This is a genomic window from Amycolatopsis decaplanina DSM 44594 (assembly GCF_000342005.1).
In the GTDB taxonomy this organism is placed as follows: Bacteria; Actinomycetota; Actinomycetes; order Mycobacteriales; family Pseudonocardiaceae; genus Amycolatopsis; species Amycolatopsis decaplanina.
Genome location: NZ_AOHO01000026.1, coordinates 280,196 through 335,390 on the forward strand (window position 1 = coordinate 280,196; position 55,195 = coordinate 335,390).

Sequence of the window (55,195 nt, forward strand, 5' to 3'; positions counted from 1 at the left end):
CCACGACGCGGCCGCGCAGCGACAGGCCGGCGTTGCGGTTGAGGACGTTGAGCACCGTGACCAGCCGGAGCAGCCGTAGCTGCCGGATCAGCGGGAGCACGATGATCAGCAGGTCGAACAGGTTGTTCTTCAGGAAGTCCCGCTTGTCCTCGGCGTGCTTGAGGCGGACGCCGTAGTCCAGCGCGAAGACGGCCCACGCCAGCCAGGTGACGACCTCACACCAGACCCGCCCGGTGTGCCCGAGCGAGGGCTGGAGGATCGGCCAGGCGTACGCGGCCAGGAACAGTACGGCGGCGGCGTTGAGCGGCCACTCCATCCGCTTTTCCCACATCGGAAGTCTCCTCACCTGGCCTTTCCCAGGTGCGTACGTTAAGCGATGTCGAGGGCCGTTCCATAGAGTTTGTCGGTTTTGAGGGTGATGTAGAGCCTTCGTTCGGCCGCGATGGTCTCGAGGAACTCCTCTTCGTTGTCGGGCTTTTGCCGTTGCGCCGCGAGGTAATCGAGTCCCGCGGTGTCACCGGGTGTCCGGGTGACTTCGGAGAGTTCCGCTTTTCCTTCCGCGACGGCGAATTTCCAGTGGTCGGCGCTGGAGACGTAGAGGGACGCGGTGGGGTTGCCGCGGATCTGCTTGACCTTGAGGCGGTCTTCGGTCGTGCTGATCCGGATCTCGCGGGTCTCGGGGTCCCATGCGTAGACGACGGTGGAGAGATGCGGGCGGCCGTCGCGCTTGAGGGTCGCGAGTGCGCCGAAGGTGTGCTCGGCGAGGAAGTCGCTGAGGGCTGCGTCGTCGAGGGGGCGGGGCGGTGCGTTCTTGGCCATGGTGGTGATCATGGCTCGCACGGCGAGGGAGCGGAAGAAGGCACTTTCCTGTGCCAGAGGGAACACGCGTGTGTCCTACCTGGTCAGAGTGTCGACGTGGGCCGAGAATCGGCCCTCGGCCCGCGCCGGGGCGTGATCTGGCGAGAAATGAATTTGGCCAGAATCCGCCATGGATATTCCACAGTGGATACGCGTGCCGCGTGAAAGATATAAAAGGCCCCGGTGGTATGGACATTTCCAATCGCCCTTACCCTTCGCGACCTGCGCGTGAACGGCATACCGATGATTTTGTCCGCAACTCACCGTTGTCTGTGATAATCCCTCCGATTTCGATTGTGCCCCAAGGGGTGTCGAGAATTTTCGAACATTGCGAGAAATGGGGGAACGTCCTGGGAATCCTTGTTCCGATGTCATAGAGTCGGCCACTTCCGCGAGGGCGCGACGATCACCTGTCGTATCGCGTTTCCATTCCGCACGCCTGAAGAGAAAGTAGTGAGTGGCGCCTATGCCCCGGTCTTCCTTCGATCTGCTCGCGCGGGCGCTGACCGTATGTTGCGACGACGGGGTGTCCGGCGCGTTGTACCTGTCCGGCAGGCCCGGCGGGGTGATCCACCTGCGCGACGGCGCGGTGATCGCCGTCGAAACCCCTGGTGCGCCCGGGGTGGACGCCCTGTTGCTGCGGTCCGGGCGGATCAGCGAGGCGGACTGGTCCGCCGCGTTGCGGGCGGGGCGCGGCGGTCCGACACCGCGGGACGAGCTTCTCGCTCGCGCCGGGATCGGGAACACGGAACTGCAGCTGGTCGCCACCATGGCCGCGCAGGACGGGGCTTTCGTCATCGTGGCAGGTGACATCGAGGAGTACGCCATCGCCTACCACCGGTTCGACGTGCTGTTGCCGGTCACTCCGGCGATCGAACTCGACTGGCTGCTCGACGAGACCAGGCGTCGTCTTGACGCCCTCGCGTCACTGCCGGTGGCGGTCTCGCCGCATCGCGACCGGATCGCGCCAGTGGCCGGGACGGCCTCGCCGACGGTCGCGTCGACCGCGGCCCGGCGCGACATCCTCGCGGGCACCAACGGCCGCCGCTCCGCTCGCGACATCGCGTTCGTGTTGGGGCGCAATGTCTTTCCTGTGACGATCGAGATCTCCCGGATGATCGGCGACGGTCTGGTCGAGATCGCCGTCGAGGCTCCCGAGGATCCCGGTGGGGTCTCGCTGAAGCCGCTGCGTCCCCGGATGCCCGCCGCCGGAGCCCAGCCGGTTCCCGACGGTGACACGAATGGCCTTCCCCTGCGCAGCCCGGGGGCGAGCGGTGTGTCGGAACTGCTCAAGCCGTCACGGGCGGCCGGCTGGCAGGTACTTCCCAGGCTGCTCAACCGCGTCCGGGCCGGACCTGCCGCGAACCGCACGAACTCGGACGAGATCTCGCAGCAGAAGGGAATATCAGGTGGATCGTGAAACGCTGGCCGACGAGCTGAACGACTTGAGGAAGCAAGTGAGCGGGGTGACCGGAGCCCTGATCGCCGGTGTCGACGGCCTGCTCATCGCGGCCGACGCCGAGGACCGGATCGATCCCGGCGCGGTGTCCGCACTCGGCGCCGCTCAGCTGGGCCTCTCGCTGACCATCACCTCCGCGGTCGACCAAGGCGCGTTCCGGCACGCGGTGGTCCGCGGCAGCGGCGGTTACCTGGCCGTCTACTCCGTCGACAGCACGGCGTTGCTGGTCGTCCTCGGCGACGAGGGCCTCGACGTCACCCGGTTGCACCGGGCTGCCCTGCTCACGATCGAGCGCGTCCGCTCGATCCTCGCAGCCGTCATCGCGAACGCCTGCTGAGCCTCCTCCACCCGAAGTCACGGAAGAACACCGAAAAAGGAGAACGGACATGCTGGGTAGTGGCCAGAATATGTCGGACCAGATGACCCTGATGGTCAAGCAGCTGCGCCAGGAGGTGCCCGACTGCCTCGCCTCCGGTGTGGTGGATCTGGCGACCGGCATGTTGTTGGCCGTCGAAACCACCGACAGTCATCCGTCGGAGGTCCTCGACCTGCTCGCCGGCGCGACCTTGGACCTGTTCCAAGGCCGTACGGTCGTGATGATCGAGAACATCTTCAAGGAGCGACGAGGCGTCAGCAGCTCCGAGCACTACTTCCAGGAGATCCTCGTCAACAGCGCCAACCTGACGCACCTGTTCATCAGGAACAACCACAACGCCGACGTCGTGGCCGTCGTGGTCTGCCCGAAGTCGGTGAACATCGGGATGCTCTTCGCGGGTACCCGGCGGGTGATCAAAAACCAGGCGTTGTGACCGTCCGCCTGCCGGGCCCGCGTCGGTCTCGGCAGGCGTTTCCGGTGTGGCTAGGCGTACATCGCCAGCCAGATCGCGATGTAGTGCGACACCGCGGCCAGCACCGTGCACGCGTGGAAGTACTCGTGGTACCCGAAGGTGTCCGGGAAGTGGTTCGGCCACTTCACCGCGTAGAACACCGCGCCCAGCGTGTAGAACAGGCCGCCCACGCAGAGCAGGACGAGCGCCGCGACGCCGGCGTGCGCGGCCAGTTCGGGCAGGACGAAGACGGCGACCCAGCCCAGCGCGATGTAGATCGGCACACCCAGCCAGCGTGGCGCGTTCGGCCACAGCATCTTCAGGGTGACGCCGCCGATCGCGCCGCCCCACACGATCGCCAGCACGATGTACCCGGTCGGCTGGGACATCGCCAGAAGGGTGAACGGCGTGTAGGTGCCGGCGATGAACAGGAAGATCATCGAATGGTCGGCGCGCTTCATCCATTCGTATGCTCGTGGGCTCCACAAGCGACGGTGGTAGAGGGCGCTGACGCCGAAGACGCCGAGCACGGTCAGGCCGTAGACCGAAGTGGACAAGGCGGCCATACCGGACACAGTGGACGCCGCGAGGCTGATCAAGGCCGCGGCTCCGGCGACGGCGCCGAAGAAGGACCAGAAGTGGATGTGGCCACGCAAACGAGGACGCGTGTCCACCACGGGCGTGGGGCCGGACGGCTGGGGCTCGGTCGCTACGCTCACTCTGCCAGGTTACGGCACCGTAGGTTTTTCGCCAGTGTCCGTGGCGCGTCCCACTGAGGCTCGCGGGGTGACTACTCTCCACTGGCGTGAGTCTTCGGTCCTTCTTGTCAGACGTCGTGTACAGCGCCTACGGCAGGCGCCTGATCCAGCAGGCAAAGGGGCGCCACCCACGCCACATCGCCATCATGCTGGACGGCAACCGCCGCTGGGCGCGCGAAGCGGGCTTCGCCGACGTCGCAGACGGCCACCGGGCCGGCGCCAAGAAGATCGCCGACTTCCTGAGCTGGTGCAACGAGGCCGACGTCGAGGTCGTCACCATGTGGCTGCTTTCGACGGACAACCTCGGCCGCGCCGCCGAGGAACTGAGCCCGTTGTTGAAGATCATCACCGACGTCACCGACGAACTCGCCGCGCCGCACACGCCCTGGCGGCTCCGCATCGTGGGAGCCCTCGACCTGCTGCCCCCGGAGGTCGCGAAGGCCCTCAGCGCGGCCGCGGAGCGCACTGAGGGGCGCTCCGGGATGGAGGTCAACGTCGCGGTCGGTTACGGGGGGCGTCAGGAGATCGCCGACGCGGTCCGCAAACTCCTGCTCCAGCACGCCGACGAAGGCACCTCGATCCGCGAACTCGCGAAGATCCTGGACGTCGACCATATTTCCGAACACATGTACACCTCGGGCCAGCCGGATCCGGATCTGATTATCCGCACCTCCGGTGAGCAGCGGCTTTCCGGATTTCTGCTCTGGCAATCAGCCCATTCGGAATTCTGGTTCACCGAAGCGTATTGGCCCGCATTCCGCCGGGTCGATTTTCTTCGCGCCCTGCGTGATTACGCGTGGCGGCACCGTCGCTTCGGTTCCTGACCGGTGGCATGACGAAGGCCCCGGCGTGCACTCCGGGGCCTTCGACGTCGACACTGAAGATCAGTGGTGGTGGTGCTCCAGCGAGTGAAGGATCAGCGCCGGGGTGGTGGCGAGGCCCGTGTAGGCGCCGGCGACCAGCGAAGCGGCACCGTAGCCCAGCGCCCCGCCGCCCTCGATGAACGTGTTGTAGGCGTCGCCGAACGTGGGGTCCGGGGTGCCCGTGGTGTCACCGGTGGCGGCGAACGCGGTCCCGCCGACCATCATGATGCCCGCGGCGACGGCGGAAACGAAACCAGCCTTCTTCAGCACTTCGCACTCCTTGGTAGAGATATTCAGGGATCGGGGGCACCGAATCCGGTGGGGGTGTCCCGCATTGAGAAAATTACTCGCTATTCAGGCTTTGTGACCGGTTCGTAAGCCCATTGTGTGAGGCGAAAAAGGCGCGTTTCACCCGGTCCGGTTCTCTGTCTTGGGCACAAAATGCGGTCCGCCACGAAGCGTGATAGAACCCTCGATCCCATCAGGTGAACGCTCTCCGTCGCGTTGATCCATCCGGGTCACGTCGACGAGCGTCCCTGAATGGAGATCATCACTACGCACCGTGATGGTGACCAGGTGTTGATGTCACGCGACCGACAGTGAGATGACGGTTTGGCGAATCACCGTGGTGGCTGCCTGCGCGATCGGCCGGACGCAGGTACCTTCCGGAAGTGAGGGTTCGCGTCCCATGCGGACTCTCGCGGGAGGCCCTGGTCGTGGCGGTTGTCGACAGGGCGGCACAGCCGCCCAGTGGATGCACGAGGGGGCCGGCACCCGGCCCTCGTGGCCGTGCCGACTGACGCGGTGAGCGTCAGAAGGAGCGGTTAGCCAGGGAGGTGCCCGGCCCAGCGAGTGCGGGCGTGGTGCCACGCCCACGAGGGAGATGCCGTCGTGACTGCGCAGCGTTCACCCCGCAAGGCCTCTGGCCATTCTTCGACCGGTGCCCCTGGCCCGGAGAAAGCCTCGATCTCGCCCGAATTCCAGCGGTCCACTTACGTGCTCGACACGTCGGTCCTGCTCTCTGATCCCTGGTCGGTGACTCGTTTCGCCGAACACGCGGTCGTGCTTCCGCTGGTCGTCATCAGTGAACTGGAGGCGAAACGTCACCATCCCGAACTGGGGTGGTTCGCGCGCGAAGCGCTTCGCATGCTCGACGACCTGCGTCGTCAGCACGGCAGGCTCGACGCGCCGATCCCGATCGGTGAGCACGGCGGCACCCTGCAGGTGGAGTTGAACCACACTGATCCCGCGGTGCTCCCGGTCGGCTTCCGCACCGACTCCAACGACCACCGCATCCTCGCCTGCGCGCTCAATCTGGCGGCGGAACGCGCGTCGGTCACGCTGGTGACCAAGGACATCCCCCTGCGCGTCAAAGCGGGCGCCGTCGGACTCGAAGCCGACGAGTACCGCGCGCAGGAGGTGACGCCCTCGGGCTGGACGGGCATGGCGGACGTGGACGTCCCGCAGACCCTGGTCGACGCGCTGTTCGGCGGGTCTTCCGTGGATCCGGCGGAGTTCGGGATGCCCGAGGTCGGGGAACTGCCCTGTCACACCGGGTTGAGGCTGCTCGCGGGCAGTTCGAGCGCGCTGGGCCGGGTCACCGCGGACAAGCGGATCCGGCTCGTGCGGGGTGACAAGGAGGCGTTCGGCCTGCACGGGCGGTCGGCCGAGCAGCGGGTGGCGCTGGATCTCCTGCTGGACTCCGACGTCGGCATCGTCTCGCTGGGCGGACGCGCCGGTACGGGTAAGTCGGCGCTCGCGCTGTGCGCGGGCCTGGAATCGGTGATGGAACGCCGCCAGCACCGCAAGGTGGTCGTGTTCCGGCCGGTGTACGCGGTCGGCGGCCAGGAACTGGGCTACCTGCCCGGTTCCGAGAGCGAGAAGATGCAGCCGTGGGCGCAGGCGGTGTTCGACACCCTCGGCGGGCTGGTCGGCCAGGACGTCCTCGACGAGGTCTTCGACCGCGGCATGCTCGAAGTGCTCCCGCTGACCCACATCCGCGGCCGGTCGCTGCACGACACGTTCGTCATCGTCGACGAGGCGCAGTCCTTGGAGCGCAACGTGCTCCTGACCGTGCTTTCGCGACTCGGCACCGCTTCGCGGGTCGTGCTCACGCATGACGTCGCGCAGCGCGACAACCTGCGGGTCGGGCGGCACGACGGCGTTTCGGCGGTGATCGAGAAACTCAAGGGTCACCCGCTGTTCGCGCATGTCACGCTGACCCGGTCCGAGCGTTCGCCGATCGCGGCGCTCGTCACCGAGATGCTGGAGGACCACGGCTGATCGTCCGTCATGAACGGTCCGTTCCTTGCGATTTCGCAAGGAACGGACCGTTCATGGCGGCTAAGTGACCGGCTTCGCCCAGGGGAGCGGCCGTCCGTCCACGTCGTCGGTGAGTTCGACGCCGAGCATGGCCGAAAGCGTCGCGCCCAGGTCGACCACGTCCAGGTCCGGCAGCTTCGCGCCCGGTTCGAAACCGGGGCCACTGGCGAGAAGGAGCCCGTCCGGGCGGTGGTCTCCGGTGCGCCAGTGCTCGTCCGGGCCGTGAACGACGCCGGTCTTGGGTGACCAGACCGTCTCGATCGGCCCAGTGCGGGCCCAGTCGATCAGCAGATCCGGCAGGGTGTCGTCGGCCTCCCGGTCGTAGTGGTCGCTCGTGCGGGAAACCTCGCGTACGACGGGTTTCCCCGACGCGACGTTCACCAGCGAGAGCAGGTCTTCCGTCAGCCGCGCGCATACGGCCTCGTACTCGGCGCCGGGCCGGACGACGCCGTGCGGTTCGCGGCCCACCAGATTGATCCGCACCCCGCCGAAGACGAAGTTGTTGGGAGACAGGTAGAACCGCTGTTTCGACCGTTGTTCGGCGGTCGCCCAGTTCGGCACCGCCGGCAGCGGGGTCGCCGCGAGCCGCTTGCGCAGCAAGGGCATCGCGGCCGACGCCAGCTTCGTCCTCAAAGGACCGGGGAGCGCGGAATAGGCGCGTTTGGCCGTCGTCATCGCGCCGCCGCCCCGCATTCCTTCGGTTTCCACCGTGTCGAGGAGCCGCAGGATTTCGTGCAGCAGATGGCTTCCCTCGTACCGTGATCCCATGCCGTGACTCAGCAGCACGAAGACCGTGGTGTCCGGTCCGGCCAGCGCGAGATGCTCGCCGATCGCCGCGTCGAGGCCCCGGTAGACCGAGCGGATCGGATCCAGCTCCGCGGCGAGCGCGACGTCGTGGTCGCGGTGCCCGGGGTCGTGCAGATGCCACTGCTGGTGGCCGATGCTGTGGGATTCCCCGTACACCGAAAGGAAAAGATCCCAATCGCCCTCGGCGAGCAGCTTCGTCGACACCTGGGTCTTCTGCCCGATCCCGGCGACGAGTCCGTGCGTCAGCGCGCGTTCCTCGTCCGCCGTGCGGTGCGGGCCTTCGCGGTGGAGGTAGTCGTCCGGCGCCCAGTCTCGGACGAGGTCGGGCTCGGCGGTGAGGATGGGAGTGAGCCCGACGTCGGCCTCGATCTCTTTGGCCAGCTCCGGTGGCGAGGTGTGGAAGCCGAAATGCCGGTCGTGGCAGGCGTACTCGCTCACCATGACCCCGTTGAGCGGCTTGTCCGCGCGGGAATGCGGGACGTCGAGCACGGCGACACGTTTCCCGGCGTCGGAAAGCGTCTCCCAGAACGGGGTTCCCCGGATCTCCAGCGGGCTGGTCAGCCGCCGTTCGTAGGTCTTGGTGTCGACCTCTTCCCAGCAGTGGAATCCGGTCCGCGCGGCCGTGCGCGCGGTGAAGAAACTGCTCCACAACGAGCCGACGAACAGGCCGTAGGGATTGTGCGTGGTCGCCGAAGCGCTGGTTTCGAGCAGACGCGCCAACGTCGGCACTTCGCCGGCGGCGGCGAGATCGCGGATCGTGGCGGGGTCGCACGCGTCGAGTGCGACCACCAGGATCTTGGCGGGCTCGGTCATGTTCGGTGCTCCGGTCCTGAATGCTTGCGGCGGATGGCGGCGAAGTCGTCGTCGAAGGTCGGGCCGTGGGAAAGCCGGTCCCCGGAAGTCGTGGTGTAGTAGCAGGAGATCGCCGGGACGACCAAGGGCGCGCGTTCCGCGGTCAACGCCAGGAGCAGGTCCCAATCGCCCATCTCGACGAGTGATTCGTCGAACCGGGCCTCGCGGAGACCCGCCCGATGCGCGACGGCGCCGATGTCGGCGAGATTCTCCTGTAACAGGGTTTTCCGGTCATAGCGCCGCAGGAACAACGTCGGCAGCCCGCCGATGTCGTCGATGACGAAGCCGCCGTAAGCCGCCGTGATCTCCGGATGCCCGCCGAACGCCCAGGCCAACGCCTTGAGCCACAAAGGATGCATGGTGTTGTCGTCGTCGAGGTAGGCGACGACGTCCCCGGTGACCTCGGCCAGCCCGGCGTTGCGGGCGGCACAGACGCCACCGTGCTCGACCCGGATCGAACGGATCCGCGGGTCTTCGAAACCGGCGATCACCTCGGGCGTGGAATCGGAACTGGCGTCGTCGACGATCACCAGTTCCCAGTTCTCGTAGCGCTGCGCTCGGACCGAAGCGACGGCGCGCGGCAGCAGCGCGGCCCGGTCGTGCGTGGGCAGGACGATCGAGATCTTCGGTGAGACAAGGAGTTCGTGCTGATCGAGCCAGTGCGTGAACGTGCGGATGTCGCGGGCGGCTTCGAGGCTTTCGGCCCGGATGTGCAACCCTTCGAAGGCGGTATCATGGCCGCCGAGCCAGCCGTCGAGCGCTTCCTGTCGTGCGTCGAGGGCGGCTTGCCTGGCCTCGACGGTGGTGGTGCGCGCGTCGCCGTCCCGCAAGGCCCTGCCGTGATCCTCGAGCCAGGCGGTGTGCTGCTCCAGCGCCACGCGCAACCGCTCGATCTCCGCGGCCTGATCCGCGACCGCGGACCGTAGTTCGGCGATTTCCCCGTTTTCCGCGTGGCGGCGGTCGTCCTTCGCCGCCGCCACGATCCGTCTCAGGCGTCTCACCCGGTGCACCTTAGTGCTTCGGGCGCGCTGGATCACCAGCCCGACGGCAGCGGGCGCCCCTCCGCGAAACCGGCGGCGGACTGGATCCCGAGCAGCGCGCGCTCGTGGAATTCCTCCAGCGTGCGTGCACCCGCGTACGTGCAGGCCGACCGGACACCGGAGCCGATGGAGTCGAGCAGGTCTTCGACGCCGGGGCGAGCCGGGTCCAATGCCATCCGCGACGCCGAGATGCCCTCTTCGAACAGGCCCTTCTTGGCGCGCTCGAAGACGTTGTCCGTGCGCGTGCGGGCGCCGACGGCGCGCTTCGACGCCATGCCGAAGGACTCCTTGTACGGCTTGCCCTGCTCGTCGTGGCGCAGGTCGCCGGGGGATTCATGGGTGCCGGCGAACCAGGAGCCGACCATCGCCGCGGACGCACCCGCGGCCAGCGCGAGCGCGACGTCGCGCGGATGCCGCACGCCGCCGTCCGCCCAGACGTGTTTGCCCAGTTCACGGGCCGCGGCGGCGCATTCGGCGACGGCGGAGAACTGCGGGCGGCCGACGCCGGTCATCATCCGCGTCGTGCACATGGCGCCGGGGCCGACGCCGACCTTGACGACGTCCGCGCCCGCGTGGATCAGGTCGCGCGTGCCCTCCGCGGTGACCACGTTCCCGGCGACCACCGGCACCTGCGGGTTCACCGACCGGACGGCCTTGAGCGCGGAGATCATCTTCTCCTGGTGGCCGTGCGCGGTGTCGACGACCAGCACGTCGACGCCCGCCGCCAGGACGGCCTCGGCCTTCGCCGCGACGTCGCCGTTCACGCCGATCGCGGCGGCGACGCGCAGGTTGCCGCCGCCGTCGACGGCCGGGGTGTAGATCTCCGCACGCAGCGCCGCGATCTCGGTCAGGACGCCCGCGAGCCTGCCGTTTTCGTCGATGCCGAGCGCGAGGCGGCCACCGTGATCGTGCAGGCGCTCGAACACCTCACGAGGCGGAGTGTCCAGCGGGACCGTGACGACCGCAGGCTCCGCGACGTCGGCCAGCCGGGCGAAGCGATCGACGCCGGCGCAGGCCGCTTCGTCGACGACGCCGACGGGCTTGCCGTCCTCGTCCACCACGACGACGGCGCCGTGGGCGCGTTTGCCGACCAGGTTCAGCGCGTCGGCCACCGCGTCCCCGCCGGTCAGCACGAGCGGGGTGTCCCACACGGTGTGACGGCTCTTGACCCAGGTGACGATGTCGGCGACCGCGGCCACGTCGACATCCTGCGGCAGGACGACGAGCCCACCGCGCCGGGCGACCGTCTCGGCCATTCGGCGGCCCGCGACGGCGGTCATGTTGGCCACCACGATCGGGATCGTCGCGCCAGTGCCGTCCACAGTGGACAGATCGACGTCGAAACGGGACTCCACGTCCGACCGGTTCGGCAGGAGGAACACGTCGTCGTAGGTCAGGTCGTGAGCGGGCCGGTGCCCGTCGAGAAAGCGCACGAGTCCCCAGGATACCCGCGTGGGACAATGACGGCATGACCGACCGGGACCGTAACGAAGCCGGACGAGCCCGCAACGCGCGCCCGCGGGACGGTCTCGGCAGGCCGCTCCCGTACGGCGCCGACGGTGTCGAACGGCAGCCCGAGGGCATCGAACGGAGCCCCGCGGACACCATCTCCGAGGCCCAGCGCCTGCTCGACGCGGGGCGTCCCTTTCACGCGCACGAGGTGTTCGAAGACGCGTGGAAGTCCACCGACGGTCCGGAGCGGGAGCTGTGGCGCGGTCTCGCGCAGCTCGCCGTGGGCCTGACCCACGCGGCCAGGGGGAACGGGAACGGCGCGGCCTCGCTGCTGGAGCGCGGCGCGGACAACATCGAGCCGTTCCGCGAGGCCGGGCCGCACGGGATCGACATCCCGGGGTTGCAGGCCTGGGCGCGGCAGATGGCCGAAGAGGTGAAGGTGCGGGTCCGGGTGGAGCCGGTCGCGCCTCGATTACTGCGAGAGGGTCTGTAGCGCCGAGCCCGAGCGGTACAGCTCGATCAGCAGTGGCCGCAGGGACAGCCCCGCCGGGGTGAGCCGATAGCTGGTCCGGCTCGGGAAACCCGGCAGTTCCTCGCGGACGGCGAGGCGTCGCGCGGTCAGGTCGCCGAGGCGTTCTGTCAGCACCTTCGCGGACAAGTCGGGCAACGCCGCGCGCAGGTCGCTGAAGGACCGGGCCCCGCCCATCAGTTCTCGCAACACCAGCGTCGTCCAGCGGCCCGAAATGGCGGCGAGCGCGACCTCGACGGGGCAGTCCGGCTCCGGTCGCCGGGTGCGGCCACGGGCGTCCGGGACGAGTTCGCCGTCGAAGGTTTCCGTTTGGTGACCTGCTTCGCGGTCGGTTTCGCTGTCCACATGACGCATTCCCCCAGTGTGCCTTTGACCACCGACCCCGCCGGACATCCCTTCGTCTTCCAAACCGCCTTCAACACCGGATCCGCCGAAATCCTCGACACGGTCTACGAGCCGGACGCCGTGTTCGTCCGCCGGGACGGCGTGCGGGTGAGCGGCGCGGAACGCCGGGCCGCGAACGGCGGGATCCTCGCGCTCGGGCAGCCGATCAAGGTCATGCCCCGCCAAGTGCACGTGGCCGGTGACCTGGCCTTGCTGATCGTCGACTGGGTCATCGAAGGCCACCTCGCGGCGACGGCCACCGACGTCGCGAGGCGTGGCGAGGACGGGCTCTGGCGCTACGTGATCGACAACCCCTTCGGCATCGGCACACCTTGAGCGCTCGACATACCGCGAGTATGTTACTTCGAGTAGGGATACTGTCCAGTAGGTAACGGCCGGAGGAAGCGCGATGAGCGAGCCCAAGGAACTGCTGGCCGAGCCGCTGAAACTGCGGTGCGGCGCGATCCTGCCGAACCGGCTGGCCAAGGCCGCGCTCAGCGAGCAACTCGGCGACCGCCGCAACCGGCCGACCGCCGAACTGACCGAGCTGTACCGGACGTGGTCCCGCGGCGGCGCCGGCACGCTGATCACCGGCAACGTCATGGTCGATCCGGCCGCGCTCGGCGAACCGCGCAACGTCGCGGTGCCCCGGGAACCGGACGCGACCGAGTTCGAGCCGTGGGCGCGGGCGGCCGACGGGACCGAGACCCGGCTGTGGGTCCAGCTCAACCATCCGGGCAGGCAGAGCCCGCGCTTCCTGTCCCGCCGGCCGGTCGCGCCGTCGGCGGTGCCGTTCGGCGACCGCGGCATCCGCTCGGTGTTCGCGACGCCGCGAGCGCTGACCGCCGACGAGATCGAAGCGATCATCGACCGGTTCGGCGTCGCCGCGCGGACCGTCGTCGACGCCGGGTTCGCCGGTGTCCAGATCCACGGCGCGCACGGGTACCTCGTCTCGCAGTTCCTTTCGCCGCTGACCAACCAGCGCACGGACGGCTGGGGCGGCGACGCCCTCCGGCGGCGCCGGTTCCTGCTGGAAGTGGTCGCCCGCGTGCGCGCCTCGGTCGGCGACGCGGTGCCGATCGCGGTCAAGCTCAACAGCGCGGACTTCCAGCGCGGCGGCTTCAGCGAGGAGGAATCGCTCGAAGTCGTCCGCGAACTGGGCGAAGCGGGCATCGACCTGCTGGAAGTGTCCGGCGGCACCTACGAGAAGGCCGCCATGATGGGCTCCGCCAAGGCGAGCACGCTCAGCCGCGAGGCTTACTTCCTCGACTACGCCGAGAAAGCACGGCAGGTCACCGACGTCGCGCTGATGGTCACCGGTGGCTTCACCAGCCCCGAGGGGATGGCGGACGCGCTGCGTTCCGGAGCGCTGGACGTCATCGGTCTCGGCAGGCCGCTGATCGTCGACCCGGCACTGCCCGGACGGCTGCTGGGCGGCGAGGACGTCCGCGCCCGGCGCACCGCCCCGAAGACCGGGATCCGGCTGGCCGACAGCCTGCTGGAGATCCAGTGGCACACCCAGCAGATGCACCGCGTGGCCGCCGGGAAACCGGTGGACCGGCGGCTCGGCGCGGTGCGGACGCTAGTACGTGCCGGCGTCGCGGATCCGCTCAACGCCTTCCGTCGGGTCCGGGGCTAGGTAGTCGTCCGGTTCATCCCGGCGGCTGAAGGTGCGGTCGAAGCCGACCGCGGCCGCCGCGAGGCCGATGAACAGCACGCCGATCAGCACGCAGTTGAACGCGACACCGCCGTAGCTGTTGATGCCGGGGTCGACGAACGGGTACGGGTAGAACCCGATGAGCGCGCCTCGTGCCAGCGTGACCGCGAGCCAGATCAGCGGGTACAGCAGCGACCACGACAGGATCCGCCACGACAACTGACCGCGCGGCCCGAACAGCAACCAGCCCGCCACGCACATCAGCGGCGACACCTTGTGCAGCATCGTGTCGGCGAACACCGCCCAGCCGTGCAGTTCGTAGAGATCGGCGAGCGCGACCTGGAAGACGACCCCGGTCACGGTGATGCCGACGAGGCCGGTGAGCCGCAGCACGCCGAACAGGGTCGACCGGCCCGCGACACCGAGCGCGAGCAGCAGGCTGCCGACGCCGACCAGGATGTTCGAGTCGATGGTGAAGAAGGCCAGCAGGTTGGCCACCCGCCCGGCCGGGGTGTGAAAGGTGCCGCCGGTGGTACCCGCGGAGACCGGGATCTGGGCGGCGAGACCGGCGATCACCACCAGCGCCGTCGCGCCGAACCAGGCACGCGCGATCTTGGAAGCCTGCATTCCGCCTACTTTATGGGTGACCGGGTGGGGACGTCCCGTCACCGCCGCGTGCCGCCACTCGATCGGGGCGGGACGCCGCCGGGCCTTCCCGGCCATCGGGTCATATCGTGGGAAGCGATGGACGTCGAGCGGAGGCCCGGACGCCGCGGACGGGTCGCGCGGGGTCCGGCGGAGGACAGCGGGCCCGTCGCCGGATTCGCGCGACGGCTGTGGGAGCTGAAACGGGCCGCCGGTGACCCTTCCTACGACCGCATGCGCGACGAGTACGGCGCGCTCGCGTCGAAGTCGGCGCTTTCCGCCGCCGCCCGCGGAGAGCGTCTGCCCAGCTGGGAGACGTCCTGGGAGTTCGTCCGCGTGCTGGCCGCCGGGGTGCTCGGCGGTGACGAGGACGAGGTCCGCCACGAATGGCGCGGCGAGTGGGAACGCGCGCGGGACGCGCTGAACGCCGGTGCGGCGCCCGAACCCGCGCCGGAGCGTTCGCGCCGGACGGCGTTCGTCCTCGCCGGGGCCGTGGCACTCGTACTCGTCGCGGCGCTGGTGTTCGTCTTCACCGCCTCGTTCGATTCCGAGCCCGCCGCCCCGGTCGGCGACGCGTCGGAATTCGTCGCCGACGTGACCGTGCCCGACGGCAGCGAAGTCGCGACCGGATCGGTCTTCGTGAAGACCTGGGAGTTCCGCAACGCGGGAACGGTCGGATGGGTCGGCCGCTATCTGGTCCGCGCCGGTTCGTTCGGGAACCCCGGCGAATGCGGCACGCCCGACCGCGTCCCCGTCCCGCAGACCGCGCCCGGCGAGCACGTGCGCGTCTCCGTCGAGGTGCGCGCGCCCGGCAGCCCAGGGCATTGCCAGGTGTACTGGAAGATGGCCGACGAACAGGGGCACATCCTGCTGCCGAACACCCGTGCCGTGTTCTTCTCGGTCCGCGTCATTTGACCTTCCGGGCCGATGGCCAAAACGCTGACCTGCGCGGACATTGTTTTCCCGGCCATGGCCATTTCATGGCCGTGAATCGTCTTCCGGGCGGCTTCGGGTGCCTTTAACGTCATCGGCGTCCGGGAAATCCGGACGGGAATTTTCCGAAACACTCTCACATTATTTGCGGAAAGGGAATTCATGCGTCCGTACGTCAAGGTCGCCGAACTGGCCGGGGCCGCGCTCACCGTGGCGCTCCTGCCGGTCACCGCCGCACAGGCGGCTCCGGCGCCCGCTTCGGGCAGTGATCCGATCATTACCTGCGAATCCGGCTATCACGGCTGGATGCGCCGGGCCGGGAAGGACGCGATCTGCCTCAAGCCGGGCACGCGCACTTGGGACGTCAAGGTCTTCGAATGCGCCGGAGATCTGACGGTGCATTTCAAGAACGGCGAGAAGGCCTATTGCGGCGGGAACATGAAGATCGGCCTCGACCTGGCCGTCCAGTCCAATGTCGTCAAGACCGTTGTGGGGAACCGATGAAGAAGAAGCTGTTCGCCGTCGTCCCGGTCGCGCTGGCCGGCACCCTGCTGATGGCACCGTCCGCTTCGGCGGCGTCGAAGGTCTGTGAGGGCGGGCCGTTGATGGGCGGGAAGACCAAGGTCGTCGAGGTGAGCGCGGGGCAGAACATCGACATCACCGTGCACAACCACGACTACCGGGGGATGCTCGTCCAGATCATCGACGACGTCTTCGACAAGGGCATCTGGAGCGGGGCCATCGCGCCGGGCAAGGAGCGCACCGTCAAGCACGGCGTGCTCGGGGAGCCGCCGGTGTATCACAAGATCCGGTTCGAGGTGACGTCCAACCTGTCGAACAACTACACGTACAAGATCTCCTCGGATCGCTGCTACTGACGCAATTCGTCACCTACTTGAGGTCGTTGTGTGCGCAAGGACCTCAAGTAGGTGACCTGATCGCGGGCGCCTCGGTCGGAAGGGGCCTTCACGCGCCGAAGCCGGATCCGGTAGGTACTCAGGCGCTCTTGGCCTGACGCAAGTAGGTGACTAATTGCGGGGGTTTCAGGGCTTGAGGAGGCCGCGCACGGTGTCGATGGTGTCGGCGTCGGCGACCTCCTTGTCCGGCCGGTAGCGCACGACCCGCGCGAAGCGCAGTGCCAGCCCTCCCGGATACCGCGTGCTCACCTGAGCCCCGTCGAGTTCGATTTCGACGACGAGCTCCGGCCGCACGTGCACCGCCCAGTCCGTGCGGTGGGTCTCGATCTCCTGGAAGGTCTTCGTCTGCCAGGCCAGCAGTTCGTCGGTCATGCCCTTGAACGTCTTGCCGACCATGATCGGCGACCCGCCGTCGGGGTCGCGGGCGCCGAGATGCAGATTCGACAGCGTGCCGGTGCGCCTGCCGTGACCCCATTCCGCGGCGAGCACGATCAGGTCGATCGTGTGCACCGGTTTCACCTTGAGCCACGCGCGCCCGCGGCGGCCCGCCGCGTACGGCGACGCGAGGTCCTTGACCATCACGCCTTCGTGCCCGGCGGCCATCGCCGCTTCCAGGACCTCCGCGGCCGAGGCGGGCGCGATCGTGCCCGGGATGACGTGCTCGCCCGCGACCTCGCGCAGGGCGGCGTTCCGGTCGGACAGTGGCGTGTCCAGCAGGTCTGTGCCGTCGAGGTGCAGGCAGTCGAAGAAGTACGGCCGCAGCAACAGCGCCTTGACCTGCTCCTCGCGGCTGCTGCCGAACCGGCTCATCGTCTGCTGGAACGGCCTCGGCCTGCCGTCGTCGGTCAGCGCCAGTGTCTCGCCGTCGAGCACCACCGAGGTGCACGGCAGGGAACGCACGAGGTCCACCAGTTCGCCGACGCTGCCGGTGATCTCGCGCAGCGTCCGCGTGTAGACGTGCACCTCGTCGCCGTCGCGGTGGACCTGGATCCGCGCACCGTCCATCTTGTACTCGACCAGTGCGTCGGCGTGCTCGGTGATCGCCTCGTCGAGTGACTCCGCCGGGGAAGCCAGCATCGGCCGGATCGGCCTGCCCAGCGCCAGTTTGAACTCCGCCAGCCGCTCCCGGCCGCCTGTCATCGCGGCCAGGCCCGTCACCGGGAGCTGCCCGGAAAGCATGAACGCCCGCCGGACGTCCTCGGCCGGGATCTCGGACGCCGCCGCGATGGCGTCCACCATGATCCCTTCGAGCGCGCCCTGCCGGAGCTCGCCGGTGAGCAGCCGGAACAGGAACTCCTGCTCCTCCTTGGTCATCTTGCCGAACAACGCCCGCAACGTCTCCGCGCGCAGCTTCACCGAACCCGAGCCCGACGCCGCCCCCACCGTGCCGAATGCCGTGTCGACCTCGGCCACGGTCAACGACGGCTCGGCAGCCGGGGCCACCTTCAGTTCGGCGAGCGTCCGCCAGCCGGTGCCGATACGGCCCTGCGTCGGCTGCCCGGTGAGGAACGCGATGACCGGGGGCAGTTCCAGTTCGCCCGCGGCGCGCAGCACCGCGGCCAGGGTGGCGATCTTCGCCTTCCTGGACCTCGTGGCGGCCAGTTCGGCCGACGCGGTCACCACCTCGGTGAGCAACATGGGGTCCATCATGGACCCGGGCACCGACAATTTCGCGCCGAGCTGGTTCAGGCGTGCGCGGGATCGGCGACCCAGCTGGCGAGCAGGCGGAGCGCCCGTTCGCTGTCGGAGCCGGGCTCGGCGGTGTAGATCACCAGGGCCTGGTCCGGATCGTCGGGCAGTCGCAGCGTCTCGTAGCGCAGCCGGAGTTCACCCACGACCGGGTTGATCATCACCTTCCACGCGTGTGCCTTCTCGCGCACGGTGTGCTTCGCCCACAGTTTCCGGAACTCCTCGCTGCCGAGGGACAGTTCGCCGACCAGCTGGGCGAGGTACGGGTCGTCCGGGTACTTCCCGCTCTCCGAGCGCAGATTCGCCACGACCTCTTTCGCCACGGTCTCCCACTCGGGGTGCATCTCGCGGGCGTGCTCGTCGAGGAAGAACATCTTCGGGATGTTGCGCTCGCCTGCCGGGCACGCGGCGAAGTCGAAGGAAAGCGCCGCCCCGAGCGCGTTCCAGGCCAGCACGTCCAGGTACCGGCCGAAGACGAACGCCGGGGACTGGATCGCGTTCAGCATCAGCTGCAGTTCCGGCCGGATTCGCTGCGCCCGCGGCCGCGCGACGCGTTTGCGTTTCGGGGCGGCCAGATCGCGCAGGTAGGTCTCCTCGTCGCGGTGCAGCCGCAGCGCCCGGCTCAGCGAATCGAGGACGGAGTCGGACACGTTGCGGGCCCGGCCCTGCTCGAGCCGCGTGTAGTAGTCGACGCTGATCCCGGCCAGCTGCGCCAGCTCCTCGCGCCGCAGTCCGGCGACCCGTCGCTGGTTGAACCCCGTCGGCAGGCCGAGGTCCGCCGGATCCAGCGCGGCCCTGCGTGCCTTGAGGAAGTCGCCCAGTTCGGCCGTCTCGGTCATGCCGGCAAGTATCCCGGAGCCCGGCGGGCTGTGCCTGGTCCTGCTGGACCCAGGCTGGTCGTGGGCTCGTGAGTGGTAAGGACGGTTCTGGTGGACCGTATTCGCTTACCTAGTGGACCTGACCCCGTCTTGGTGCCGCGGTGGGGCTGGTGCGGGTGGGCGGGTGTCGGTCGCCGGGTTTGAGTGGCAGAGCCTTGATCAACGGAGGATTGAGGACGTTGAGTGTCCTGATTCCTTCATCGACGGTCCCGATGCCCGCTGGGATCGTCGCCCTCGTGCAGGTCAGCAGCAGGAGGGTCGGTCACGACACGTTTGTCTTGCCACTCACGAGACGTGACTCGACGACTTCCTTGCCGAAGCCATGGCCGCCGACTTATGGCCCTGTCGGGTGACCGTGGTCTGGCTCTGTTCCATGGTCCAAAGAACCGACATCGTGAAGGCATGGACAACGAACGAAGAGGCGTGACGGTCGGCGTACTGGGGGTGCTGATCGTCGGCGCGTCCGTGCCGGTGACGGGAATGCTCGACGGGTACCCGGTGATCACCGGACAGGCGCTGCGTTACGCGCTGGCGGGAGTGCTCCTGCTGGCGTGGGCGCGACTGAGCGGGCGCCCGTTGCCGTTGCCGGGCGCGCGCGACGTGCCGTCGCTGATCGCACTCGCGGCGACCGGGATGATCGGGTTCCAGGCGTGCCTGCTGTTCGCGCAGCGCTACGCCGAACCCGGCCTGGTCGCCGCGTTCCTCGGCGGCACGCCGCTCGTGCTCGCGCTCGCCGGCCCGCTGGCCAGGGGGAAGCGGCCCTCGTGGGCGCCGGTGACCGGGGCGGTGCTCGCCGGACTCGGGATCGCCGTACTGTCCGGCGGCGGTGCGGCGCGCTGGCAGGGACTGGTGCTCGCGGCGCTGGCCATGGTGTGCGAAGCGCTGTTCACGCTGCTCGCGGTCGGCGTGCTCGAGAGGCTCGGGCCGTTGGCGACCGCGACCTGGGGTTGTTTCGCCGCGGGTGTCGGCGGCGCGGTCGTCGGGACGGTCGCCGACCCGTCCGGTGCCTGGGCATGGCCGGACGGGCGCGAACTGATCGCGCTCGGCTACCTGACGGTCGTCGTCACCGCGATCGCGTTTCTTCTTTGGTACTCGGCGGTTTCGGCGCTGGGCGCGGACCGGGCCGGGGTGCTCGTCGGGTTGATGCCGGTCTCCGGGCTCGCCGTCTCGCTCCTGCTGGGAATGCAGGATTTCCGCTTCTCGCAAGTGATCGGAGTAGTGCTCGTATCTTCAGGCGTCGTGATCGGACTGCGCCGCCGCGAGCTCGACGAGCCTGGCGCATTTGACGTCGAAGTGCTTCACGACGTCGCCGCCGATGACCGCGACCATGACCGCGCGCAGCGGGCCGGTGAGCGTGATCTTCTGGACGAACTCCGTCCCGCCGTCGACCGCGGTCGTGGTCAGCACGAGATCCATGGCACCGAAGGGAATCGGCTGGCGGATGGCGATCTCGCGGTCCTGGGCCAGGGACGTGATCGTGAACGGCTCGGCGACCCGTGAGTGCACACGGCCGCGGAATCCGTTCGGTACGAGGAAACCGGTGGTGCCCACCGCGGCGGGACCGTGCAGTTCGGCGGCGCTGAGGTCGGGATCCCAGCCGGGCCAACGGCTGAAGTCCGTCAGCGAGGGCCAGAGCGCGGACGGCGGGCAGGGGAGGATTTCGCGGGATGTTCTCGTCCAGGTCATACCCGGACGATATACGGAACTGTCGGTCTCGTAAACTGCGGGCATGGTGAGAGGCAGGCCGAGGGAAGAAGGAATCGACGACGCGGTCCGCGAGGCCGTGCGGGCGTTGCTGACCGAAACCGGTTACCAGCGCTGCACGATCGACGCGGTCGCGGCGCGGGCGGGCGTCGGGAAGGCCGCGGTGTACCGGCGGTGGCGGTCGAAGGCGGAACTCGTGTTCGCCGCGGTGATCCATCCCGTCGAGCTCGAACCGCCCGCGGACACCGGTTCGCTACGCGGCGACGTGGTAGCGGTCCTGGAAGTAATACAGTCCTCTTTGGACAGTGTGGAACTGCGGCAGGCCCTGCCGTCGTTGCTCGCCGACGTCCGGGCGGATCCGGTGCTGGAAGCCCGGTTCGGTGAGGTCTTCCTCGGCCGCGAACGCGGATATCTGGTCATGATGCTGGATCGGGCCGTCGCGAGAGGGGAACTCGCGAGGCGGCCCGATCCGGCACTCGTGCACGCGATCCTGCTCGGTCCGGTGCTGACGTGGCTGCACCTGTTCACCGAGACGCCGCCTTCGGGTGGGCTGGCGGCTTCGCTCGCCTCACCGCTTCATGCGGCTGTGGTCGCCAGCGCCTAGCGGCCTCCGCGCGCCATGCGGAGGACGTCGAGGGCCTCGTCCAGCTGGGCTTCGGTGAGCTTGCCGTTCGCGACGTGACCGCGTTCGATCACGACCTCGCGGATCGTCTTCAGCTCCTTGAGGGCCTGCTTCGCGATGGCGGCGGCCTCTTCGTAACCGATGTACTTGTTGAGCGGGGTCACGATCGACGGCGAACCCTCGGCGTACTCGCGCGCGCGGTCCGCGTTCACCGTCACGCCCGCGAACACCTTGTCCGCCAGCAGCCGCGAGACCGCCGCGAGCAGCCGCGCCGATTCGAGCACGTTGCGCGCGATCACCGGCAGGTTCACGTTGAGCTGGAAGTTGCCCGCCGCGCCGGCGAAGGCGACCGCCGCGTCGTTCCCGATCACCTGGGCGACCACCTGCAGCGTCGCCTCCGGGATCACCGGGTTCACCTTGCCCGGCATGATCGACGAACCCGGCTGCAGATCCGGCAGCGCCAGTTCGGCGAGTCCGGTGCGCGGGCCGGAACCCAGCCAGCGCAGGTCGTTCGCGATCTTGTTCAGCGACACCGCGACCGTGCGCAGGTGCCCGGACGTCTCGACGACGCTGTCCTGCGTCGCCTGCGCCTCGAAGTGGTCACGTGCCTCGGTCAGCGGAAGGCCGGTCACCGAAGCCAGTTCCTGGGAGACCGCCGCGCCGAAGCCCTCGGGCGCGTTCAGCCCGGAACCGACCGCGGTCCCGCCGATCGGCAGTTCACCGAGCCGCGGCAGACCCGACTTCAGCCGCTCGACCCCGAACCGGACCTGCGACGCCCACGCGCCCGCCTCCTGGCCGAAGGTGATCGGCACGGCGTCCATCAGGTGCGTGCGGCCGGACTTCACGATGTCCGCCCATTCGGCCGCCCGTGTCTCGATGGCGGCGGCCAGGTACTCCAGCGCCGGGATGACGTCGGACAGGACGGCCTCCGTCGCGGCGACGTGGATCGTCGTCGGGAAGGTGTCGTTCGAGGACTGCGAAGCGTTGACGTGGTCGTTCGGGTGCACGTCGCGGCCCAGCGCCCTCGACGCGAGCGTCGCGATGACCTCGTTGGCGTTCATGTTCGACGAGGTCCCGGAACCGGTCTGGAACACGTCGATCGGGAAATGCGCGTCGTGCTTGCCCTCGGCGACCTCGTCCGCGGCCTTCGCGATGGCCTCGGCGACCTCGGCGTCGAGCACGCCGAGCCGGGCGTTGACCCGGGCCGCGGCGGCCTTCAGCAGGCCGAGCGCGCGGATCTGGGCGCGCTCCAGGCCCCGGCCGGAGATCGGGAAGTTCTCGACGGCGCGCTGAGTCTGCGCGCGGTAGAGGGCGTCGACAGGGACGCGCACCTCGCCCATGGTGTCGTGTTCGATCCGGTATTCCTGTTCAGCCATACCCCAAGTTTCGCGCAGCACCTCCTGGCGCGCTCCGTGTCTTTCGGCACGCGAAGGCTAGGATCGAATGTGTTCTCGATCACGCCGCCCACCACCGGCCGGGAGAGTGCCGAATGAGCGAGTCCGCTGGGGAAACGTCGTACGACCTCGTCATCATCGGGGCAGGTCCGACGGGTCTGTTCGCCGCCTACTACGCGGGATTCCGTGGCCTTTCGATGGCCGTCGTGGATTCATTGCCGGAGGCGGGCGGCCAGGTCACCGCGATGTACCCCGAAAAGATGATCTACGACGTCGGCGGATTCGCCGAGGTCCGTGGCCGCGATCTGGTGCAGGGCCTTCTCGACCAGGCGGCGCCGTGGAAGCCCGCGTACCTGCTCGGGCGCAAGGCCGAGAAACTCGAAAGCGTCGAAGGCGGCGTCACCGTCACCCTCGACGGCGGGCAGGTCCTGCGCGCCGGCGCGGTGCTGATCACCGCCGGGATCGGGGAGTTCACCCCGCGGCCGCTGCCCGCCGGTGACGGCTGGCTCGGCCGCGGAATGGTCCACTTCGTGCCCTCCTTACGGGCGCACGAAGGGCAGCACGTGGTCGTCGTGGGCGGCGGCGACTCGGCGTTCGACTGGGTGCTCGCCCTGCACCCGGTCGCCGCGAGCGTCACCCTCGTGCACCGGCGCGCGAGGTTCCGCGCGGCCGAGTCGATCGTGCGGCAGGCGCGGGAACTCGGCGTGCGGATCGTCACCGACGCCGAAGTCACCCGGTTCCTCGACCGCGACGGCGCGCTGGCGGAGGTCGAGATCCGGATCAAGGGGGCCGAACCCGAAGTGCTGCACGCCGACACGGTCGTCGCCGCACTCGGCTTCACCGCGGATCTCGGGCCGATCGAAAGCTGGGGACTCCGGATCGACCATCGCGCGATAGCCGTCGACTCGACCATGGCGACGGCGCGGGAGCGGGTCTACGCGGCGGGCGACGTCGCGGCGTATCCGGGGAAGGTGAAGCTGATCGCGACCGGCTTCGGGGAAGCGGCGACGGCGGTGAACAACATCGCGGTGGCCTTGAACCCGGAAGCGCATCTGTTCCCCGGTCACTCGAGCAACGCGGAGTAGCGCGAGGTCAGGCAGGGGGAGCGGGAGCCGGCGGCGTGATCTTCTCCGCGATCCACTGCGCGTAAGCCACCACCGACGTCGCGATCGACGGCGAAGTCGCGCACACCGGGTCCGCGTTGCCGGGACGGCTGACCAGGCCCAGCAGCGCCCACTTCTCCTCGACCTTGGCGATCTCCGGCCCGCCGGAATCGCCGTAGCACGACCCCGAGTTCCCGCCGGGGTTGTCGGTGCACAACTCGACGGCACCGTCGAACTTCGCGGTGCAACGCACACCTTCGACGATCTTCGTGTCCAGTTGCCGGAGCTTCACCGGACCCTTGCCGCAGCCCGAAGTCGGGCACGTCTGGCCCCAGCCGAGCAGCCGTGTCGGCGTCCCGGGCGCCACCACGGCGCCGATCGCGATCGGCGCCGCCTTCACCGGGGCGGCCAGCCGCACCAAGGCGAGATCGCCGCCCGCGTGCTCGGGTTCGGGGTTGTAGGACGGGTTCACCACGATCTCGGCGAGGCCGGAGATCTCGCCGCCCTGGGTGTTGTCGTTGCTGCCGATCCGCGCGCTCAGGTTCGCCGGGTTCTTGCCCTCGACACAGTGCCCGGCCGTCACCAGCCAGTCCGCCGCGATCAGCGTTCCGGCGCAGAAAGCCTTGCCGGAGGCCGAATGCAGGGACGCGATGAACGGATACGGCTCGTCGGCCTCTCTGCCGCCGACGAGGTCGCCCGCGCCCGTGGCCTGCCCGACCGGCGTGAGGGCCATCGCCGCGAGCAGGACCACGAGTACGCGCTTGAGCACGGAATCTCCTTAGGGGAGCGGGGGAACTACGTCGTCTTCCAGTGAATCGTCGAGGTGGCCGTCGAAGTTGACGGACGAGTACGAGCGGAGCTTGGTCAGCCGGTGGTAGCCGTCGATCATCCGGACCGTGCCGGACTTCGACCGCATCACGATCGACTGGGTCGTCGCGCCGCCCGCGCGGTAGTGCACGCCGCGCAGCAGGTCGCCGTCGGTGACGCCGGTGGCGCAGAAGAACACGTTGTCGCCGCGGACGAGGTCGTCGTTGCCGAGCACGCGGTCGAGGTCGTGGCCCGCGGCCAGCGCCTTCTCGCGCTCCGCGTCGTCCTTCGGCCACAGGCGGCCCTGCAGTTCGCCGCCGAGGCATTTCATCGCGCAGGCCGCGATGATGCCTTCGGGGGTGCCGCCGATGCCGAGCAGCATGTCGACGCCGGTGGTCGGGCGGGCCGCGGCGATCGCGCCCGCGACGTCGCCGTCGGAGATGAACCGGATCCGGGCGCCCGCCTCGCGGACCTCCTTGATCAGCTGTTCGTGGCGCGGCCTGTCGAGGATGCACACGGTGACGTCGGAGACGCTGGAGTTCTTGGCCTTCGCGACCCGGCGGATGTTCTCCGCGATCGGGGCGGCCAGATCCACCTTGCCGGCGGCGTCCGGGCCGACGGCGAGCTTCTCCATGTAGAAGACCGCGGACGGGTCGAACATCGCGCCGCGTTCGGCGACCGCGAGCACGGCCAGCGCGTTCGGCATGCCTTTGGCCATCAGGGTCGTCCCGTCGACCGGGTCGACCGCGACGTCGCAGTCCGGCCCGTCGCCGTTGCCGACCTCTTCCCCGTTGAACAGCATCGGGGCTTCGTCCTTCTCGCCCTCGCCGATGACGACGACGCCGCGCATCGACACGGTCGAGACCAGCTGGCGCATCGCGTCCACGGCGGCGCCGTCCCCACCGATCTTGTCTCCGCGTCCCACCCAGCGGCCCGCGGCCATCGCGGCGGCTTCGGTCACGCGGACCAGTTCCATCGCGAGGTTGCGATCGGGGGCTTCAGGGCGTCGAGAAGAGCTGGCGGACGAGGTGGGGGTGGGCATGCGGCCTCCCGGGTCAGGAACTCGGCGGGGTCCCAGTCTCTCAGATACCCACGGTGGTTCGGTGGCTCAGGAGCATGGTGAACGTCACTGACCGTCGCCGGTCTCTTCCTCGACGGACGACAGCGCCGCCTCGATCCGCTCACGTGCGCCCTCGAGGTGGTGCTCGCAGACCTTCGCCAGCTGCTCGCCCTTCTCCCACAGGGCGAGCGACTGTTCCAGGGACAGCCCGCCCGCTTCGAGCTCGCGGACGACCTCCACCAGCCTGTCGCGGGCCTGCTCGTAGCCGAGTTCGGAGGTCTCACCACCGGGTTTGCTCACGCTGTGCTTCCTTCTACCGGACGTCGGTGCTTGCCGATACCCGCGCACACTACCGCGCCGGCCATGGCGTTGTCGTAACCCACGAAGGCGAGAGCGAACTCCTGGCCGTCACCCTCCGCGATCGCCGCGACGAGGTTCTCCTGGGACCGCGCCACCCGTTTGCGGTGCACCGTGCCGTCCGCGAACCACCACCGGGTGCCGACATGCTCGGCCGTCGCTTCGGAGAGTTTCCGCAGCTGGGCGTCGAGGCCGCGTTTGGCAGATAACGGCGCTGATGAGCCCTCGGCGGAAAAGAGTGCCTCGGCCTGGCATCCGGCCAGCAGCACCGTCCAGCACTCCTCGGCCGCGCGATCGGTCAGGAGCGCGTTGCGCAACACTTCGGGCGCGTCGGCACGTCTCGCGGCGTCGATGGTCAAAGGCAGGAAACTCGCCGTCAACGCCCCTCCTCCGGCTCTCCTGAGACGACGGCGCCGAGCGCGCCGTCGACCACGCGGACGCGCAGTTTCGCGCCGTCCGCGACTTCGGAGACGGACCGGAGTACCTGGAGGTTGCCGTGCTCGTCGGTGTATTGCACCACGGCGTAGCCGCGTTCGAGGGTCGCCGCCGGGCCGAGCGCGGTCAGCCGCGCGCGGGCGCTGGCGATCTCGGCCTGGTCCTTCGCGAGCAGGGTGAGCATCGCGCGGCGACCGCGTTCGCGGTGGATCTCGACGTCGTCCGAGCGCCGCTGGATCGGGCCGAGCGGGTCGGCGAGCACGGGACGGCTGCGCATCTGGTTCAGCAGCCTGACCTGCGTGTCCACCCAGCCGTGCAGGGCGCGGCGACCGCGATCGCGCATCTGACGGACGCGCTGGGTCTCTTCGCGCACGTCGGGCACGATCCGCTTGCTGGCGTCGGTCGGCGTCGAACAGCGGAGATCGGCGACGTGGTCGAGCAGCGGGGTGTCGGGCTCGTGCCCGATGGCGCTGACCACCGGCGTCCCGGCCGCGGACACGGCGCGGCACAGCGCTTCGTCGGAGAACGGCAGCAGGTCTTCCACGCTGCCGCCGCCGCGCGCGATCACGATGACGTCGACGTCGGGGTCACGGTCCAGTTTGGACAGTGCCTGGAGGATCTGCGGGACGGCGAGCGAACCCTGCACGGCGGTGTTGATCACCTTGAACGCGACATGCGGCCAGCGGGCCTGCGCGTTCACCAGCACGTCGCGTTCGGCGGCCGACGCGCGTCCGGTGATCAGCCCGATTCCCTTGGGCAGGAAAGGGATCTTGCGTTTGCGTTCCGGCGCGAACAGGCCTTCGGCGGCCAGCAGCCGCCGCAGCCGCTCGATCCGCGCGAGCAGTTCGCCGATGCCGACCGCGCGGATCTCGTTGGCGCGCAGGCTCAGCGAACCGCGGTTCATGAAGAACGTCGGCTTCGCGTGCACCACGACGCTCGCGCCCTCGCGCAGCGGAGGTTCGATCGTGCGCAGCAGGCCCATCGGGCAGGTCACCGACATCGAGACGTCCGCGGACGGGTCGCGCAGGGTCAGGAAGGCGGTGTTGGTGCCGGGGCGGGCCGAGATCTGCGTGACCTGACCTTCGACCCAGACCGCGCCGAGCCGGTTGATCCACTCGCCGACCTTGCGGGCGACCGTGCGGACCGGCCATGGGTTCTCGGCGGTCGTGGACGGGCCCGCCGTGGCGGAGGCGGGTTCGGCGCTCACTGGCCTTCCGCGCTGTCGCCGTCGCTCTCGGTTTTCTTCACGTTCCCGATGCGCCGCGCGAGCATGCCGACGAACGACGCCCTGTCGGCGTTCGCCCGTTCGTAGGTCAGCAGTTCTTCCAGCTGAGCGAGGTCGAACCGGCGCAGGCGGGCGCGCAGCTGCGGCAGGGTGAGCGAGTCGTATTCGTCCAGCCCGGCGGGACCGGAGGTCACGGGCGCGCTCGCGCTGTCGAACTCGCCGTCGGCGTGGTCCTCGGCGAGCGCGCGCTCCTCCTCGGCCCACGGGTCCTCGGTGAGCGCTTCGAGGTCGTGGAGGCGCCCGTTCGTCTCGGCGCGCGGTTCGGGAACTTCGGCGTCCTCACGCAGCGGGACCACGCACGAGTCGCGCTCGTACCGGCGTTCGCCGAGGTCCGGCGGGAGATCCTCGTCGAAGGTGGCCCAGCTCGGCGTGTCCTCGACCGGGCGAAGGCCCGACAGCGCGTCGTCGCCCTTGATCGCGAGTTCGGTGACGTGCTGCTGCACGCGCATGGAGAACTGGAGCACCTGGCTGACCACCGTGACGGGGAGCCCGGTGAGCTGCTTGGGAAGTTCGCGAACCCGCTCGGCGGTGGTGACGGCGAGGCCCGCGGCGACCCGGAGGGGGAGCGGGAGAGGCTTCATACGTCTAGCCTGCCGTATCTCGTCCATCCTGCCCAACCGAACGGGTGTGTCGGCTCACAGGACGTGACTCCACGCACATACTTTAGAGGGGTTCCCTGGTCACCTGAACGTGAGTGCGAGGAGCCCCCGGGCCAGCCCGTACCCTTGGGGGCATGAGTTCTGCGAGTCCCGGAATCACGCCCGCCGGCAGTCCGACGATCACCGAGTCCGGTGTGCCGGCAGGTGGCAAACGTGTCCTGCTCGCCAAGCCACGCGGCTATTGCGCGGGTGTCGACCGCGCGGTCATCGCCGTCGAAAAGGCACTCGAGCTCTACGGCGCACCGGTCTACGTGCGCAAGGAGATCGTGCACAACCGGCACGTGGTGGAGACCCTGCGCGAACGCGGGGTGATCTTCGTCGACGAGACCTCCGAGGTGCCGGAAGGCGAACTGGTGGTGTTCTCCGCGCACGGCGTCTCCCCCGCGGTGCACGCCGAGGCGGCCGAGCGCAACCTGCGGACCATCGACGCGACCTGCCCGCTCGTGACGAAGGTGCACAAGGAAGTCAACCGGTTCGCGAAGGACGACTACGACATCCTGCTGATCGGCCACGAAGGCCACGAAGAGGTCGAAGGCACCGCCGGCGAGGCTCCCGACAAGGTGCAGCTCGTCGACACCGCCGAGGACGTCGACAAGGTCGAGATCCGCGACCCGTCGAAGGTCATCTGGCTGTCGCAGACCACCCTTTCGGTGGACGAGACCATGGAGCGCGTCGATCAGCTGCGGGACAAGTTCCCCGGTCTGGCCGACCCGCCCAGCGACGACATCTGCTACGCCACCACGAACCGCCAGGTCGCGGTCAAGGCCATGGCCGCGGAGTGTGATCTGGTGCTGGTCGTCGGTTCGAGGAACTCGTCCAACTCGAAGCGGCTGGTCGAGGTCGCGTTGAAGGCGGGGGCGCGCGCGTCGCACCTGATCGACTTCGCGCACGAGGTCGACGAAGCGTGGCTCGAAGGCGTCGAGACCGTCGGCGTCACCAGCGGTGCTTCGGTCCCGGAGGTGCTGGTCATGGACCTGCTGACGTGGCTGGCCGAGCGCGGCTGGGACAGCGTCGACGAGGTCACCACGGCCAACGAGAAGATCGCGTTCGCGCTGCCGCACGAGCTGCGTAAGGCCGCGAAGGCCTGAGGCTTCACGAAGAAGGGCCGCCCGAGGACTTCCTCGGGCGGCCCTTCTTTGATCGGGCTCAAGCACTGGTCAGAGGCTCAAGTGGTAGCAAAGGTCCCTTGCTTCACCGCTCGTCGTCCCAGGGGCGGCGGCGGGGCGGCTGACTTCCGCGGCGCGGGTCGTCCGAACGCGGCGGACGGCGGCGCGGGGCACCCGGGGCGCTTTCGCCTCGAGGGTCGCGGCGGCGGGGTTCGCCCTCTTCCGGCCGCGGCCGCCGGGGTTGACGTCCCGGGGGCGGCGGTTTGCGGGCGCCGGGCTCGGCGTCGCGGCGGGGGCGCCGCTCGTCGTCGGCGGGACGGCGGCGGGGCGGCGCACCGTCTCGCGGAGCACCGCGGCGGGAAGGCGGAGGCGGGGTCTGGCCGGTTCGGGCTGCGGGACGGCCCCGGCCCGGCGCGGCGGCCGCCGCGGGACGGGCGGCGGGCTTGGCCTCGTCGCGACGTTCCGGTTTGGTATCCGGCTTCACCTTCACCGGGGCGTCGGGATCGCGTTCGCGGTAGATCCGGAAGATGCCGATCGCCAAGGTGACGCCGGTGGTGATGGCCATCGTCGGGAAGCCGTTGATCAGCGGCGTGCCGACGTCGAAGGCTCTCGAAAGCAGGTCCGTGCCCTTGCTGCCGTCCGAGGTCAGGAGAATGACTCCCGGAACGGTCACGGCGAGGACCAGGGGCGGCTGCACCATCGGGCCGAACAGCCCGCGACGCTGGACGGCCACCACGGCGGCCACCGCGCCGAGCGCGTAGCAGGCCTTGAACAGCAGGCCCAGGTCCTTCTGCATCATCATGTCGACGAAGGCGCCAAGGATGGCGAGCCCGAAGCCCACCAGGACGGCGGCCCACCAGGGCAACCCGCGCCTGGCGCCGACGAGCGGACGCTCGTCCCAGGCAACGGGAACGTCGTCGGCATCAGGATCGCTCTGGCGATCGCGAATCGCGGTCACAGGCCCCACCGTATATCCAAGCTGCGGGCATACCGCCAACAGGCGGGGTGTCTATCGCCTGGTAGTGGTCATTCCGGACCACCCGGACGGACTGTCCGGGTGCTTACCGGAGGTACTACGAGTGAGAGGCCGGCAAGGTTGGCGGACGGGGCGAAATGGAGCCCGTGATTCCGGAAATCGCAGGTAGGAAAGGCCGCGGCCGGACGACTTGTGTCGGGTCTCGTGAGTGGTTGGGACGGTTCTAACCGTCCTCTTCACTCACGAGACCGCGTGCGCTTCACGAGGCCGGGAGTTCGTCCGCCTTCCTGATCAGGGGCACCGGCGCCGGGCTGCCCGAAGCGTCCGTCAGCGGCGAGACCGTGCTCCGGAAGCTCTCGAGCGCCTCCAGCTCCCGCCGCCGTGCCGAGATGAAGCGCTGCAGATGGGTGCTCGACAGGTTCAGCGCGTCGACCGCGTTGCCCGCGGCCCGGTGCGCGGCCGCGGCGCCGGCCCGGACCTGCTCGACGTCCTCGACCAGTGCCCGTTCGGTCGCGGCGAACAGCGCGGCCGAGGCCAGCACGGCGAACCCCGTCGGCCCGCAGAGGAAGACCCGCCGGTCCAGCATCCAGCGCAGCAGTTCCGGGTCGGTGTCCAGCGCGGCGACCACGGCCGCGTCGGACGGGACGAACATGATCGTCCCGTAGATCGCGTCGGCCCAGCGCTGGTAGCCCTTGCCCGCCAGTTCGGCCGCCCGCGACCGGATCTGCCGGACGTGGACGCGCAGCGCGTCCAGCCGTTCTTCGGGGTCGTCGGTTTCGACCGCTTCGGCCCAGCAGGCCATGCTCGCCTTCGCGTCGACCGGCACTGTCCGCCCGCCGCCGACCCGCAGCACCATGTCCGGCTTCGCCGCGCCGCCGCCCGCGAGGTCCGTTTGCAGCGTGAAGTGCAGCTCCTCGCGGAGCCCGAGCGCGCGTGCGGTCTCCAAAAGCACCTGTTCGCCCAGCTCGCCCCGGCCGCTGATCGAAGCGAACGCGACCTCGTACCGGCGCAGCGCGAGCTGCTGCTGATCCGCCTTGGCCCGTTCGGCGGCGACCAGTTTCGCCGCCGCGTCCGCCCGCCGCATGCCGTCGTTGTACAGCCGCCACAGCAGCGCGACGGCCGCGAGCAGCAGCAACGCGAGCACGACGGCCGCGGTGGTGATCACCGTCGCCACCGGTACCTCCCCTCCGGATCCGGGTCGGGGACATCATGGCGGAACCCACCGACAAAAACGGGACGGTGCGGTCGCGCTCCGTATCTGACCTGCGCCGTCCCCGGCGTGTCGGAAAGCGCGGTGCCGCCAAGGGCGCGCCTCCCTGCTCCGGCCGGTGCGCGGCCCTACCTTGGGCTGCGTGAAGCTCCTGCACACGTCCGACTGGCACATCGGCCGTACCTTCCACGGCGCCGATCTGCTCGCCGAACAGGAAGCCGTGCTCGGTCATCTCGCCGATCTCGTGGTCGCCGAGTCGGTCGACGTCGTGCTCGTGTCCGGGGACATCTACGACCGAGCGGTGCCCTCGGCGGAGGCCGTCCGCGTGGCCACCACGGCGCTGGGCAGGATCCGCCAAGCCGGGGCGAAACTGGTGATGACACCGGGCAACCACGACTCCGCGCCGCGGCTGGGCGCGTTCGCCGAGTTCGCCGCGGCCGGCGGGCTGCACCTGCGCGCCACGATCGACGGGCTCGCCGAGCCGGTGCTGCTTCCCGACGAACACGGCGAGGTCGCCCTCTACGGGATCCCGTACCTCGAACCGGAGCCCGCGCGCCACGCCCTCGGCGTACCCGAGGCCCGCGGTCACACCGGCGTGCTCACCGAGGCGATGCGGCGGATCCGGGCGGATCTCGCCGGACGGCCGTCCGGGACGCGGTCGGTGGTGCTCGCGCACGCCTTCGTCACCGGCGGCGAGCCGACCGAATCCGAGCGGACCATCGCGGTCGGCGGCGTCGAGCAGGTGCCGGGTTCGGTGTTCGACGGCGTCGATTACGTCGCGCTCGGCCACCTGCACGGCCCGCAGACCCTCGCCGAGCACCTGCGCTATTCGGGCAGTCCGCTGGCGTACTCGTTTTCCGAGACACGCCAACGGAAGTCGGTCTGGCTGGTGGAACTCGGCGCCGGCGGGCTCGGCGAGGTCCGGCGCCACGAACTGCCGGTGCCGCGGCACCTCGCGATGCTGCGCGGCGAGCTGGCGGATCTCCTTTCGGATCCGGAGCACGACGGCCTCACCGAGCATTTCCTCTCCTTCACGGTCACCGACCGGGTCCGCCCGATCGACGCCATGCGCAAACTGCGTGAGCGGTTCCCGTACGCGGTGCACATGGACTGGCAGCCGGAAGGCGGGCACGACGGGGCCGCGCTGAAGTACGCCGAAGCCGTCCGCGGGCGATCCGACGTCGAGATCACCCGCAGTTTCCTGGAGGACTGCCGCGGATCCGCCCCGTCGGAGAGCGAGGAGCGGCTGGTGCTGGCGGCGCTGGGCGCGGCGGGCAGGGAGCGCGAAGTATGAGACTGCACCGGTTGGAGGTCGCCGCTTTCGGTCCGTACGCGGGCCGGGAGGTGGTGGACTTCGACGTGCTCGGCGCCGATGGGCTGTTCCTGTTGCACGGTGACACCGGCGCGGGGAAGACGACGCTGCTCGACGCGATCGCGTTCGCGTTGTTCGGCACGGTCCCCGGCGCTCGCGGCCAGGTCAAACGGCTGCGCTGCGACCTCGCCGAGCCTGACCAGGTCACCGAGGTCGTCCTCGAACTGACCGTGCAGGGCCAGCGGATGCGGATCGCGCGCAACCCCGAGTACCAGCGGCCCAAGCGCAGGGGCGAGGGGATGACCGTCCAGCAGGCGAAGGCGGTGCTGAACTGGGTCGGCACGGTGCCCGCCGGACACGTGGCCGAGGGCATCACGCGGATCGACGAGGTCGCGCGCACGGTCGAACGGCTCATCGGCATGACGCACGAGCAGTTCTTCCAGGTGGTTCTGCTGCCGCAGGGCGAGTTCGCGCGGTTCCTGCGCGCGAACACGGCCGAGCGCGAGGAGCTGCTGGAGCGGCTGTTCGGCACCGAGCGCTTCGCGTGCGTCGAGGACTGGTTCGCGAATCTGCGCGCCGAACGCGGCCGCGAGCTTCAGGCGAGGCAGCAGTCGCTGCGGGAGTGGGTCGCGCGGTTCGCGCAGGTCGCGCGACAGGAAGCGCCCGAAGAAGGGCAGGCCGAGTGGGTCGAAGAGGTGCTCGCCGAGTCGGCGCGGCGCGTCGGCGAGGCACAGGAACGGGACACGAAGGCTCGCGCGGCGGCCAAGACGGCTGAGGCCGTCTGGCAGGAGAACCGGTCCACCGCCGAACGGATCCGCCGGGTGCGCACCGCGTACACGCGGCTTTCGGCGATCGCCGAGCAGGCGGACCAGCGTGCGGAGTGGGCGGAAGAGGTCGAAGCGGCGCATCGTGCGGCGGGTGTGGTCGCGGAGGCCGATCTCCTCGAACGCAGGCTGGACCAGCTCGCGGAGGCCGAAGCCGCGGAGGCTCTCCGGGCTCAGGAAGTGCCTGACGCCGCGGAGAGTTCCGCCGCCGAGCTGCGTGCTCGTGCCGGCGGAGCGCGGGAAGAGGCGGGCGCACTAGCCGAACTCGTGGCGGAAAGCGAGCAGCAGCAACGGGATCTGGTTCGCCGCGAACAGCTGAACGCCGCCGCCGACAAGGCGAAGAAGCAGGCTGAGGACTTCGCCGCCGAACTGGGCGCCGCGCCGGAGAGGGTCGCGGCTTTGCGCGCCGAAGCGGCCGCTGCCGCCGAGGCCGAAGCGAAGCTCGACGGCGCCCGCACCCGTGTCGACGAGCTGACCGCGTTGGCCCGCGATGCCGATGAGGTGCCCAAGGCACAGCAGGTCGTCGAGCGGGCGCGTGTGGCGGTCGGCGATGCCGTGGACGGCCATCAGCAGGCCCGTCAGCATCGGCTGGACCTGCGGGAGCGGCGTCTCGAAGGAATGGCGGCCGAACTCGCCGCCGGTCTCCGCGCGGGCGAGGACTGCCCGGTCTGCGGGGCGACGGAGCATCCGTCGCCGGCGACGCACACCGGCGGTCTGGTCGATCCCGAGGACGAACGCCGCGCCGAAGTCGCGGAGCAGCAGGCGCACACGCGGCGCGAGAAGGCGAAAGCCGCGTTGCTGGAAGCCGAAAACCGCCTGGCCGTCCTGATCGCGAGGTTGGGCGAGCACACCGACGTGACACTGCGGGCCGGGCTCGGCGAGGCGCGCGATCTGGTCGCCACGCTGTCGGAGACCGCTCGCCGAAAGCCTGCTCTCGCGGACCAGGTCGGTGCCCTGGAACGGAAGATCGAGCAACTGACCGAACAGCGCGGGGCGGCCCAACGGCGCGCGGTCGAGGCCGAGACCGAAGTACGCGGTTTGACGGAGCGGCTGACCGAACGCGAGCGCCGGTTGGAGAGCGCGCGCGGAGAGTTCGCCGACGTCGCCGCCCGCCGGCGGCATCTGCTGGGCCTCGCGACCCGTCTCGACGCGCTCGCCGAAGCGCGGTTGAACGTCGCAGGTGCCAGGGAGCGCCGTGACGAGCAAGCGAAACTGGTCAAGGAAGCGTTGCGGGCCAAGGGTTTCGCGGACCTCGACGAGATGCGTGCCGCGGCGCGGCCGGACGAGCAGATCGCGAAACTGGAGGCCGGCCTCGCCGACGCGAAGGTGATGGAACGGGCCGCCCGCGAGGAGCTCGCGCAGCCCGAGTTGTTCGGCATCTCGCCGGAGGACGAGATCGACGTCGGTGCTTCGGCCGATGCGGCGCAGGACACGCGAGGCGAGGCCGAACAGGCGCTCGTGGCTCTGCGGGCGGCCACTTCGCGGCACGCCGACCTGACGAAACTGGCCGAGCGGATGACGTCCTTGATGGCGGGACTGGCGCCGGTCGAAGAGCGGTATCTCGAACTGAAGGCGCTGGCCGAGGTGGTCAACGGACGCGGGCAGAACGCGCGGAAGATGTCGCTGCGCTCGTACGTCCTCGCCGCGAGACTGGAGGAGGTCGCGGTCGCGGCGACGGCTCGCCTGCGGACGATGAGCCAGGGCCGCTACTCGTTCGTGCATTCCGACGCGGCCGGGGTGCGGGGCACTCGTGGCGGCCTCGGGCTCGACGTGCTCGACGACTACTCCGGCACCATCCGGCCCGCGAAGACGCTTTCGGGTGGCGAGTCCTTCCTCGCGTCACTCTCGCTTGCCCTGGGCCTCGCCGACGTCGTCGCCGCCGAAACCGGCGGAGCGCTGCTGGACACGCTGTTCATCGACGAGGGCTTCGGCACTCTGGACGCCGAGACGCTCGACATCGTCATGAACATCCTCGACGAGCTTCGCGCCGGTGGGCGAGTGGTCGGGCTGGTCTCGCACGTGGAGGAACTGCGGCAGCGGATCCCGACGCGACTGCGGATCCGAAAGGCGCGTACGGGCTCTACGGTGGAGATCCACGCCGCCTGACCCCAGGTCTCGTGAGTGGTAAGGACGGTTAGAACCGTCCTTACCACTCACGAGGCGGATCAGGCCGCTTCGTGCGTCAGCAGCCACTGCTTCGCCGGGACACCCCACCGGAAGTTCCCCACGCCGCCGCCGGTCCGAACCACCCGGTGGCATGGAACGAACAGCGCCGCCGCGTTCTTCGCGCACGCCGACGCGGCCGCCCGCACCGCCGCCGGATTCCCCGCCAGCGCCGCGTACTCCGCATAGCTGACCGGTTCGCCCGCGGGCACCTTCCGCAGGATTTCCCAAGCGTGCTCCCGGAAAGCGCCGGACCGCTGCCGAACCTCGATATCGGCGACGGCGTCCAGGTCGCCGTCGTGGTAGCGGCGGATCGCGGTGCTCACCGGGCCCAGGTCCCGTCGCTGCTTCACTTCGCCAGGGGTGAGGGAAGGCGAGATCAGCGGCGTCAGTTCGCCGACGTCGCCGGTCCAGCCCGAGGCGAGCACGGCCCCGTCGCCCGTCACCACGGCGGTGAACGGGCCGATCTTGGTGTCCATTGTGGACCAGTACGCGATGCTCATCATTCTCCCTTTTCGGCGCGCCACAAGTACATGCCGGCGTACGAGGACCAGGGCTGCCAGGCCCGTCCGCGTTCGGCCAGCGTCGTTTCGTCGTCGGTGATGCCCAGCGCCGCCGCTCCACGGCGCAGCGCCGGGTCACCGGTCAGCAGGACGTCCGGCGCGCCCAGCACGCGCATCAGGACGTAGTCCGCGGTCCCCGGCCCGATTCCCGGGACGTCCAGCAGTTCCGCCCGCAGCTCCCCGGGATCGCGGCCGACGTGGACCGCCACCCCGTCCGCGAGCGCGCGGGCCACCGCGGCCACTCGTTCCGGGCCGTGTTCGGCGACCTGGGCCGCCGTCGGGAACACCGTGGTCAACCCTTCCAGCGATTCGTCGCAGCTGGGCACGCGTTCGCCGAGGGCGTCGGCGAGCGCGGCCGTCTCGGCGGGCGACAGCATCGCGCGCAGCACGAGTTCGTCGCCGTCGACAGCGCCGGGCACCCGGATGCCGGGGATCGCCTCGACCAGCGGCGCGAGTGCCGGGTCGGCCCCGAGGACCCGCGCGACCGCCTCGGGGTCGGCGTCGAGGTCGAGCAGCCGCCGCACCCTCGCCACCGCGCTGCTCAGGTCGCGCAGGTCGGTGAGCCGCAGATCGCACCGGACGTGGTCGTCCTTCGCCGTCAGCCACACCACGCCGGAGCCGTGCGCGAGCCGCAGCGTGCGTCCGTAGCCGGTCACCCCGGCATCGTCGTGCGTCACGTGCTCGACGCCCGGGACGGCCCGGACGGCCAGGAAATCCAGCACCCCGTCCGCGTCGAACGGTTTACGGAACGGCAGCCGCAGGCTCAAGCGGGTCCCGGTCGGCAATTCCTCGGCCTTACGACGCTCGCGACGCAGACTCGCCGCGCGAAGCTGCGAAGGCGTCGTCGCGAACACCTCGCGGATCGTCTCGTTGAACTGGCGGACGCTGGAGAACCCCGCCGCGAACGCGACGTCGGTCAGCGGGAGCCCGGACATCTCGATCAGCAGCCGCGCCGAGTGCGCCCGGTGGGCCCTGGCCAGCGCCAGCGGCCCGGCACCGAGTTCCGCGGTGAGGACGCGCCCGAGCTGGCGTTCGGAATAGCCGAGCCGCCGCGCGAGCCCCGGAACACCGTCGCGTTCGACGGTCCCGTCCGAGATGAGCCGCATCGCCCGTGCGGCGAGGTCGGCCCGGATGTCCCAGTCGGGCGAGCCGGGGACGGCGTCGGGGAGGCAACGGCGGCAGGCGCGGAAGCCGTTGGCCTGCGCGGCCGCCGACGTCGGGTAGAAGCGGACGTTCTGTTGCTTCGGCGTCGACGCGGGGCAGGACGGACGGCAGTAGATCCCGGTGGTGGAGACGGCCATGATGAACTGGCCGTCGAACCGGGAATCACGGGCGGCGACGGCGCGGTAACACCGTTCGGCGTCGCGCCACACGGCCCGTTCGGCCAGGGTCTGCTCGGTCATGACATCGATCGTGCCACCAGGTCGGGGGCGCGGCTGGCGGAAATCCGACACGGCGATCAAGGCCTCGGCGGATGGGGCGGCGGGCGGCACGTAGACTTCTGGCCCGTGAGTCTCACCCTCGGCATCGTCGGCCTGCCCAACGTCGGCAAGTCCACCCTGTTCAACGCGCTGACCCGCAACGACGTGCTCGCGGCGAACTACCCGTTCGCCACGATCGAGCCCAACGTCGGTGTCGTCCCGCTGCCGGATCCGCGGCTGGACCAGCTCGCCGAGGTCTTCGGCTCCGAGCGGACCGTGCCCGCCGTCGTGTCCTTTGTGGACATCGCGGGAATCGTGAAGGGTGCCTCCGAGGGCGCAGGTCTCGGCAACAAGTTCCTCGCGAACATCCGCGAGGCCAACGCGATCTGCCAGGTCATCCGCGTGTTCGACGACCCGGACGTGATCCACGTCGACGGCCGCATCGACCCCGGCAGCGACATCGAGACGATCAACACCGAGCTGATCCTCGCCGATCTGCAGACCCTGGAGAAGGCGCTGCCGCGGCTGGAGAAGGAAGCGCGGACCAAGAAGGAGAACAAGCCCGCGCTCGACAACGCCCAGAAGGCGAAGGAGATCCTCGACGCCGGGCGCACCCTCTTCCAGGCGCAGAAGGAGGTGGACTTCGAGGCGCTGCGCGAGCTGAGCCTGCTCACCACGAAGCCGTTCCTCTATGTCTTCAACGCCGACGAAGGCATCCTCACCGACGAGTCCCGGCGCGAGGAGCTGGCCAAGCTGGTCGCCCCGGCCGACGCGGTGTTCCTCGACGCCAAGGTCGAAGCCGAACTGCTCGAACTGGACGACGAGGAGTCCGTGCGCGAGCTGCTGGAGTCCGTCGGCCAGCACGAGCCGGGTCTCTACTCGCTGGCGCGCGCGGGCTTCCACACCCTCGGCCTGCAGACGTACCTGACCGCGGGGCCCAAGGAGTCGCGCGCCTGGACGATCCCGCAGGGCGCGACCGCCCCGCAGGCCGCCGGCGTCATCCACACCGACTTCGAGCGCGGCTTCATCAAGGCCGAGGTCGTCTCGTTCGACGACCTGATCGAGAACGGCTCCATGGCCGCCGCCCGGTCCGCGGGGAAGGTGCGCATGGAGGGCAAGGACTACGTCATGGCCGACGGCGACGTGGTGGAGTTCCGCTTCAACGTCTAGAACCTCGTGGGGGGCAGGGACGGTNAGGGAAACATTGTCCTTGATGGTGTCTTCCGGCGTGTGGTAGGTCGGCTCCAGCAGCGCCGGGCCGGTTTCGCCACGCCAGCTGAAGTTGCCCGAAGCGATCCCGCGCTCGAAGAACGGCACGTGGTCGCTCGAACCGCGCGCCACCGGGCCCTTGACCCGCGGGTCGTAGCCGAGTCGTTTGGCGGCGGCGTTGACGGCCGCGGTCGTGGCGTTGTCGGCACCGTCGACCGAAAGCAGCCAGTAGGTGACCGCCGGGTCCCAGCTGGTGGCGACCATGTCGTTCTGGAAGCACCCCGCGATCCGCTGCGCCTCGGCGTCGGACAGGTTCTTGACGTAGTGCCGCGAGCCGATCAGCCCGTATTCCTCCGAGCCCCACAGCGCGAACCGCAGCGTCTTGTTCGTCGGCAGGTACCGCAGGACGCGCGCCAGCTCCAGGCACAGCACGGTCCCGCTGCCGTCGTCGTTGGCGCCGGGGGAGCCGGGGACGCTGTCGTAGTGCGCGGTGACCATGACCACGCCGTCGTCCTTGCCGGGGAACGTGGCCGGCCGCTCGGCGATGACGTTGTACGACGTCAGGTTCTTGTGGTGCGTGGCCGTCGCCTTCACCGTGACCGAGCCCTTGGCGAGCCGTTCGCGCAGGCGCTCCACCTGCACCTGGGCGAGGCCGAGCACCGGGATGGTGACCGGCGTGGCGAGCGTCGGGGAGAAGGCGGACAGCTTGCGTGCCGGGTCGGCGCCGATCCGGCCGAGCAGCACGGCGTCCGCTCCGCGCTGCGCGGCCGTCAGGTACGCGTCGGCCTTGTTCGTCACGGCCGCGATCAGCACGATCTTGCCGGTCAGATCGTCGGGCAGCGTGCTGCCGTCACCGGCGTCGACGACGACGGCTTCGCGCGTGACGTCCTGCGCGCCCTGCGGCGACGAGCCGGTCTGCCAGCTGTCGCGGCCGATCGACAGGCCGCCGAGGAACTTGTCGGCGATCGGGAACGGCTGCAGGGTGACCTGGTAGCGCAGATCGCGCAGCACCTTCGCGATGTAGTCCCTCGCTCGCAGTTCGCCTTCGGTGCCGGCGATGCGGGGGCCGATCTTGTCGCTGAGCACCCGCAGGTGCTCCAATGCCCGCCGCGACCGCACCCGCGCGATCACGGGGTAGTCGCCGAAGTCCAGCGACGGCGGGAACTGCGCGCCCGGACGTTGCTGCGTGGCCGCGGCGGCGGTGCCGGGGTTCAGCCCGATCGTCGCCGCGCCCGCCAGTGCCACCGCGCCCGCGAGCACCTCGCGTCTGCGCAGACCTGCCATGGAACACCCCTCACTTCTCGGAGAATCTTCGTTCGAGTAGCTAAGAGTCACAGGGCCGCCAGAGCAACCTCCGATCGTCCCCTTTTTCCGGTTCGGCGCACGGCGACCCGGCGGCAGGCGTGCGAGACGGCGACGACGCCGGAGACCGCCGCGGCGATCACTCCGCCGATCGGCAGTACGGTCCCGGCGATCGGGCCTACGCGGACCTGCGCAGGGGATCGCCGAGGATCTCGGTCAGCTCCGCCGAAACCGCGGTCACCAGCGCGTCACCGAACACGCAGACCGTGTACTCCCACGGATGCCCGAACGTGCCGAGCGCGAAGTCCGGCGTCAGGTAGCAGTGGTAGTCACCGTCCGGGAACGGGCTGAGCGGCCAGTCCTTCGCCGACGTCGGGAACCGGTACGACTCGTGCTGCCAGTCGAGCGCGTACAACTCGTCGGCACAGGAGGCCAGGCCTCGCCGGACCGCGGAAACCATGCGGTCCAGCAGCAGGTATCCCGGGTCGTCGTCGAGGGCGGACAGGCTCCAGGTGACCGATCCCGCCGGTTCGTCGATCCCCGGCCATTGGAACCGGTCGGTGCTGGGCTTGAAAGCGAACTCCGCGTGGAAGCGGTCCCACACGCGCCGGTACTCGGCTTCACCCAGACTCTCGACGCTCACGCGAGGAAAATACGCCCGGAGCGGTGCTACCAGAGTGGTAGCATCGAGGACATGGCCATGACCTTGAGGTTGAACGACGAGCAGGAGCGCGCTCTCGCCCTGCTGGCGGAGGCCGACGGCGTGAGCAAGCACGAGGCGACCGTCCGCGCCATCACCGAGGCCGCCGCGCGCCGCGTCCGCGACGATCGTGTCCGGGCGCTGTCCAAGGACGGCAGGGAGCGCTACGCCGCCCTGCTCGACCGTCTCGCCCAGTGATCGAGTACCTCACCGTCGAAGACCTCTTGGCGCTCGCGGAGGACCTCCGAGTGCCGAAGATCCGCGATCTCGGGCTGCTCGACTCCGCCGCGCACCGGCCGCAGGTCTCGCTGATGGGGCAGGACGCCTATCCGACGCTCCACGAGAAAGCGGCGGTGTTGCTGGAGTCGGTCGTGCGCAACCATCCGCTCATCGACGGCAACAAACGGCTGTCCTGGATGGCGACGTTCGTCTTCTACGGTCTCAACGGGCACGACCTCGACGCACCGGAGGACGACGCGTACGACCTGGTGATCGCGATGTCCACCGGTTCGCGTACCTATCAGGACGCCTCGGTCGAACTGGCGCGGTGGGCGAAGCCGCTCGGGTAACTTCGGACGGGTGAAGCCGTTGAGTCCCGACATGTTCGCGCCAGGCTGCCCGTCGAACCTGACCCCGTTCCGGATCGGCGACAAGTGGGCGGGCCTGGTCGTGCAGTGCCTGGAAGAAGGGCCGCGCCGGTTCTCCGAACTGCGGGTGCCTTTGAGGGGAGTCACGCCGAAGGTCCTCACGGAGACCCTCAGGGCTCTGGAGCGCGACGGCATGATCACGCGGACGGCGTACGACGAGACACCGCCGCGGGTGGAGTACGAGCTCACCCCGCTCGGCCGGACGTTGTTCGAGCCGATGGAGGCATGCCGTGAGTGGGCGGCGAAGCACCTTCCGGAGCTTGTCGCCGCCCGCCAGGCCTACTCGGGCTGAGAAGAGCTAGCCGAGGAGGCCGAGCACGACGATCGCCAGCAGCGTGATGGCGGCGGCGAAGGTGGTCACCCAGGCGCGCTGGGCGGCGGTGATGGAGGCGTTGTTCACGGCGGTTCTCCGGGGGCGAGAAGCGACAGGTCCGCCGGGAACAGCGCGTTGATCAGGCTCCGTGTTACCTGTCGAACGCCGGTGTGATCAAGATCACTGATCGTGCTGGTGGCGCCGTTCGCGCGCCGTGTACCAGAGCACTCCGGCAGCGGCCGCCACCATCGCGCCGAACGCCGAGAACCCCACCACGATCGCCTGCGTCATCACTCGTCCTTTCTCGTTGTTTCCCTGAGGGGATGACGTCCGAGAAGCGGAGATGTGGCGCGAACGTCGCGGACGTCACACGTCGCCGAGTACCCCGTCGATCTGCGACGCAAGCGAGAAGTCCTTCTCCGTCAGCCCTCCGGCGGAGTGCGTGCTGAGCCGGAACGTGACCGTCCGCCAGCGGATGTCGATGTCGGGATGGTGATCGGCCGCCTCCGCCAGTTCGGCCACCTTGTCCACCGCTTCAATGGCTTTCGGGAAGCTCGGCAGCTTCGCCGTGCGCTCGATCGTGACGCCGTCACGGGCCCAGCCGGAGAGCTTCGCCACGGCTTCGTCGGCCTGCTTGTCGTTCAAGATTTCCGCCATGACTCCATGGTGGTACGCCGTCGGCTACGCTGCACGTTTGCCACGGGTCCCCCCTTTGAAGAACGCAGGAGGCTAGATGAAACGCGCCCTCCGCACGGTCGTTGCGGCTGGCACGGTGGCCGCCCTCGTCGCGGGCTGCTCGCTCTCCGGGAACACGGGGAACGACCCGCAGGCGCCGGCGACGGTCACGCTCGTGACACACGACTCGTGGCTCGCTCCCCAGGAGGTCCTCGACGCGTTCGAGCGGCAGTCCGGGATCAAGATCTCCGTGCTCAAGCAGGGTGACGCGGGCGCGCTGACCAACAAACTGGTGCTGACCAAGGCGAACCCGATCGGTGACGTCGCGTACGGCATCGACTCGACGTTCGCCTCACGCGCGCTCACCGAGGGCGTTTTCGAGCAGTACACCAGCCCGGAGGCCGATCGCGGCCCGCAGCGCTACTCCGTCGACCCCGAGCACCGGCTCTCCGCGGTCGACCTCGGCGACGTCTGCGTCAACGTCGACACCCGGTACTTCGCGGACAAGGGGATCCCGGAGCCGAAGTCGTTCGCCGATCTGACCGACGCCAAGTACAAGGACCTGATGGTCGCCGAGAGTCCCGCGACGTCGTCGCCCGGGCTGGCGTTCCTGCTCGGCACCGTCGCCCAGTTCGGCGAGCAGGGCTGGCAGGGGTACTGGACGCAGCTGAAGGCCAACGGGCTCAAGACGGTCAGCGGCTGGGAAGAGGCCTACACCAAGGAGTTCTCCGGCTCCTCGGGCAAGGGCCCGCGCCCGATCGTCGTCTCCTACGCGTCTTCGCCCGCCGCCGAGATCGGCGACGACGGCAAGCCGAGGACGAAGGCGCTGCTGGACACCTGCTACCGCCAGGTCGAGTACGCGGGTGTGCTCGCGGGCGGCAAGCAGGTCGAGAAGGCACGCAAGGTCGTGGACTTCCTGCTGTCCCAGCAGTTCCAGGTGACCGTGGCGAGCAACATGTACGTGTACCCGGCCCGTCAGGGCGTCGAGCTCCCGCAGGGCTGGGCGCAGGCCGCGCCGCTGCCGCAGCAGCCGAAGACGCTCGAACCGGCCAAGATCCAGGCCGGGCGCGAGCAGTGGATCGCCCAGTGGCGCACGCTGGTGGAAGGTTAGGGCGTGTCTCCCGAACTGAAGTCGGCGGATCGGGCGACGATACGCGCCCGCGTCGTTCTTCGGCCGGAGGCCTCGGATGTGCGGAGACGGGCCGCTGACACGGCCAGGTGAGTGAACAGCCGATGCCGCGGCCCGGCCGCGGAAATCCGAAAGCGCGCCTTGAAAGGCGGCTGAGTACCCCCAGGCCGACGTTCCGGGGAGCCGGGCTGGCCGCACTCGCTGTGCCGCCGCTCGGTTTCCTCGTGGTGTTCTTCGCCTGGCCGGTCGCGGCGATCATCGGCCGGGGTTTCGGCTCCGGCGGGGTCGGCGCGGCCATCGGCGACCCGCTGACCTGGAAACTCGCCGGATTCACCGTCGCCAGTGCCGGGGTTTCGACGATCGTGGCGGTGCTGGCGGGCCTGCCGGTCGCGTTTCTGCTCTCACGAGTGCGGCTGCCGGGGGTCGCGCTGGTCCGGACGCTGGTGCTGGTGCCGTTCGTGCTGCCGACCGTCGTGGTCGGCCTGGCGTTCCGCGCGCTCTGGCCCGACGGCGGGCTGCTGCCCTTGGTGCTGGCCAACGCCTTCTTCAACGTCGCCGTCGTCGCGCGCACGGTTTCCGGGCTGTGGAGCCATCTCGACCCGCGCACCGTGGATGCGGCGCGGGCGCTCGGCGCGTCGCCGTGGCGTGCCTTCCGCTCGGTGACGCTGCCCGCGCTCGCGCCGGCCATCGCGTCCTCGGCCGCGGTGGTGTTCCTGTTCTGCGCCACCAGTTTCGGGGTCGTGCTCATTCTCGGCGGGGCGAAGTACCGCACCCTGGAGACCGAGATCTACCTGCGCACGGTCGAACTGCTCGACCTCTCCGGCGCGGCCGCGCTGTCGCTGGTGCAGTTCGCCGCCGTCGTCGCCGCGCTCGTCGTCGGCGCGCTGGCGAGGCGGCGCCGGGAGAACGCGGTGCGCCTGCGTTCGCGGAGCGAGACCGCGCGGAGGCCGAGGGGCGGCGAGTGGTGGGCCGTGGCCGCCGGTCTCGCGGTGATCGCGCTCCTGATGACGCCGATCGTGGCGCTGCTCGTCGAATCCGTGTCCACTTCGGACGGTTGGAGCCTCGCCGGGTACGAGGCGCTCGCCGGGCAAGGCTCCCGTGGCGCGCTCCAGGTCTCGGGCTGGGAAGCGGCGTCGATGTCGCTGCGGACGGCGTTCGACGCGACGACGCTCGCGATGATCGTCGGGGTGCTTGCCTCGGTCGTGCTGGTGGCGTTGCGCCGCACGCCGGGCAGGCTGGCCAGGGGGATGGGCGAGACGATGGACGCCGCGCTGATGTTGCCGCTGGGCGTGTCCGCGGTGACCGTCGGTTTCGGTTATCTCGTCACGCTCGACGCGCTGCCGGGTGATCTGCGGACGTCGCCGCTGCTGGTGCCGCTCGCGCAGGCGCTGGTGATCATCCCGCTGATCGTGCGGATGGTCCTGCCGGTGCTGCGGTCGGTCGACATCCGGCTGCGGCAGGCCGCGTCGGCACTCGGCGCGAGTCCCGGCCGGGTGTGGCGGGAGATCGACCTCCCGCTGACGGCGCGTTCGCTGGTCGCGGCGGCCGGTTTCGGTTACGTGGTCGCGCTCGGCGAGTTCGGCGCGACGAGCTTCCTGGCCAGGCCGGACGCGCCGACGCTGCCGGTCGCCGTCGCGACGCTGATCTCGCGGCCGGGGGAGCTGAACAACCAGATGGCCTACGCGGCCTGCGCGCTGCTCATGATCGTGACCGTGGTGGCGGTGGTGCTGATCGACCGGTTCGGCGCGGTCCGCGGGCAGAATTCGGTAGGGGAGTTCTAGTGTCGCTGTCGGTACGGGATCTGACCGTCCACTATGGAACTCATCCGGCGGTGAAGGACGCCAGGCTGGACATCGCCGACGGCGAGGTGCTCGCGTTGCTCGGCCCGTCCGGTTCGGGGAAGTCGACGCTGCTGCGGGCGATCACCGGTCTGGAGCCGCTGACGTCGGGCACCGTGCGGTGGGACGGCGAGGACCTCTCCGGTGTCCCGGTGCACCGGCGGGAGTTCGGGCTGGTGTTCCAGGACGGGCAGCTGTTCCCGCACAAGGACGTCGCCGCCAACATCGCGTTCGGCCTGCGGATGCACGACGTCCCGCGCGCCGAGCACGCGGAACGCGTCCGCGCGCTGCTGGAGCTGGTCGGGCTCGCCGGTTACGAGCGGCGGAGGGTGACCGAGCTGTCCGGCGGGCAGGCGCAGCGGGTGGCGCTGGCCCGCGCGCTGGCGCCGGAACCGCGGTTGCTGCTGCTGGACGAACCACTGTCCGGTTTGGACGCCGGACTGCGGGAACAGCTGGCGATCGACCTCGCGGCGCTGCTGCGGCGCAGCAAGATCACCGCGCTGCTGGTCACGCACGACCAGGAGGAGGCGTTCACGCTCGCCGACCGCGTCGCCGTGCTCGACGACGGTGAGATCCGGCAGGAGGGCGCGGTGCGCCGCGTCTGGCGGCAGCCGGTGGACGAGGACGTGGCGCGGTTCCTCGGCGTGACCACGTTCGTCGACGGTGAGGCGTCGGGCGGGACGGTGCGGACCGTGCTCGGCGAGGTCGCGCTGCCCGACGTCGAGGACGGCGCCGTGCGGCTGGGGTTGCGGCCGCACGGCCTGCGGGTTTCCCAGGAGGGCATCGAGGGTGAGGTCGTCGCCGTGGTGCACCGGCGGGAACACGTCCGGCTCGTGGTCGCGGTCGGCGGCGATCTGTCCACCGTGGACGCGATCGCGCCGGTGACGGCCGACCTGCGCCCCGGTGACACCGTCCGGCTCACCCTGGACCCGGACGGCGTCGCCCGACTCCGCAATTAGTCACCTGGTTGCGACACCCAGCCAACGCGATTCGGCACCTGGTTGCGATGGTTCGTGCCGTGAATTATCGCAACCAGGTGCCGAATTGCGTGGTGGGTCAGCCGTCTCGAGTCGTCAGCCGCGCGTAGGCGATCGAGAGCCCGATGGCGATGTAGCAGGCGGCCCGCAGCGCGCCCTCGCCGAGCAGTGTCGTGTCCAGCGGGTCCATCAGCACCGAGGCCGGCGCCTGCGACCAGTTCTCGTTGAGCAGGAACGGATGCAGCCACGAGACCGCGTCCAGTACGCCGAGGATGGTGAACACGATCGTCCCGGCCAGCACCGAGGCGACGACCAGCATCGGATGTTCGGTGAACGCCGAGATCGCGAGCGCGACCGCGCCGACCGCCCACAGTTGCAGGATCACCCACGCGGCCACGAGCAGGATGCGGCCCAGCGCGTCCCAGACGCTCAGCGTCGAGCCGGTGAGGGTGAACATCGAGTCGGTGCCGCTGATGATCAGGCCGGTGGCGAAGCCGGTGAACGTCATGGCCAGTACGGCGATCGCCGAAACCGTCGCGACGCCGAACGCCTTGATCGCGAGCAGCCTGCCCCGGCCGACAGGGGCGATCAGCCAGCCTCGCAGCGTCCCGTGGGCCGCCTCGCCGGCGATCGCGTCCGCCCCGGCCATCGCCGAAGCGAGCGGAAGCAGCAGCGCCAGCGTCATGGTCAGTGCCGCCACCGGCAGGACGAACCCGTTGTTGACCGCGGAGGCGAGCAGCGCGCCGTCCTCTCCACCTCGCGTTTCCGAAGCGTCGACGAGCGTCAGCGCGACCCCGATGATCACCGGGATCAACGCGAGCAGGCCCAGTACGGCGAGCGTGCGGGGCCGCCGGAAGATCCAGCGCAGTTCCGCCCGGTACAACCGGAGCAGGCCGACACTGTCCTGGCCGGTCCGTGCCGCGGGTGCCGCGGCCAGAGCGTGGGTCACGACTCCCCCTCACCGCCTACAGTGGACTCCGGCTGGGTCAGTCGGGCGAACAGGTCCTCGAGCCCGGTCCGCGCCCTCGCCGCCTCGTGCACGGCCACCCCGGCCGTCACCAGATGACGCAGCACGTCGGGGGCTTCGGCGGCGGTGAGGTCGACGCGGACACCGTCCGGCGTCAGCCTGCTGCCGATCCGGTTCTCCCGCAACGTCTCCACCGCCAGTTCCGCGTCCGGCGTCCGCACCAGCAGCGCCGCGTTCCCCGACTCCAGCAGTTCCGAGAGCTCGCCTTGGGCGATCACGTTCCCCGACTGGAGCACCGCGACGTGCGTGCAGGTCGCCTCGACCTCGGCCAGCAGATGCGACGACACCAGCACGGTGACGCCGTCGGCGTGCAGTTCGGCGATGATCCGGCGGATCTCCCTGGTACCGGCCGGGTCGAGGCCGTTGGTCGGCTCGTCGAGCACGACCATCCGCCTCGGCACGAGCAGCGCGCTCGCCAGCCCCATCCGCTGCTTCATCCCCAGCGAATACCCCTTGTAGCGCCGGGTGGCGGCATCGGTCAGGCCGACGCGCTCAAGCGCCGCGTCGACCGCACCGGGGATCCCGGCCGAGGCCAGCCTCGGTTCCGCCGCGGCCACGCGCAGCAGGTTCTCCCGTCCGGAAAGAAAAGGGTGGAAACCCGGTCCTTCGACGAGCGCGCCGACATCGGGCAGCGCGTGCGCCGCCTCGTCGGGCATCCGCTTGCCGAAGAGTTCGACCTCGCCCTCCGTGGGCCGCACGAGACCGAGCAGCATCCGGATGGTCGTCGTCTTGCCCGAACCGTTGGGGCCGAGCATCCCCAGCACGGCGCCTTCGGGAACGTCGAGATCGACGTGGTCCACGGCCACCGTGCGGCCGTAGACCTTGCGCAGGCCCCTGGTGCGGGCCGCCATGGGTACCGCCGGAGCGGACGCCTCCCGGGAGGCGTCCGTCCCGGCTTCGAACGTGGTGGTCACTTCGCGGCCAAGGCTTCGAAGAGGACCTGCTCCGGCACCGCGCCGACGGCGTAACGGCCGTCGTCGGTCAGCACGCCGCTGCCGACCTTGGTGGTCACCAGCCAGCCGCTGCCCCAGGCACCGCTGACCGGCTTGGCGAACCGCGAAAGCAGCGCCTTCGGGTCGACCTGGCGGCCTTTCTCGTCCTTGGCCTCGCCGGCCTTCGCCAGCGCGTCGGCCGGGATCTTGCCGGTGATCACGGTGTCCCAGCCGTCGCCGACGACCTTGACGTCGGACTTCGCCTGCTCGGCGAGCTCACGGCTCTTCGGGTCGGCCTCGGCGGTCTTCTCGGTCACCTTCGCGCCCTTGGGCGGGGTGAACTCGAAGTTCGACGCGGGCTGGTCCGCGAAGTTGATCTCGCTGAAGGAGACCTCGAGCGCCGGGGAGGAGGTGCCGTTGGCCAGCACCGTGACGCGCAGCGGCAGACGGGTCTGCTCGTCGATCGCGACGCGGATTTCGCGCAGGAGCGTCCGCTCGGCCGGCTTCGGGGTCAGGACCAGTTCGTACGCGGACCGGTTCGCCACCGCGGCCGTCCCGTCGACGGCGATCGTGCTGCTCTCGCGCACCTTGCCGAGCAGTTCCGACGCCACCGTCGCCGGGTCGACGGCCTGGCCCTTGGCCTTGTCCTGGTGCTCCTTGGCCAGTTCGGCCGGGATGGTCACCTTGGTGGCCGAGTTGTCCTTGGAGTTGTACTCCCAGACGGTCTGGCCGTTCTGGACGATGGTCTGCTGGCTGGAGCCCTCGGTGAGCGACACCTTGCTCTTGCCCGCGCCGTCGGTCGACACCTGCGCCGAGTCGATGTCGAGCGCCGAGACGCCGGGCAGGGTGCTGCCGACCTGCGGCAGGCCGAGGTCGTTGCTGACCTTGACCTTCCCGTCGAACGCCGGTGGCTTCGCGTTCAGCGTCGACTGCACCAGCTCTTCGGCGCTGATCTGCGGCAAGACGGGCGCGTCGCCCGCGGTGGCCGGCATCGCGACCACGGCGAGGCCGCCGACGCCCAGAGCCGTCCCCACCACCGCCGCGGTGATGGCCTTCCTCTTCGGATCCATGCTGTCTCTCCCTGTTTCCCCGAACCCGGAGTGTGCTCGGGTCTTGGCGACAACGCTTCCCCGGAAACGCTGAGATACCACTCAGACTCCGCCTCCCAGGCTGAGATGGCGCTGAGAGCCCGCGCGTGAGCTGGTGAAAGCGTGAATGATGAAGGGCGTGAAACCTCGAGTACTGGTGGTCGACGACGAGCCCGGCGTGCGCAAGGCGCTGCAGCGGGGGCTGCGCGCCGAGGACATGGACGTGGTCACGGCGGCCGACGGGCCCAGCGGCCTGCGGCTCGCGCAGACGGGTTCGTTCGACGTCGTCCTGCTCGACATCATGCTCCCGGGTCTTTCCGGCTACCGCGTGCTCGAACGGCTGCGCGCGCTCGGCGTCACCACACCGGTGCTGATGATCTCCGCGAAAGACGGCGAGGTCGACCAGGCGGACGGTCTCGACCTCGGCGCCGACGGCTACCTCGTGAAGCCGTTCTCGTTCGTCGTCCTGGTCGCGCAGGTGCGCGCGGTGCTGCGGCGGGCCTCGCCGGACGCGATCCGCGGGCCACTGCGCATCGGCGCGCTCGAAGTCGACCGGAGCCTGCGGCAGGTCCGCTACGACGGCGTCGACGTGGCCTTCAGCCCCCGCGAGTTCGCGCTGCTGGAGGTGCTGGCGGGCCGGGCGGGAACGGTCGTCACCAAGGACGAGCTGCTGCGTGCCGTCTGGGGTGACGAGCAGGCCGCGACCCGCAACGTCGTCGAGGTCTACGTCGGTTACGTGCGCCGCAAGCTCGACGCGGTCGGCGCGGGCGCGCTGGTCCGGACGGTGCGCGGGCACGGTTACCTGGCTTCGGACGCGCAGCTCGACGAAGTGATCGCCCCGGCGGGACAGGGGTGATCGGCTCGCCGTCTTGGTGGCGCCGCCGTTCGCTCCAGGTCCGGATCACCCTGCTCACGGCGACGGTCACGCTCGGTTTCCTGCTCGGGCTGGCGGCGGTCGCCGGGGACAATCTCCAGCCACTGCTCATCGGCTCGGTCGACGACGAGCTGAGTGCCCAGCTGGACATCGCGAAGGCCGATGTCTCGGCGGGACGGACGCAGTCGGGATCGGCGGTCACCGTCCGTGTCCTCGACACCGGAGGCGGTCCGGTGGACGGCTTGCCGCCCGCGAATCTCGGCCCCACGGACGTCCGCGCGCTGAAGGCGGGCCAACCGGTCACGATCGGCGGCGAGCACAGCCGGCGCTGGGTGGGCACCGTGGTCACCGCGCCCGACGGGCAGCAACGGCTCGTCGTCGCGGGCGCCGGTCTGGTCGGCTTCGCGACGGCTGTGCATTCCGGTGGGTTGTGGCTGTTCGTGGTCGCGTCCGTGGGCGCGGTGGGCGCCGGGATCGCGACGTGGCTGCTGGTGCGGTTCGCCCTGCGGCCGGTGGCGCGGATGCGCGGGTCGGTCCGTGCGCTTCCGCCGGGCGCGCGGCTGCCGCTCCCGGATTCGCACGACGAACTCCGTGCGCTGGCCGAGGAGTTCAACGCCCTGCTGGCGCGGCAGGAGGAGGGCGCCGAGCGGCTGCGGCGGTTCACCGGGGACGCCGCGCACGAGCTCCGGTCACCGGTCGCGTCGATCCGCGTGCAGGCCGAGGTCGCCGTGACCAATCCCGATCCCGAGCTCGCCCAGGAGACGCTTTCGGACATCCTGGAGGAGGCGGAACGGCTTTCCGCGCTGCTCGACGGGCTGCTGGCGCTGGCGAGGTCGGACGCGGGGGAGGTCCCGCCCGCGGAACCGGTCGAGCTGGTGAGCGAGGTGCGGGCCGCGGTCGCGCGGATGCCCGCCGACGCGCCCGAGATCCGGGTCAGCGGCACGGTCGGGACCGCGTGGGCGCTGGCCACGCACGCCGAGGTCGAACTGGTGCTCAGCAATCTGCTGCGCAACGCCTGCCGTTACGCGCGGGGCGAGATCGTGGTGTCGGTGCTCGCGGCGCGCTCCACCGTGCGGGTGGTGGTCGACGACGACGGGCCAGGCATCGCGTCCGAGCATCGGGAGCGGGTCTTCGACCGGTTCTACCGCGTCTCCGACTCGCGGGCGCGGTCCTCGGGCGGCACCGGGCTGGGACTGGCGATGGTCGCGGAGGCCGTCCGGCGCCGAGGGGGCCGGGTCCGCGTCGGCGAATCACCCGATGGCGGAGCGCGCTTCCAGGTCGTCTGGCAGGCGGCGCGGCCCGGCTAGGGTGTGCCCGTGGTGATCGTGGGCGCCGCCATCGTGCGGAACGGACGGCTGTTGGCGCAGCAGCGGGCTTGGCCCGCCGACCACGCCGGGCAATGGGAGCTGCCGGGCGGGCGGGTCGAGGACGGCGAAAGCGACGAGGCCGCTTTGGCGCGTGAATGCCTGGAGGAGCTGGACGTCGCCGTGACGGTCGGGGGCCGGGTCGGCGACGACGTCCCGCTGCCGAAGGGGAAGGTGCTGCGGATCTACGCCGCTTCCCTGGTCGGCGCGGGGGACGAGCCGCGGGCGGTGGAACACGAGGACGTCAGGTGGATCTCCCCGCGCGAACTCGACGACCTCGACTGGCTGCCCGCCGACCGCGTGCTCCTGCCCGCCCTGCGCACCCTGCTCGCAAGTCCGTGAAGGCCTCCTTGAGGGACCCAGGGTCCCTCAAGGAGGCCTTCACGGAACTTCAGCCGGCGCCGATGAGCCGCAGCGCGGACTGGAGCCGGTGCTCGCCCCGTTCCGCCGCCCGGACGGCACCCGCCTTGCGGACCCGCTCCAGTTCACCGGGGTCGGACAGGAGCGCCAAGGCGCGCTCCCGTACCGGCCGCAGCTCCTCGATGAGCGCTTCGGCGACGGCCTCTTTCACCTGGCCGTAGGAGTCGAACCGGTCGGCCAGGGCCTCGGGCTTCTCCTGGGTGCACGCCGCGAGGATGTCCAGCAGGTTCGCCATCCCCGGCCGGGTTTCCGGTGCGTAGGCCGGGGTCGAACCGCCATCGGTCTTCGCGCGTTTGACCTTCCGCCTGACCTGGTCGGCCTCGTCGAGGACGAAGATCACCCCGGCCTCTTCCCGCGTCGACTTCGACATCTTCCGCGTCGGCTCGGCGAGGTCCATGACCCGCGCGCCGGCGGGCGGCAGGACCGCCTTCGGCATGGTGAACACGTCGCCGTAGGTGGAGTTGAACCGCTTCGCCAGCGTCCTCGCCAGCTCGACGTGCTGCCGCTGGTCCTCGCCGACCGGGACCTCGTCCGCGCCCTGCAGCAGGATGTCCGCCGCCATCAGCACCGGATAGGTCAGCAGGGACAGCCGTACCCCGGCCCGGCCCTTCGACTTCTCCTTGAACTGGATCATCCTGGCGGCCTCGCCGTAGTTGCAGGTGCACTCGAGGACCCAGTTGAGGGCGCCCAGCTCGCGGGCTATGTCGGATTGCACGAACACACGGTCCGGTTCGATCCCGGCCGCGATCAGCACGGCCAGCTGCTCGGAGGCCATCGAGCGCAGTTTCGCCGGATTGTGCGAGTTCGTCATGGCGTGCAGGTCGGAGACGAAGTACAGGTCGTCCGGCCCGCCCTCGTCCGCCCAGCGCCGAATGGCCCCCAGGTGGTTCCCGACGTGGACGTGGCCGGACGGGGTGATCCCGGACAACCTGATCATCTGCCTTCTTCCTTCCGGATTCGGGCCGCCCCAGGGTCCGGGCACGAAAAAGGCCGCCCGGTGGGGCGGCCTGGTGGTGCGCTCGTCTGGTTCAGCGCAGGACTTCGGGGCCGCCGGAGGGCGGCCACCACTGAGCGTTCTGCGCGCGCATGCCGGCGATCATACCCCCGCTTCCGCGCGAAGTGAAAAGAAAAGGGCGAGTCGCTCATTCCGGGCACGTAGCGTCAATACTTCATATCGGCCCTGGCAGTACGCCCGTCCTATTGGAGATCCGGGTCTACCTTCATCTCATGTTTGTCGTTCTCCTGACCTACACCGCCCCCATCGAAGAAATCGACTACGTGCTCCCGGATCACGCCGACTGGCTGACCAAACAGTACGGGCACGGCAATTTCCTGGCCTCCGGCAGACGCAACCCGCGCATCGGCGGCGTCATCATCACCAGGCCCATGGCCAGGGGAAAGCTGGACGCGATCCTCGCGACCGACCCCTTTTCGATCAAACACATGGCCACCTACGAGGTGATCGAGTTCTCGCCGACCCGTACCGCGCCGGAACTGCGGGCGATCAACGAGGCGGTGGTGCGCTGACGATCTTCTAAGCGGCCTTCGCGATCTTCGTTTTCGCCTTTTTCAGGGCGAGAACAGGGCATTTGCCGCACCGTGACTTCGACCGGCAGCATTTCTTCTTGACCTTGCCGGATTTCATCCATTTGCGCACCAGCTTGTGCGGGTCGTCGGGTAGTTTCTTGCCCACTCGTGCTCCTTGTCCGACTGCGTCGGCGACCCCCACACGTTAGGTGAGCCTAACCGATCTTGGGGCGTGGGGCTGCTCACAGTCGGGCTACAGGTATCCTGGTGTGGTCCGCGTATGGCCAAGGTCGGCCTGGCGTGTCTCGAACGCGCGAGCGCGGGCACCACACCCGAACTTGAAACCTTTGGAGCCTTCGCGTGCCCGCAGCCAGCGCCACCGCAGTCGATGCCGGCCGCTCGTCCGGCAAGACCCGGCCCGACCTGCGCAACGTCGCCATCGTCGCACACGTCGACCATGGCAAGACGACCCTCGTCGACGCGATGCTCCGGCAGTCCGGCGCCTTCGAGGAACGCGCCGAACTCGTCGACCGCGTGATGGACTCCGGGGAGCTCGAGCGGGAAAAGGGCATCACGATCCTCGCGAAGAACACCTCCATCCGGCGCCAGACCGACGAGGGCATGGTGACGATCAACGTCATCGACACCCCCGGTCACGCCGACTTCGGCGGCGAGGTCGAACGCGGCCTGTCCATGGTGGACGGTGTCGTGCTGCTGGTCGACGCCAGCGAGGGCCCGCTCCCGCAGACCCGGTTCGTGCTCCGCAAGACCCTCGAGGCCGGCCTGCCGGTGATCCTGGTCGTCAACAAGACCGACCGCCCCGACGCGCGGATCTCCGAGGTCGTCGAGGAGACCCACGACCTCCTGCTCGACCTGGCCGGTGACATCGAGGACGCCGATCTCGACGCGATCCTCGACCTCCCCGTCGTCTTCGCCTCCGCCCGGTCCGGTAAGGCGAGCCTCGAGCAGCCCGCCGACGGCGCGGTGCCCGAGAGCGAGAACCTCGACCCGCTGTTCGAGACCCTGCTGCGCCACGTGCCGCCGCCCTTCGCCGACCGCGAAGGCCCGCTGCGCGCGCTGGTCACCAACCTCGACGCGTCCAACTTCCTCGGCCGGATCGCGCTGATCCGCATCCACTCCGGCAGCCTGCGCAAGGGCCAGACGGTGGCGTGGATGCGCGAGGACGGCGAAGTCAGCTCCGTCCGCATCTCCGAACTGCTCGTCACCGAGGCGCTCACCCGCGTCCCGGCGACCGAGGCCAGCGCGGGCGAACTGGTCGCCATCGCCGGCATCCCGGAGATC

Annotated in this window: 59 protein-coding genes and 2 pseudogenes (2 of these 61 cut by a window edge); 30 read left to right on the forward strand and 31 right to left on the reverse strand. The window is 69.7% G+C overall.

Annotation, left to right across the window (positions count from 1 at the left end; genetic code table 11):
* A protein-coding gene (locus tag H074_RS04770; RefSeq protein WP_007028885.1) for a potassium channel family protein crosses the window boundary here: on the reverse strand, positions 1-331 show its start. 416 nt of this gene lie to the left of the window's left edge; the window shows 331 of its 747 coding nt (coding positions 1-331); its start codon is at positions 329-331; its stop codon lies off the left edge, out of view.
* 38 nt (positions 332-369) lie between these two features.
* The gene (locus tag H074_RS04775; protein WP_039921559.1) at positions 370-819 is read right to left on the reverse strand and encodes a TIGR03618 family F420-dependent PPOX class oxidoreductase; all 450 of its coding nucleotides are present in this window, start codon (positions 817-819) and stop codon (positions 370-372) included.
* A gap of 505 nt (positions 820-1,324) precedes the next feature.
* On the opposite strand from H074_RS04775, the gene H074_RS04780 reads away from it, so the two are divergent.
* From H074_RS04780 to H074_RS04790, 3 genes are read left to right on the forward strand one after another with little or no spacing between them, the layout of a single operon-like run.
* Positions 1,325-2,278 (forward strand): hypothetical protein, encoded by a 954-nt coding sequence (locus H074_RS04780; protein WP_007028887.1) that lies wholly within the window; start codon positions 1,325-1,327, stop codon positions 2,276-2,278.
* Complete coding sequence (locus tag H074_RS04785; RefSeq protein WP_007028888.1) at positions 2,268-2,654, forward strand: roadblock/LC7 domain-containing protein; 387 nt, start codon at positions 2,268-2,270, stop codon at positions 2,652-2,654. The genes H074_RS04780 and H074_RS04785 overlap by 11 nt, the downstream gene beginning before the upstream one ends.
* A gap of 49 nt (positions 2,655-2,703) precedes the next feature.
* Positions 2,704-3,126 (forward strand): hypothetical protein, encoded by a 423-nt coding sequence (locus H074_RS04790; protein WP_007028889.1) that lies wholly within the window; start codon positions 2,704-2,706, stop codon positions 3,124-3,126.
* A 50-nt stretch (positions 3,127-3,176) separates the two neighbouring features.
* On the opposite strand, the gene trhA is transcribed toward H074_RS04790, so the two are convergent.
* Positions 3,177-3,818, reverse strand: coding sequence for a PAQR family membrane homeostasis protein TrhA (gene trhA / locus H074_RS04795; protein ID WP_039921562.1), 642 nt, complete (start codon positions 3,816-3,818; stop codon positions 3,177-3,179).
* Positions 3,819-3,949: 131 nt separating this feature from the next.
* Between trhA and H074_RS04800 the strand changes: the two genes are divergently transcribed.
* Positions 3,950-4,726: an isoprenyl transferase gene (locus H074_RS04800; protein WP_039921470.1), complete on the forward strand. Its 777-nt coding sequence runs from the start codon at positions 3,950-3,952 to the stop codon at positions 4,724-4,726.
* Positions 4,727-4,786: 60 nt separating this feature from the next.
* On the opposite strand, the gene H074_RS04805 is transcribed toward H074_RS04800, so the two are convergent.
* On the reverse strand, positions 4,787-5,035 hold the full coding sequence (locus tag H074_RS04805; RefSeq protein WP_007028892.1) for a hypothetical protein: 249 nt from the start codon (positions 5,033-5,035) through the stop codon (positions 4,787-4,789).
* Between the two features lie 726 nt (positions 5,036-5,761).
* Here H074_RS04805 and H074_RS04810 point away from each other — a divergent pair.
* Entirely contained in the window at positions 5,762-7,048 is a 1,287-nt protein-coding gene (locus tag H074_RS04810) for a PhoH family protein (protein WP_007028893.1), read from the forward strand.
* A gap of 60 nt (positions 7,049-7,108) precedes the next feature.
* On the opposite strand, the gene H074_RS04815 is transcribed toward H074_RS04810, so the two are convergent.
* From H074_RS04815 to guaB1, 3 genes are read right to left on the reverse strand one after another with little or no spacing between them, the layout of a single operon-like run.
* Positions 7,109-8,707, reverse strand: coding sequence for an alkaline phosphatase family protein (locus H074_RS04815; protein ID WP_007028894.1), 1,599 nt, complete (start codon positions 8,705-8,707; stop codon positions 7,109-7,111).
* Positions 8,704-9,747 (reverse strand): glycosyltransferase family 2 protein, encoded by a 1,044-nt coding sequence (locus H074_RS04820; protein ID WP_152521345.1) that lies wholly within the window; start codon positions 9,745-9,747, stop codon positions 8,704-8,706. The genes H074_RS04815 and H074_RS04820 overlap by 4 nt, the downstream gene beginning before the upstream one ends.
* 32 nt (positions 9,748-9,779) lie before the next feature.
* Positions 9,780-11,219, reverse strand: a complete 1,440-nt coding sequence (gene guaB1, locus H074_RS04825) for a GMP reductase (RefSeq protein ID WP_007028896.1) — start codon at positions 11,217-11,219, stop codon at positions 9,780-9,782.
* A gap of 35 nt (positions 11,220-11,254) precedes the next feature.
* On the opposite strand from guaB1, the gene H074_RS04830 reads away from it, so the two are divergent.
* The gene (locus H074_RS04830) at positions 11,255-11,731 is read left to right on the forward strand and encodes a DUF309 domain-containing protein (RefSeq protein ID WP_007028897.1); all 477 of its coding nucleotides are present in this window, start codon (positions 11,255-11,257) and stop codon (positions 11,729-11,731) included.
* On the opposite strand, the gene H074_RS04835 is transcribed toward H074_RS04830, so the two are convergent.
* The gene (locus H074_RS04835; RefSeq protein ID WP_039921475.1) at positions 11,711-12,121 is read right to left on the reverse strand and encodes a winged helix-turn-helix transcriptional regulator; all 411 of its coding nucleotides are present in this window, start codon (positions 12,119-12,121) and stop codon (positions 11,711-11,713) included. The two genes, H074_RS04830 and H074_RS04835, sit on opposite strands and share 21 nt — an antisense overlap.
* Here H074_RS04835 and H074_RS04840 point away from each other — a divergent pair.
* A complete protein-coding gene (locus tag H074_RS04840; RefSeq protein WP_039921478.1) occupies positions 12,113-12,487 on the forward strand; it encodes a YybH family protein in 375 nt (124 codons plus the stop codon). The two genes, H074_RS04835 and H074_RS04840, sit on opposite strands and share 9 nt — an antisense overlap.
* Before the next feature lie 73 nt (positions 12,488-12,560).
* Positions 12,561-13,790: an NADH:flavin oxidoreductase/NADH oxidase family protein gene (locus tag H074_RS04845; RefSeq protein WP_007028900.1), complete on the forward strand. Its 1,230-nt coding sequence runs from the start codon at positions 12,561-12,563 to the stop codon at positions 13,788-13,790.
* Here H074_RS04845 and H074_RS04850 read toward each other — a convergent pair.
* Positions 13,734-14,435 (reverse strand): Pr6Pr family membrane protein, encoded by a 702-nt coding sequence (locus H074_RS04850; protein WP_007028901.1) that lies wholly within the window; start codon positions 14,433-14,435, stop codon positions 13,734-13,736. The genes H074_RS04845 and H074_RS04850 overlap by 57 nt on opposite strands.
* A gap of 117 nt (positions 14,436-14,552) precedes the next feature.
* Here H074_RS04850 and H074_RS04855 point away from each other — a divergent pair, with 117 nt between their 5' ends.
* From H074_RS04855 to H074_RS04865, 3 genes are all read left to right on the forward strand, one after another.
* Entirely contained in the window at positions 14,553-15,368 is an 816-nt protein-coding gene (locus tag H074_RS04855) for an NBR1-Ig-like domain-containing protein (RefSeq protein ID WP_007028902.1), read from the forward strand.
* 180 nt (positions 15,369-15,548) lie between these two features.
* Positions 15,549-15,890: a hypothetical protein gene (locus H074_RS04860; protein WP_007028903.1), complete on the forward strand. Its 342-nt coding sequence runs from the start codon at positions 15,549-15,551 to the stop codon at positions 15,888-15,890.
* Entirely contained in the window at positions 15,887-16,264 is a 378-nt protein-coding gene (locus H074_RS04865; protein WP_007028904.1) for a hypothetical protein, read from the forward strand. The genes H074_RS04860 and H074_RS04865 overlap by 4 nt, the downstream gene beginning before the upstream one ends.
* Before the next feature lie 165 nt (positions 16,265-16,429).
* On the opposite strand, the gene H074_RS04870 is transcribed toward H074_RS04865, so the two are convergent.
* Together H074_RS04870 and H074_RS04875 are read right to left on the reverse strand one after the other, a co-directional pair.
* Positions 16,430-17,941, reverse strand: coding sequence for an ATP-dependent DNA ligase (locus H074_RS04870; RefSeq protein ID WP_007028905.1), 1,512 nt, complete (start codon positions 17,939-17,941; stop codon positions 16,430-16,432).
* A 47-nt stretch (positions 17,942-17,988) separates the two neighbouring features.
* Positions 17,989-18,831 (reverse strand): helix-turn-helix transcriptional regulator, encoded by an 843-nt coding sequence (locus H074_RS04875; protein ID WP_007028906.1) that lies wholly within the window; start codon positions 18,829-18,831, stop codon positions 17,989-17,991.
* Between the two features lie 441 nt (positions 18,832-19,272).
* Between H074_RS04875 and H074_RS04880 the strand changes: the two are divergent.
* Positions 19,273-20,103, forward strand: a pseudogene (locus H074_RS04880) (DMT family transporter); the annotation flags it as partial.
* Here the strand turns inward: H074_RS04880 and H074_RS42315 are convergent.
* Positions 20,101-20,601, reverse strand: a complete 501-nt coding sequence (locus H074_RS42315) for an SRPBCC family protein (RefSeq protein ID WP_420805362.1) — start codon at positions 20,599-20,601, stop codon at positions 20,101-20,103. The pseudogene H074_RS04880 and the gene H074_RS42315 sit on opposite strands and share 3 nt — an antisense overlap.
* Between H074_RS42315 and H074_RS04885 the strand changes: the two genes are divergently transcribed.
* The gene (locus tag H074_RS04885) at positions 20,600-21,178 is read left to right on the forward strand and encodes a TetR/AcrR family transcriptional regulator (protein ID WP_007028908.1); all 579 of its coding nucleotides are present in this window, start codon (positions 20,600-20,602) and stop codon (positions 21,176-21,178) included. The two genes, H074_RS42315 and H074_RS04885, sit on opposite strands and share 2 nt — an antisense overlap.
* On the opposite strand, the gene H074_RS04890 is transcribed toward H074_RS04885, so the two are convergent.
* Complete coding sequence (locus H074_RS04890) at positions 21,175-22,572, reverse strand: class II fumarate hydratase (RefSeq protein WP_007028909.1); 1,398 nt, start codon at positions 22,570-22,572, stop codon at positions 21,175-21,177. The genes H074_RS04885 and H074_RS04890 overlap by 4 nt on opposite strands.
* A 113-nt stretch (positions 22,573-22,685) precedes the next feature.
* On the opposite strand from H074_RS04890, the gene H074_RS04895 reads away from it, so the two are divergent.
* On the forward strand, positions 22,686-23,675 hold the full coding sequence (locus H074_RS04895) for an NAD(P)/FAD-dependent oxidoreductase (RefSeq protein ID WP_007028910.1): 990 nt from the start codon (positions 22,686-22,688) through the stop codon (positions 23,673-23,675).
* A 7-nt stretch (positions 23,676-23,682) separates the two neighbouring features.
* Here H074_RS04895 and H074_RS04900 read toward each other — a convergent pair whose 3' ends face one another.
* The 6 genes from H074_RS04900 to H074_RS04925 form a co-directional block, all read right to left on the reverse strand.
* Entirely contained in the window at positions 23,683-24,462 is a 780-nt protein-coding gene (locus H074_RS04900; protein ID WP_007028911.1) for a S1 family peptidase, read from the reverse strand.
* A 9-nt stretch (positions 24,463-24,471) separates the two neighbouring features.
* A complete protein-coding gene (gene glpX / locus H074_RS04905; RefSeq protein ID WP_039921481.1) occupies positions 24,472-25,542 on the reverse strand; it encodes a class II fructose-bisphosphatase in 1,071 nt (356 codons plus the stop codon).
* Positions 25,543-25,626: 84 nt separating this feature from the next.
* Positions 25,627-25,860: an exodeoxyribonuclease VII small subunit gene (locus tag H074_RS04910; RefSeq protein ID WP_007028913.1), complete on the reverse strand. Its 234-nt coding sequence runs from the start codon at positions 25,858-25,860 to the stop codon at positions 25,627-25,629.
* On the reverse strand, positions 25,857-26,297 hold the full coding sequence (locus tag H074_RS04915; RefSeq protein ID WP_007028914.1) for a hypothetical protein: 441 nt from the start codon (positions 26,295-26,297) through the stop codon (positions 25,857-25,859). Before H074_RS04915 ends, H074_RS04910 begins: the two co-directional genes overlap by 4 nt.
* Positions 26,294-27,559: an exodeoxyribonuclease VII large subunit gene (gene xseA / locus H074_RS04920; protein WP_007028915.1), complete on the reverse strand. Its 1,266-nt coding sequence runs from the start codon at positions 27,557-27,559 to the stop codon at positions 26,294-26,296. The genes H074_RS04915 and xseA overlap by 4 nt, the downstream gene beginning before the upstream one ends.
* Complete coding sequence (locus tag H074_RS04925; RefSeq protein ID WP_007028916.1) at positions 27,556-28,218, reverse strand: lipid droplet-associated protein; 663 nt, start codon at positions 28,216-28,218, stop codon at positions 27,556-27,558. Before H074_RS04925 ends, xseA begins: the two co-directional genes overlap by 4 nt.
* Positions 28,219-28,370: 152 nt before the next feature.
* Between H074_RS04925 and H074_RS04930 the strand changes: the two genes are divergently transcribed.
* The gene (locus H074_RS04930) at positions 28,371-29,384 is read left to right on the forward strand and encodes a 4-hydroxy-3-methylbut-2-enyl diphosphate reductase (protein WP_007028917.1); all 1,014 of its coding nucleotides are present in this window, start codon (positions 28,371-28,373) and stop codon (positions 29,382-29,384) included.
* Positions 29,385-29,487: 103 nt separating this feature from the next.
* Here the strand turns inward: H074_RS04930 and H074_RS04935 are convergent, their stop codons facing one another.
* A complete protein-coding gene (locus tag H074_RS04935) occupies positions 29,488-30,360 on the reverse strand; it encodes a DUF6542 domain-containing protein (protein WP_007028918.1) in 873 nt (290 codons plus the stop codon).
* A 277-nt stretch (positions 30,361-30,637) separates the two neighbouring features.
* A complete protein-coding gene (gene rmuC, locus H074_RS04940) occupies positions 30,638-31,552 on the reverse strand; it encodes a DNA recombination protein RmuC (protein WP_007028919.1) in 915 nt (304 codons plus the stop codon).
* A 178-nt stretch (positions 31,553-31,730) separates the two neighbouring features.
* Between rmuC and H074_RS04945 the strand changes: the two genes are divergently transcribed.
* Together H074_RS04945 and H074_RS04950 are read left to right on the forward strand one after the other, a co-directional pair.
* Complete coding sequence (locus H074_RS04945) at positions 31,731-32,882, forward strand: exonuclease SbcCD subunit D (protein WP_007028920.1); 1,152 nt, start codon at positions 31,731-31,733, stop codon at positions 32,880-32,882.
* Positions 32,879-35,830, forward strand: coding sequence for an AAA family ATPase (locus tag H074_RS04950; protein WP_039921482.1), 2,952 nt, complete (start codon positions 32,879-32,881; stop codon positions 35,828-35,830). The genes H074_RS04945 and H074_RS04950 overlap by 4 nt, the downstream gene beginning before the upstream one ends.
* 59 nt (positions 35,831-35,889) lie before the next feature.
* On the opposite strand, the gene H074_RS04955 is transcribed toward H074_RS04950, so the two are convergent.
* Together H074_RS04955 and H074_RS04960 are read right to left on the reverse strand one after the other, a co-directional pair.
* Entirely contained in the window at positions 35,890-36,390 is a 501-nt protein-coding gene (locus H074_RS04955; RefSeq protein WP_007028922.1) for a methylated-DNA--[protein]-cysteine S-methyltransferase, read from the reverse strand.
* Entirely contained in the window at positions 36,390-37,853 is a 1,464-nt protein-coding gene (locus H074_RS04960; protein WP_007028923.1) for a DNA-3-methyladenine glycosylase 2 family protein, read from the reverse strand. The genes H074_RS04955 and H074_RS04960 overlap by 1 nt, the downstream gene beginning before the upstream one ends.
* Positions 37,854-37,958: 105 nt before the next feature.
* On the opposite strand from H074_RS04960, the gene ychF reads away from it, so the two are divergent.
* The gene (gene ychF / locus H074_RS04965; protein ID WP_007028924.1) at positions 37,959-39,041 is read left to right on the forward strand and encodes a redox-regulated ATPase YchF; all 1,083 of its coding nucleotides are present in this window, start codon (positions 37,959-37,961) and stop codon (positions 39,039-39,041) included.
* Between the two features lie 96 nt (positions 39,042-39,137).
* Here the strand turns inward: ychF and H074_RS42215 are convergent.
* Positions 39,138-39,578, reverse strand: a pseudogene (locus H074_RS42215) (M20/M25/M40 family metallo-hydrolase); the annotation flags it as partial.
* On the opposite strand from H074_RS42215, the gene H074_RS42220 reads away from it, so the two are divergent.
* The gene (locus H074_RS42220; protein ID WP_338022369.1) at positions 39,577-40,074 is read left to right on the forward strand and encodes a hypothetical protein; all 498 of its coding nucleotides are present in this window, start codon (positions 39,577-39,579) and stop codon (positions 40,072-40,074) included. The pseudogene H074_RS42215 and the gene H074_RS42220 overlap by 2 nt on opposite strands.
* 486 nt (positions 40,075-40,560) lie before the next feature.
* Here the strand turns inward: H074_RS42220 and H074_RS04975 are convergent, their stop codons facing one another.
* Entirely contained in the window at positions 40,561-41,025 is a 465-nt protein-coding gene (locus H074_RS04975) for a DUF2716 domain-containing protein (RefSeq protein WP_007028926.1), read from the reverse strand.
* A gap of 51 nt (positions 41,026-41,076) precedes the next feature.
* Here H074_RS04975 and H074_RS04980 point away from each other — a divergent pair, with 51 nt between their 5' ends.
* The 3 genes from H074_RS04980 to H074_RS04990 are packed head-to-tail and all read left to right on the forward strand — an operon-like array spanning position 41,077 to position 42,021.
* Entirely contained in the window at positions 41,077-41,280 is a 204-nt protein-coding gene (locus tag H074_RS04980; protein WP_016337139.1) for a hypothetical protein, read from the forward strand.
* The gene (locus tag H074_RS04985) at positions 41,277-41,651 is read left to right on the forward strand and encodes a type II toxin-antitoxin system death-on-curing family toxin (RefSeq protein ID WP_007028928.1); all 375 of its coding nucleotides are present in this window, start codon (positions 41,277-41,279) and stop codon (positions 41,649-41,651) included. Before H074_RS04980 ends, H074_RS04985 begins: the two co-directional genes overlap by 4 nt.
* Positions 41,652-41,682: 31 nt before the next feature.
* On the forward strand, positions 41,683-42,021 hold the full coding sequence (locus H074_RS04990) for a winged helix-turn-helix transcriptional regulator (RefSeq protein WP_007028929.1): 339 nt from the start codon (positions 41,683-41,685) through the stop codon (positions 42,019-42,021).
* 387 nt (positions 42,022-42,408) lie between these two features.
* Here H074_RS04990 and H074_RS04995 read toward each other — a convergent pair whose 3' ends face one another.
* Positions 42,409-42,699 (reverse strand): 4a-hydroxytetrahydrobiopterin dehydratase, encoded by a 291-nt coding sequence (locus H074_RS04995; RefSeq protein ID WP_007028930.1) that lies wholly within the window; start codon positions 42,697-42,699, stop codon positions 42,409-42,411.
* 76 nt (positions 42,700-42,775) lie between these two features.
* Between H074_RS04995 and H074_RS05000 the strand changes: the two genes are divergently transcribed.
* The 3 genes from H074_RS05000 to H074_RS05010 all read left to right on the forward strand — a co-directional run bounded on the left by H074_RS05000 (position 42,776) and on the right by H074_RS05010 (position 46,643).
* On the forward strand, positions 42,776-43,828 hold the full coding sequence (locus H074_RS05000) for a thiamine ABC transporter substrate-binding protein (protein ID WP_007028931.1): 1,053 nt from the start codon (positions 42,776-42,778) through the stop codon (positions 43,826-43,828).
* A 221-nt stretch (positions 43,829-44,049) separates the two neighbouring features.
* On the forward strand, positions 44,050-45,627 hold the full coding sequence (locus tag H074_RS05005) for an ABC transporter permease (protein WP_007028932.1): 1,578 nt from the start codon (positions 44,050-44,052) through the stop codon (positions 45,625-45,627).
* Positions 45,627-46,643, forward strand: coding sequence for an ABC transporter ATP-binding protein (locus H074_RS05010; RefSeq protein WP_007028933.1), 1,017 nt, complete (start codon positions 45,627-45,629; stop codon positions 46,641-46,643). The genes H074_RS05005 and H074_RS05010 overlap by 1 nt, the downstream gene beginning before the upstream one ends.
* A 97-nt stretch (positions 46,644-46,740) precedes the next feature.
* Here the strand turns inward: H074_RS05010 and H074_RS05015 are convergent, their stop codons facing one another.
* From H074_RS05015 to H074_RS05025, 3 genes are read right to left on the reverse strand one after another with little or no spacing between them, the layout of a single operon-like run.
* The gene (locus H074_RS05015) at positions 46,741-47,610 is read right to left on the reverse strand and encodes an ABC transporter permease (RefSeq protein ID WP_007028934.1); all 870 of its coding nucleotides are present in this window, start codon (positions 47,608-47,610) and stop codon (positions 46,741-46,743) included.
* Complete coding sequence (locus tag H074_RS05020; protein ID WP_007028935.1) at positions 47,607-48,602, reverse strand: ABC transporter ATP-binding protein; 996 nt, start codon at positions 48,600-48,602, stop codon at positions 47,607-47,609. Before H074_RS05020 ends, H074_RS05015 begins: the two co-directional genes overlap by 4 nt.
* Positions 48,599-49,690, reverse strand: a complete 1,092-nt coding sequence (locus H074_RS05025; RefSeq protein ID WP_007028936.1) for a LolA family protein — start codon at positions 49,688-49,690, stop codon at positions 48,599-48,601. The genes H074_RS05020 and H074_RS05025 overlap by 4 nt, the downstream gene beginning before the upstream one ends.
* Positions 49,691-49,835: 145 nt before the next feature.
* Here H074_RS05025 and H074_RS05030 point away from each other — a divergent pair, with 145 nt between their 5' ends.
* The 3 genes from H074_RS05030 to H074_RS05040 are packed head-to-tail and all read left to right on the forward strand — an operon-like array spanning position 49,836 to position 52,288.
* On the forward strand, positions 49,836-50,564 hold the full coding sequence (locus H074_RS05030; RefSeq protein ID WP_007028937.1) for a response regulator transcription factor: 729 nt from the start codon (positions 49,836-49,838) through the stop codon (positions 50,562-50,564).
* On the forward strand, positions 50,561-51,889 hold the full coding sequence (locus tag H074_RS05035) for an ATP-binding protein (RefSeq protein WP_007028938.1): 1,329 nt from the start codon (positions 50,561-50,563) through the stop codon (positions 51,887-51,889). The genes H074_RS05030 and H074_RS05035 overlap by 4 nt, the downstream gene beginning before the upstream one ends.
* Before the next feature lie 9 nt (positions 51,890-51,898).
* Positions 51,899-52,288 (forward strand): (deoxy)nucleoside triphosphate pyrophosphohydrolase, encoded by a 390-nt coding sequence (locus H074_RS05040; protein ID WP_007028939.1) that lies wholly within the window; start codon positions 51,899-51,901, stop codon positions 52,286-52,288.
* A 49-nt stretch (positions 52,289-52,337) separates the two neighbouring features.
* Here H074_RS05040 and trpS read toward each other — a convergent pair whose 3' ends face one another.
* On the reverse strand, positions 52,338-53,303 hold the full coding sequence (gene trpS / locus H074_RS05045; RefSeq protein WP_007028940.1) for a tryptophan--tRNA ligase: 966 nt from the start codon (positions 53,301-53,303) through the stop codon (positions 52,338-52,340).
* 290 nt (positions 53,304-53,593) lie between these two features.
* Between trpS and H074_RS05050 the strand changes: the two genes are divergently transcribed.
* Entirely contained in the window at positions 53,594-53,893 is a 300-nt protein-coding gene (locus tag H074_RS05050) for a YciI family protein (protein ID WP_007028941.1), read from the forward strand.
* A gap of 7 nt (positions 53,894-53,900) precedes the next feature.
* Here the strand turns inward: H074_RS05050 and H074_RS40915 are convergent, their stop codons facing one another.
* The gene (locus H074_RS40915) at positions 53,901-54,059 is read right to left on the reverse strand and encodes a hypothetical protein (protein WP_007028942.1); all 159 of its coding nucleotides are present in this window, start codon (positions 54,057-54,059) and stop codon (positions 53,901-53,903) included.
* Between the two features lie 194 nt (positions 54,060-54,253).
* On the opposite strand from H074_RS40915, the gene typA reads away from it, so the two are divergent.
* Positions 54,254-55,195: the 5' portion of a translational GTPase TypA gene (gene typA / locus H074_RS05055; protein ID WP_007028943.1), read on the forward strand. Its footprint extends 981 nt past the window's final position; 942 of the gene's 1,923 nt are visible here — the first part of the coding sequence; its start codon is at positions 54,254-54,256; its stop codon lies beyond the right edge, outside the window.

Bases quoted from the DNA above. Each gene is read 5' to 3' on its own strand.
- H074_RS04835 (WP_039921475.1), bottom strand. From the start codon at position 12,121: ATGCGTCATGTGGACAGCGAAACCGACCGCGAAGCAGGTCACCAAACG.
- H074_RS04895 (WP_007028910.1), top strand. From the start codon at position 22,686: ATGAGCGAGTCCGCTGGGGAAACGTCGTACGACCTCGTCATCATCGGG.
- H074_RS04890 (WP_007028909.1), bottom strand. From the start codon at position 22,572: ATGGCTGAACAGGAATACCGGATCGAACACGACACCATGGGCGAGGTG.
- H074_RS04930 (WP_007028917.1), top strand. From the start codon at position 28,371: ATGAGTTCTGCGAGTCCCGGAATCACGCCCGCCGGCAGTCCGACGATC.
- H074_RS04855 (WP_007028902.1), top strand. From the start codon at position 14,553: ATGGACGTCGAGCGGAGGCCCGGACGCCGCGGACGGGTCGCGCGGGGT.
- H074_RS04955 (WP_007028922.1), bottom strand. From the start codon at position 36,390: ATGAGCATCGCGTACTGGTCCACAATGGACACCAAGATCGGCCCGTTC.
- H074_RS04925 (WP_007028916.1), bottom strand. From the start codon at position 28,218: ATGAAGCCTCTCCCGCTCCCCCTCCGGGTCGCCGCGGGCCTCGCCGTC.
- H074_RS04845 (WP_007028900.1), top strand. From the start codon at position 12,561: ATGAGCGAGCCCAAGGAACTGCTGGCCGAGCCGCTGAAACTGCGGTGC.
- H074_RS04995 (WP_007028930.1), bottom strand. From the start codon at position 42,699: ATGGCGGAAATCTTGAACGACAAGCAGGCCGACGAAGCCGTGGCGAAG.
- H074_RS04850 (WP_007028901.1), bottom strand. From the start codon at position 14,435: ATGCAGGCTTCCAAGATCGCGCGTGCCTGGTTCGGCGCGACGGCGCTG.
- H074_RS04885 (WP_007028908.1), top strand. From the start codon at position 20,600: ATGGTGAGAGGCAGGCCGAGGGAAGAAGGAATCGACGACGCGGTCCGC.
- trpS (WP_007028940.1), bottom strand. From the start codon at position 53,303: ATGATCAGGTTGTCCGGGATCACCCCGTCCGGCCACGTCCACGTCGGG.
- H074_RS05025 (WP_007028936.1), bottom strand. From the start codon at position 49,690: ATGGATCCGAAGAGGAAGGCCATCACCGCGGCGGTGGTGGGGACGGCT.
- H074_RS04780 (WP_007028887.1), top strand. From the start codon at position 1,325: ATGCCCCGGTCTTCCTTCGATCTGCTCGCGCGGGCGCTGACCGTATGT.
- H074_RS04960 (WP_007028923.1), bottom strand. From the start codon at position 37,853: ATGACCGAGCAGACCCTGGCCGAACGGGCCGTGTGGCGCGACGCCGAA.
- H074_RS04980 (WP_016337139.1), top strand. From the start codon at position 41,077: ATGGCCATGACCTTGAGGTTGAACGACGAGCAGGAGCGCGCTCTCGCC.
- H074_RS04950 (WP_039921482.1), top strand. From the start codon at position 32,879: ATGAGACTGCACCGGTTGGAGGTCGCCGCTTTCGGTCCGTACGCGGGC.
- H074_RS05000 (WP_007028931.1), top strand. From the start codon at position 42,776: ATGAAACGCGCCCTCCGCACGGTCGTTGCGGCTGGCACGGTGGCCGCC.
- H074_RS04830 (WP_007028897.1), top strand. From the start codon at position 11,255: ATGACCGACCGGGACCGTAACGAAGCCGGACGAGCCCGCAACGCGCGC.
- H074_RS04815 (WP_007028894.1), bottom strand. From the start codon at position 8,707: ATGACCGAGCCCGCCAAGATCCTGGTGGTCGCACTCGACGCGTGCGAC.
- H074_RS04790 (WP_007028889.1), top strand. From the start codon at position 2,704: ATGCTGGGTAGTGGCCAGAATATGTCGGACCAGATGACCCTGATGGTC.
- H074_RS04870 (WP_007028905.1), bottom strand. From the start codon at position 17,941: ATGTTGCTCACCGAGGTGGTGACCGCGTCGGCCGAACTGGCCGCCACG.
- H074_RS05050 (WP_007028941.1), top strand. From the start codon at position 53,594: ATGTTTGTCGTTCTCCTGACCTACACCGCCCCCATCGAAGAAATCGAC.
- H074_RS04865 (WP_007028904.1), top strand. From the start codon at position 15,887: ATGAAGAAGAAGCTGTTCGCCGTCGTCCCGGTCGCGCTGGCCGGCACC.
- H074_RS04840 (WP_039921478.1), top strand. From the start codon at position 12,113: ATGACGCATTCCCCCAGTGTGCCTTTGACCACCGACCCCGCCGGACAT.
- glpX (WP_039921481.1), bottom strand. From the start codon at position 25,542: ATGCCCACCCCCACCTCGTCCGCCAGCTCTTCTCGACGCCCTGAAGCC.
- H074_RS04860 (WP_007028903.1), top strand. From the start codon at position 15,549: ATGCGTCCGTACGTCAAGGTCGCCGAACTGGCCGGGGCCGCGCTCACC.
- H074_RS04990 (WP_007028929.1), top strand. From the start codon at position 41,683: ATGTTCGCGCCAGGCTGCCCGTCGAACCTGACCCCGTTCCGGATCGGC.
- H074_RS42220 (WP_338022369.1), top strand. From the start codon at position 39,577: ATGACCACGCCGTCGTCCTTGCCGGGGAACGTGGCCGGCCGCTCGGCG.
- H074_RS04775 (WP_039921559.1), bottom strand. From the start codon at position 819: ATGGCCAAGAACGCACCGCCCCGCCCCCTCGACGACGCAGCCCTCAGC.
- H074_RS05030 (WP_007028937.1), top strand. From the start codon at position 49,836: ATGATGAAGGGCGTGAAACCTCGAGTACTGGTGGTCGACGACGAGCCC.
- H074_RS42315 (WP_420805362.1), bottom strand. From the start codon at position 20,601: ATGCCCGCAGTTTACGAGACCGACAGTTCCGTATATCGTCCGGGTATG.
- H074_RS04875 (WP_007028906.1), bottom strand. From the start codon at position 18,831: ATGACCGAGACGGCCGAACTGGGCGACTTCCTCAAGGCACGCAGGGCC.